A 57671-nucleotide genomic window follows, 5' to 3' on the forward strand; every position below is an offset into this window, starting at 1 on the left:
ACTATACCTAAGCTGGTTCTCTGCGCTTAACGCCATTTCGCGATCTACATCCACATTATTGTCGTTATTGTTCATAGAGGTAGTTTCATCAGTATTCTCAACAGCAGCGGGAACAATTGTGTTGCTGCCAAATTGATAATGCCGGGTATCCGAAACTTTCGCTCTAAGTGTAGATTGGATTCCACTTTCCTGTTGTTGCAGGATACTTTCGAATGAAACATCAGAACGTTTGAAATTGGGCGTATCTTGATTAGCCACGTTATTTGCTAGAGCACTTTGTCGTTTATAGGCAGCATCAATGCCTCCCTGCAATCGTTGAAAACTGACACTATTCAGCAATCCCAAGACAATTCCTCCTTTCAAAGCTATCATAATGAAAAGAATTCCACAACTTCCATCAAAAAACCTGCTTGCTTTCGACAAATAAAGAAGAAAAATACTCAAAATTTACGGTATTCCGTCGAACGCTGTCGCAATGAATAACATTTAGCATTTTCACATACATTGATTTTCATTTAATTTGTATATTATTACAATAAGAAATAAGCCCTATCTTTTTAGAAAAGACAGGGCTTTTAGCACTTTATTACTATTTATTTACATTTTTAACTCATTATTTTCTTTTTAATTGCATGTTTTGACATATTTTTACGTTTTCACGACACCAATTTGTAATTTATCTAATCCGTTATGCCCAAATTCAAAATACATAGATTTTTTGTTTTTTTTGTCACTTTAAAGAATATACTGACTTAAATCACGATCCTGAGCTATACTTGCCAATTTCTCGCGCACATACTCCGGGGTAATAACCATTTTCTCCAAAGTCAGCTCAGGTGCTTCAAAAGAAAGATCCTCTAACAGCTTCTCCAAAATAGTATGAAGACGCCGTGCACCTATATTCTCCATATTTTGATTCACTGAAGCCGCTATTTTGGCAATCTCATGTATAGCATCCTTCTGGAATTCCACTTCTAAATTTTCTGTTTTAAGCAGATTCACATATTGTTTAGTTAAAGCATTCTCCGGTTCCGTCAAAATAGAAACGAAATCCTCTAACGTTAGACTGCTCAGCTCTACGCGAATCGGAAAACGACCTTGAAGTTCTGGAATCAAATCTGAAGGCTTAGCAATATGGAAAGCTCCGGCAGCCATAAAGAGTACATAGTCCGTCTTCACAGGACCGTATTTCGTCATAATGGTCGAGCCCTCTACAATCGGCAAAATATCCCGTTGCACACCTTCACGCGACACATCCGGTCCAGACCCTTTTCCCTGACTTGCTACTTTATCGATTTCATCGATAAAAATAATGCCTGATTGTTCAGCCCGAGTCACGGATTCCTGGATCACATCATCCATATCAATCAGCTTGGCCGCCTCATCCTGAATGAGTACCTTGCGCGCTTCGCGAATAGGAAGCTTACGTTTCTTCGTCCGCTTAGGCAGCAAACTGCCGAACATCTCTTGCATATTCATACCCATTTGGTCGTTACCTTGACCTGCAAACATATCCATCATAGTTGGCGCTGTATCCTCAACATCAATTTCAATGATGTCATCTTCCAGCTGACCAGCTAACAGCTTAAATCTAACCCCACGGCGGCGTTCACTTAAACTTCCATCCTGCTCAGTGTCTTCTTTAGAGTCCTCTTGTGCAGAATTCCCTCCAAAAATCATCTCGAAAGGATTCTTTTGTGATTTATTTTTGGAAGAAGAAGGGACCAATATAGAAACGATCCGCTCATTAGCCAGTTCTTCCGCACGATCCTTAACCTTCTCCGTACGCTCAAGCTTGACCATACGAATAGAAGTCTCTACCAGATCACGAACCATAGATTCCACATCTCGACCTACATAACCGACCTCAGTGAATTTAGTAGCCTCCACTTTGATGAACGGTGCATTAACAAGCTTTGCTAGACGCCGGGCGATCTCTGTCTTACCCACACCTGTAGGTCCGATCATCAGGATGTTCTTAGGGACGACTTCATCACGCAGTTCCTCTGCTAGCAGACTGCGCCGATACCGATTACGGAGCGCAACAGCTACCGATTTCTTGGCTTGCTTCTGACCTACGATATATTTATCCAATTCGGCTACAATTTGACGGGGTGTAAGCGATTGATTCACCATCGTGAATTCCTCCTTGTCTCTATGGCACTGAGTCTATAATTGTTCAACAATAATGTTGGAATTAGTGTACACACAAATTTCAGATGCTACCTGAAGCGATTCTCTAGCAATATCCGCAGCGGAAAGATTGGGTGCATGACGTTTGAGTGCTCGACCTGAAGCCAGCGCAAAATTACCACCGGAACCAATCGCAAGAACGTCATCATCCGGTTCGATAATTTCACCATTTCCGGAGATCAGGAGCATTCCTTCCTTATCCATAACAATCATCAAAGCTTCAAGCTTCCGAAGAATACGATCTTGACGCCAGTCCTTCGCTAATTCAACTGCAGCCCGTTGCAGGTTCCCATGATGCTCCTCCAGCTTGCCCTCGAATTTTTCGAATAGGGTAATAGCATCCGCAACGGACCCCGCAAAACCTGCTATTACTTGTCCTCTGTACAGGCGACGGACTTTTCTGGCCGTCGTCTTCATAATAACACTCTCTCCGAATGTAACCTGTCCATCACCTGCTATAGCTGCCTGTCCGTTATGTCTTACAGCACAAATTGTAGTCGCATGAAAGCTGGGTACCATGATTGTAAGTTGCCTCCTTAAGATGGGCTTTGTTCGCTATCGACAACCTCCGGCTCCGAATAAGCGAGTCCTGTACGGTTGGCATACTCGGCAAGACTGTCCAGAGCGCGATGAGCTAACATTTCATTCTTTTCCTTCTTATTGCGGATCTTCTTCTCTACCTTCGGCAACAGACCGAAATTGGCATTCATAGGCTGAAAATGCTCTGGATCGGCTGAAGTAATATAAGCTGGCATGCTGCCTAGAACAGTATCCTGCGGGAAGATCAGTCCTTCCTGTCCGAGTGCTGCCCGGGCAGCATTAATACCAGCTATGAGCCCGGAAGCAGCTGATTCAACATAACCTTCTACACCTGTCATCTGTCCAGCAAAAAAGAGTCTTTCCTTGCCTTTCATCTGATAGGTAGGGTGCAGAAGTTTAGGAGAATTAATAAATGTATTTCTGTGCATCACACCATAACGAACATATTCAGCATTCTCAAGACCTGGGATCAGCGAGAACACACGCTTTTGCTCGCCCCATTTCAAATGGGTCTGAAAACCAACAAGATTGTAAAGTGTGCCGGCAGCGTTATCCTGACGGAGTTGCACAACCGCGTAAGGAAGTTTACCTGTATGCGGATTGATAAGTCCTACTGGCTTCATTGGGCCAAATAACGCTGTTTGCTTGCCGCGTTTCATCATGATTTCGATAGGCATACAGCCCTCAAAGTATATTTCTTTCTCAAAATCTTTGAGTGCTGCTGTCTCAGCAGAAATCAACGCATCATAAAACACGTCGAACTCCTCTTCTGTCATCGGACAGTTCAGATAAGCCGCTTCACCTTTATCATAACGGGAAGCCAAATATACCTTGTTCATATCAATGGTGTCTTTCTCAACAATCGGTGCTGCTGCATCATAGAAGTAGAAATACTCTTCACCCAGCAGCCCTTTTATTTCAGCAGATAATGCCGGTGAAGTTAGTGGGCCCGTTGCAATAACAACAATCCCTTCCTCCGGTATATGCGTAAGTTCTTCATTTATGACTTCAACGAGCGGATGATTATGCAAAGTATGGGTGATCTCACCTGAGAATCCGTCACGATCTACGGCGAGTGCTCCTCCTGCGGGTACCGCGTGTCGGTCAGCAGCGCCTAATACAAGAGAGTTCAAACGCCGCATTTCTTCCTTCAATACACCTACAGCATTTCCTAATCCATTCGCACGCAAGGAGTTGCTGCATACCAGTTCAGCAAATTGATTCGTGTGATGGGCTGGTGTCTTTACTACGGGTCTCATCTCATATAATCTTACCGGTACTCCTAGTGATGCTATTTGCCAAGCGGCTTCGCTTCCTGCGAGACCCGCTCCAATTACTGTTACTTTTGCTGTATCTGACACTGTCTATTTTCCTCCCATAGAGACTATTAATCTGCTAATTCTTCTTCGTTGTCTAGAACCGCCTCTGTATGATCACAAGACGTACATTGTAGCTTGGTTCCTTGCTTATTACGTTTCTCAATCATCCAAGATCCACATGATGGACATGGTTTTATAGAAGGTCTATCCCATGAAACGAAATCACAACCAGGGTACTGATCGCAGCCATAGAAAACACGCCCTTTTTTGCTGCGTCGCTCCACAACCTTACCTTCATGACATTTAGGGCAAGTTACGCCAATATCCTTGATAATCGGTTTCGTGTTTCGGCAATCCGGAAAGCCAGAGCATGCTAGGAATTTCCCAAAGCGACCCAGCTTATACACGAGAGGTTTGCCGCATTTCTCACAGATCTCATCAGAGACTTCATCTTCAATCTCAATTTCTTTCATCTCTTCTTCCGCGAACACCAAACGCTTCTCAAACGATTCGTAAAACTCTGCAAGAACCTTTACCCAGTCTTCTGAGCCCTCTTCCACATGGTCAAGATCCCCTTCCATGTTCGCCGTGAACTCAACGTTTAGGATTTCCGGGAAAAATTGCTCCATCTGCTCTATAACAAGCTCGCCAAGTTCGGTTGGCATGAATTTTTTCTCTTCAATAGCCACATACCCACGCTTCTGGATGGTTTCCAGCGTTGGGGCATATGTACTTGGACGGCCTATACCCAGCTCCTCAAGCGTCTTTACAAGTCTTGCTTCCGTATATCGTGGAGGCGGTTGTGTAAAGTGCTGCTTAGGCTCGATCTCCTGCTTATTTAAAGCATCTCCCGCTTGAAGCGGCGGCAAATACTTGTCTTCATCTGTAGTTCCGTCATCGTTGCCTTCTACATAAACCTTCATGAACCCGGGGAATGAAACCTTCGAACCAACAGCTCTGAATGTAGCAGTACCTGCAGCAATATCGACCGAAAGCGTATCCAGCAGGGCAGAAGACATCTGACTTGATACGAACCGCTCCCACACTAGCTTGTAGAGACGGAATTGATCACGGCTCAAGAACTCTTTGACCATTTCAGGTTCGCGTAATGCCGAGGTAGGACGAATCGCTTCATGCGCTTCCTGTGCTCCAGCTGCCTTTTTAGAATACTGCCGTGGGGATTCTGGCAAGAACTTCTCACCATACTTAGCTGTTATAAGCTCTTTAGCTTCATCCTGAGCGGTGACAGAGAGACGCGTGGAGTCTGTACGCATATAAGTGATCAAACCTACGGTACCTTCTTTACCGAGTTCCACACCTTCGTATAGCTGCTGTGCAACAGACATTGTCTTAGCGGCACGGAATCCAAGCTTACGGGCTGCTTCCTGTTGTAGGGAGCTGGTGGTAAAAGGAGCCGAAGGATGACGTTGTCTTTCCTTCTCCTTCACATCACTCACCTTAAAAGATGCGTTCTTAATGGCTTCAAGAACCTCCTGAACATCACTTTCCTGGTTCAGTTCTTTTTTCACACCATTCAGCTTATGAAACTTAGCTTCAAAGACGGAATCCCGTATTCCAAGCTTGGCTGTTATGCTCCAATATTCGGTGGGTACAAAAGCGGAGATTTCATTCTCACGATCCATAATGATCTTCACGGCAACGGATTGTACACGTCCAGCAGATAAACCTTTTTTGACTTTCTTCCATAATAGAGGGCTAATCTTGTACCCTACCAGTCGATCCAGAATACGTCTAGCCTGCTGTGCATTCACGAGATCCATATTAATCTTACGCGGTGTCTTAAAAGCATCTTTTACCGCTTGTTTGGTGATCTCATTAAAAACAACTCTGCATTCTTGTGTATTATCTAAATCCAGCGCATGCGCCAAATGCCAAGCAATTGCTTCCCCTTCGCGGTCGGGGTCAGCTGCGAGATAAACTTTTTTAACTTTTTTACTAGCGTCTTTCAATTCCTTCAATATAGATCCTTTACCGCGGATAGTAATATATTTGGGACTGAAATCATTCTCCACCTCAACACCAATTTGACTCTTCGGTAGATCTCTAATATGTCCCATTGATGCCTTTACAATATATTTACTACCTAGATATTTGCCAATTGTCTTCGCTTTTGCAGGCGACTCGACAATAACTAATGCATCTGCCATAGACTCTTCCTCCTCGTTAACACTCGCACCTCTATATTAAATTACCTTATAAATAGCTCCTGGTAATTGTGTTACCGCTTTTTTTATGATTAAAGATAACAGAACTGAATGCAAATGTCCAAAATCCCATCCTGTTCTTACAAGCATATCGTCCAATATAAAAGGGCCTTGATGCAGTATATGGTATAGGTGAGACTCCTCATTTGTCAATTTCTTTTCAATCATAAAGTCGTCTGCTGTCTGTTCGGTAGTGCTATTATTCCCTGTTTTTATTACGTTTGTCGGCAAATAAGAAGTATATTCTTCTATAATATCTAATCCACTGGTTACCAGCTTTGCACCCTGTTTGATAAGCTCTAACGCCCCTCTGCTTTTAGGTGATGTAATAGGTCCTGGTACTGCGAAGACATCCCTTCCAGCTTCCAAGGCAGCATCGGCTGTAATAAGTGATCCACTGCGACTGTCAGCCTCCACGACCACTGTCCCCCGTGATAAACCTGCTATGATCCGATTACGCTGTGGAAATAATCCAGGATGACTTTTAGTTCCAAGAGGATACTCTGTGATGACAAGCCCTTTTTGAGAGATACGCCGCTCCAGCTCAATATTCTCAGTTGGATAGACTTTGTCCAACCCTGTTGCCACTACCGCTATCGTCCCTCCACCGCTTCTTAGCGCCGCTTCATGACAAATGCTATCGATCCCCCTCGCAAGTCCGCTAACCACCGTTAGACCTGCTGCACTAAGCTCCTCCGCGAGAATCTCCCCTACCTTTCGTCCATATGCTGTTGGCACACGAGTGCCAACCATCGCCACACTAGGAGTTGATAACAGTTCCAATCGACCTCGATAATAAAGGATCCACGGTGGCTGTGTCGTCTCCTTCAACAAAACAGGATAAGCCGCATCAAACACAGTTACCATCTTCACTGCACATTCTTCCATTAATAAGCGCCTTTTGGCGATCCACTCTAACGTATATATGGAAGCAAGATAATTCGACAGCTTTCTGTTCAATCCGATCGTTTCCCAATCTTTTGCACTACAGGAAAATGCTCGTTCTGACATTAAGCCGGCTCGGCGGATCTTGTCGATACTCTTCCAGCCAATCCCCTCCACTTCATTAAAACCAAACAGCAGATCTTTTTCTTCCATATAAGTTTACTCTCCTTTAATGGAAGGGTTAGCCTTCCCTATTTTGTAACATGAATTTGACGAATGCAATATTTTCTTTTAATTCAATATTTTTCTATGTTAAAAAAACAAAAAAAGCAACCTTTCATCCCTTGGATAGGAACAAAAGGTTGCTTACCTCTGAAATAATTATACACGAAAGAAGCCCACTCGCGTAGAGTGAATTCCTTCAATTATATAAAATAATTAATGCGTTGTAAATGCGCTAAGAATACCGCGTTCTTCAAGCACACTCACAAGCGTTGAGCCCATTTCGGCAGGTGTAGGAGCGACCTTGATTCCGCACGATTCAAGTACGGCAATTTTCTCACTCGCTGTTCCTTTGCCTCCGGAAATAATAGCACCCGCATGCCCCATACGTTTGCCAGGAGGGGCAGTAGCACCGCCAATAAACCCTACAACCGGCTTAGTCATATGCTCACGAATCCACTCTGCTGCTTCTTCCTCTGCGGTTCCGCCAATTTCACCAATCATGATGACTGCCTTTGTACCCGGATCCTCATTAAAAAGCTTCAGAATATCAATAAACTCCGAGCCTTTAACAGGGTCTCCGCCAATACCTACAGCTGAAGATTGCCCGATTCCACGCGTGGTCAGCTGATGAACAGCCTCATAGGTTAGAGTTCCGCTGCGCGAGACAACACCTACATACCCTGGCATATGAATATAACCCGGCATAATTCCTATTTTGCATTCCCCAGGAGTGATAACTCCCGGACAGTTGGGTCCGATCAATACAGTAGAGCGCCCCTCCATATAACGGGACACCTTTACCATATCAAGCACTGGAATCCCTTCGGTAATACAAATCACCAAGTCGAGTTCTGCGTCCACGGCTTCCATTATGGAGTCTGCTGCGAATGCTGGCGGTACATAGATTACACTAGCGGTTGCGCCTGTAGCCGCCTTAGCAGCTACAACAGTATCGAATACCGGAAGGCTAACCTCACTGCCATTTTCAAGCGTGATATTGACAGATGTTCCACCTTTACCCGGTGTTACCCCTCCAACCATCTGTGTTCCATAATCCAGCGCACCTTTAGTATGGAACAAACCCGTTGATCCTGTAATTCCCTGCGTGATAACTTTCGTATTTTTATCTACAAGAATGCTCATGCCTTAAGTCACATCCCTACTTATATTGTCAAATACGATAACTGGCTTCCTAAATCAGGCCATTATTGCACAAGAGACACAATCTTACGGGCACCGTCCGCCATAGAATCAGCAGCAACAATATTAAGTCCCGATCCAGCCAAAATCTGCTTGCCTAATCCAACATTTGTTCCCTCAAGACGCACAACCAGCGGTTTGGTCAAACCCAGTTGACTAGCCGCTTCTACAACACCGTTAGCGATAACATCACAGCGCATAATACCGCCGAAAATATTAACAAAAATCCCATTCACCTTTTCATCCGATAAAATGATTTTAAAGGCTTCTGTTACCTTCTCGGTCGTTGCACCGCCACCTACATCCAAGAAGTTGGCGGGTTCGCCCCCATAATACTTAATAATATCCATAGTCGCCATCGCGAGACCTGCACCGTTTACCATGCACCCAATATTGCCATCAAGCGCAATATAGCTAAGGTCATACTTCGAGGCTTCGATTTCCTTTAAATCCTCTTCATCCAAATCCCGCAGCTCTAGAATATCCTTATGACGGAACAAGGCATTGGAATCAAAATTCAGTTTGGCATCCAGTGCCATCACATTCCCATCCGCAGTCACTACCAATGGGTTAATTTCGGCAATAGAGCAATCTTTATCCACGAAAGCTAAATATAGCGCTTGCATGAATTTCACAGTTTTGCCTACCAGCTCATTGGGAATAGAGATGCTGTAAGCCAGCTTGCGCGCCTGGAAAGTCTGCAAACCCACTGCCGGATCAATGATCTCTTTAAAAATTTTCTCCGGATGTGTTGCAGCTACTTCTTCAATCTCAGTACCGCCTTCTTCAGAAGCCATCATGACCACTCGGCCAGTTCCTCTGTCAACTACGATACCAATGTAATACTCCTTAACAATTTGACAACCCTCTTCAATGAGCAGTCTTTTTACTACCTTACCCTCCGGTCCAGTCTGGTGAGTTACTAGAGTCTTTCCAAGAATCTCAGTTGCGTAACTACGCACCTCATCGATATTCTTAGCAACCTTTACTCCTCCAGCTTTACCGCGTCCACCTGCGTGAATCTGAGCTTTAACTACAACAACTGGTGTGCTCAGTGACTCTGCGGCTTCTACCGCTTCCTCCACTGTATAAGCTACTTTTCCATTCGGTACGGCTACACCGTACTTCTTAAGCACTTCTTTTCCCTGATACTCGTGGATATTCATAGCGGTAGCCTCCTAAAGTAGCGTGGTGACTAAACAGGCAGCCTGTCGTCATCTCGCTTTCCGTTTTGATTGCCGCGGGGTTAGGGATAGGCTGATGTTATACATGCAGCACTATTCCGGAACCAGCAGAAACTGATCTACCACTCGTAAAAAGAATGGCACTATTTCTGCAAGAGACATTGTGTAAATCTATAAGACTAAGCTTATATTTACCTATATGCCATACAAAGGAACCCAGAATAGTGTAACATGTTTTTAAAACGCTTACCTTAAATATATTCATGATTTGTACACATTTTTTCGCTTGATTTCATGCCGAAATGCGAACGATCGCATTGACTCCTTACTACGCTTACTTTTTACTATCTTGGATATTAGCTTCGTGAACACGATTCAATAAGTCTTTAAACTGATCAAGTAGCTCTATGGATTCATTATTAGTCAGTGTCGTTTCTTCCATCATTTTGCCGGGAATACACACGGCATCACTTTGGAGTGCCCAGCCTTGTTTCGTTAGTGAGATTAATACTTTTCGCTCATCCTGCATCGAGCGTTCACGTATAATCAGGCCTGCGGCTTGCAAGCGCTTCAATAGCGGAGTCAGCGTTCCTGAATCCAAAAATAACGCCTCACCAATCTCTTTCACTGTACATTGCTGCCGTTCCCATAACACAAGCATTACTAGGTATTGGGAGTAAGTTAAACCGATCTTATCCAAATACGGTTGGTACAGCTTTGTAATCTCACGCGAGCAAGCATAAATGGTAAAACAGAGCTGATTCTCGATCAGCAGCTCTGGGGTTGTAGTCATTTTCTGCATATCTTCTTCACTCATTTTCATATTTATTCACCCGCCTTATCTCTTTATTTTATCATAATTCACTCACACATCATAATAATAGCAAAAAATTAATTTGACTTTTATATTAATTGTGATAAATTAGATTGTACACAAACTAATTAATGAATAGGAGAGATTTATTATGATGACAATTCAACAAAAGATGTATGAAACAACAGTTAAAGCGGTTGGGGGAAGAAACGGTTATATAGAATCAGAAAGTCCTAAACTCAACCTTACGATCAGTACACCACGCGAAATGGGTGGTGCCGGTGGTGAAGGTACTAATCCTGAACAATTATTTGCAGCTGGCTACTCCGCTTGTTTTGACAGTGCCCTAAACATGGTTGCTCGACTTGGCAAAGTGAAGATTGAAGGCAGCGAAGTTACGGCTACTGTTAGCTTTGGTAAAGTTGAAGATGGCGGGTTCGGCATTGCGGTTAAGCTTGACGTGCTGGTTAAAGGCGTTGACAGAGAAACCGCAGCATCTTTGGTAGAAGCTGCCCATGGCGCATGTCCTTACTCCCGTGCTACTCGTGGCAATATCGAAGTAGAATTGAATGTACTGTAAGAAATTATAGAGAAAAATGTATGTGAAATTCACTAAACGATCTAACCTTCGTTTGAATACGTGGCATTTCGCATTCGAAGTAGCTAACGGACATAGTTGATCTTAAACGCAACTTAATCCCATATTTGGAATGCTATCGGACCTCATGGAAGCTATCGGAATGAAAATCACCCAATATAACCTTCTTCCGAAGGAATAGCGTCTCCAGAGTCCGAACCTACGCTCCAAGGGCTAAAAACTTGCAAATAACGTCCTCTAGGTCCGTTCCGTAAACATCAGAGGATAATAATGATTCGGCGGTGTTCGTAACTAACGGTCCATAATATAGAGCAGCGATTCTCCCATAACGGGAATCGCTGCTCTTTTATCTTTATTCCTCCGCTATTACCTGCCGATCCAGATTACGGTATTGCACAGCTTCCGCGAGATGTGCAGAAGAAATATCCTGTGCACCCTCTAGATCAGCTATGGTACGGGATAGCTTAATAATCCGATCATGCGCTCGCATGCTTAGACCTAAATCCTCCAAAATGTCATACAGCATTTGAGCACTCTCTCGGTTTAGGCTCGCATATTTCCGAAGGGAAGCACCGGAAAGTTCACTGTTCCATGAAATCGCAAGTCGTTTGTAACGTTTAGCTTGGATGGCCTGAGCAGCCAACACCTCCGCACGCATATCTGCTGACGATAAAACATGCCCCTGCCGATCCCATTCCTTCGGGCGGGGAACATCAACCTGTAAGTCGATCCGATCCAATAAAGGACCAGATATTTTTGCCCGATATTGGGCAATCCTGGCAGGACTACAGGTACAATTTTGCTGGGAGATACCGCTTCCAAAAAAGCCGCAGCTGCACGGATTCATCGATGCAGCGAGCATGAATTTGGCAGGAAAAGTAAAGGAAGCTCGGGCACGACTTATAGTAACCACCCCATCTTCGAGGGGCTGTCGCAGCACTTCAAGTACATTCCGGGAGAATTCTGGCAATTCATCCAGAAACAGAATACCTCGATGTGCAAGACTTACCTCACCTGGCTTGGGAATACCGCCCCCTCCAATTAATCCGGCAGAAGATATCGTGTGGTGTGGAGAACGAAATGGACGACTTCGCAGCAAACCGTTGTGTGCATCCTTCAAATTTCCAGCCGCACTAAAAATTTTGGTTACCTCAAGCGCCTCACTGTCCGACAATTGCGGAAGGATACTGGGAAGGCGTTTAATCAGCATCGTTTTGCCTGTGCCAGGTGGACCAATAAGCATAATATTATGCATCCCTGCAGCCGCGATAGTTAGTGCTCTTTTCACATGTTGCTGTCCAAGCACATCACTGTAATCATCCATTATTTCATTCGCTTCGGAAGAAGCAGCCTCAGAATCAGAATATATAGGGTTATATTTGAGATGCTCTACAGAAAGAACAAGCACCGGAGGTTGTTCTTTTGCCCCCGCCCCCATACTCACGGATACAGGAAAAGGAAGTAGTGATCCTTCAGATTCTTCTATAGGAACTAGCTTATCTATAATCGGACCAAAGCTGGCCACAGGTTCAGCAGCATTCACTAACGCTTGCAAATGGTTGAGGGTGTAAACATTCATGCCACTGATTAAAGCAGCTTCTGCCGCATTGCCCTGCGGGAGCAGAACGGCTTTAAACCCGCTTTTACGCGCTGCTTCAACCATCGGCAGCACACCCGATACCGGACGCAGACTGCCGTCGAGCGCAAGCTCTCCAATTAAAAGCATCTCTTGAGCTGAAGGCATAATCAACTGGCCACTAGTTATCAGTATGCCTAAAGCAATCGCTAGATCAAAAGCGGAACCTTCTTTACGCAGGTCAGCTGGGGCAAGATTGATCGTAATACGCTGCTGTGGATAGCGGTAACCGCAATTTTTAACGGCAGCCCTAACTCGTTCAACAGCCTCGCGAATTGCTGAATCTGGTAAGCCAATGATATTCGTCTGCGGCAATCCATTTGCAAGATCGATTTCCACACCAATCATTACCCCTTCAATCCCATACAGACACGCGCTAAACATTTTCCCATACATAATAAAAACACCTCATCTCCTGAAATACACCCTAATTTGGGGTGTCATAGCTTCAAGAAAAAAGGTGCTTCCTTATTTTCCAAATACATATTAGCTGTTAAGTACATTATAGAAGTTGTGTCCTAACGCAATCTGTGAGCAATTTATCTTTAGAATAAGAAATTCAAGTTTTACATAAAGGCGAAAGCGCATCTCTAAAGACCTACATCAATCTCCTTCTTTAACTACGACCGAGTCCCTAATCTGCTCAAAAGTCAACGGTTTATAGTTCCAATGCTCTACACAAATGTTAAAATGATTGTTTCCCTCATATTTTTGCCCATGAATATGGCCGTGCACATTTACGTAAGGCATATGTTTATTCATGTACATAGGCTCATGTGAGAGGAAAAAGAAATCCTTATAAATCAAAGGATATTCACTAACCTCATCAAAACCTGCCTCAAGCCACCAGCTTCGGCTGCGGCCGCGATCATGATTGCCAAGGATCAGGATTTTGTATCCATGCAGCCTGGCCACAATCGCACGAGTCGCCTCCTTATTTAAAAAAGAAAAGTCTCCCAAATGAAATACTTTATCGTCTGGATTCACTACCGAATTCCAACTTTCAATCATAACTTCATTCATTTGCTCTACATCGTTAAAGGGTCTGGATTCAAAATCAATGATCAACTTATGCCCAAAATGATGATCTGATGTAAAAAAAACCTTAGCCATGTGCACCCTCCTTTTAGTCCTATTCTAATGACAGTATGTATGAAAAAAGCTCCGACTACCCATAAACCCTAGGAAATTCGGAGCCCCGAGGACTTTTCCGCCTAATTTCTCACGAAATTATACGTATCATTCTATGTCATGAGGCGATGACGGAATACCTCTTTATTGTTAATGTTACTTTTCCCAGTCGCGCCGCTTACTCGAACGTTTATTAACATCACTCTGAATCAGTTCAGCTAAAGGAGGTGCCTCCTCATTGTCAATAAGCCAGCCACGCATCTCCTTGATCGCTTCCACCTGTCCATTGCCTTTGTCGCGCCATGTAAGCAGTTCAATAACTCTAATTACAAGCGCTAAGAGACTGCTATTGCTGTTTTGCGACTTTTCAGCCCGGATTTTTTGAAATAACGCTTCATTTTCCCAATCTATTAATATTTCCTCCGCTATAGTGGGCCGCATAACCGTGAAGGTCTTATTGCAATTATCGCAACAGACGACAGATATTGGCTCTGCTTTAAATTTCACTTCAATCTTCTGCTGGCAATATTGGCATGTAAAACTAACCTGCATTTCAGAAGGTTTATTCTTCACTAGACAGCCCTCCTCATGATGACATTAAAAAGTTACTCCTAATGTTTACCCATTTCTTTTGAGAAATGACCCACAGTGCGGAAGGTATGTAAAGACTTTTTTATCAGAACAGCAGTAAATTCATAAAGAATCGCATGAGAATATAGAGTTACTCTTAAAACGCCTCGCGAATATGACTAAGTGAAGCTAGGCTAAGATCGTCATTTAACAAGACGCTAATTACATCAAAAGAAACCCGCCGTTCCTCATAACCCTTCATATGCAAATAAACCTGTGTTGTATTCCGAACCTGGTTTATTTTGCGAGCATTCACCGATTCTTCTGGAGTTCCCTGAAGCAGCTCTCCACTGCGGCTACGAACTTCGACAACAACAATACAGTCTTCACGCTCCGCAATGATATCAAGCTCTCCAGTACGACAACGCCAATTCCGTTCCAATATCATATACCCGCTAGAAGATAGGTACTGCACAGCTCCGTTCTCTGCAGCAGTTCCTTTCTCTTTGCGGTTATAGTGTTTTCTTACATATGGCTCTTTCATTCTTGCCCCCGTTCACCAGCGGAACGATCGCTCTGATACACAAAGCTAAGGATTTCTGCCACCAGCTGATAGAGCTCAGACGGAATCTGTTGGTCCAGATCAAGCTTTGAAAGAACCTCCACGAGGGCTGCATCTTCCTGAACAGCAACCCCGCTCTCCTTAGCCTTTTGCAGAATAAGGTCTGCTATCGCGCCTTGTCCCTTGGCTACTACGACAGGAGCCTCGTTTTGTCCGGGACTATATTTGAGAGCGACCGCTTTTTTGAGCCCTTGTGAAATTGGCTGTACAGGCTCATTCATATACGGTAATCCACTCCTTTGTAAGCCTCAGGAACATAATCAACAAACTTATTAGTATTGGAACCAGCAAGCTCTTTAGGTAAATTCAATTCTGGCAAGGGTTCGGTTCTTAAACCTGATAATTGATAACCGATGGATTCTACTGCAGTTTTTATATCTTCACGCCGCGTCTCCAGCAGCTCAAGCACCCACGGATGATCATTATGAAGCTTAAGACTAACGATTCGATCTACAACCTGCACATCTACCAATGTCTGCCCTAGCTGCTTCATGTCCAAATCGAACCATAATCGACAGTTAGCTGCATCCAGCTCCCCTTTGCGGCCCCGCCTGGACTGGATATGGACCGATGCAGTTTCCTGCCCATCTGGACCTTGCAGCGGCAAGAACAGTGTAACCTGCGCGAAGGGAGCAGTCCGATCTGTATTCAGCAGCAGCTGTTGGCCTGTCAGCTGCTGCACTAGCCCGCTCGCGGCATCTTTTACCGCGGGCGGCACCTCGCTGCTGCTCATAAGCTGCAGCAGCACGCCCTTCAACGTGTCGGCAGCTTGCTCCCCGCCGACACTGCCTAGCGCGGCTGCAGCTGTCCCCGCTGCCACTCGCGCCGTCTCCGCGGCCGGCAAAGCGCCGCCGCGCACGGCCTGCTGCTCGTGCTCCGCACCGAGCAGCTTCAACACCCGCCCCACCCACGACTCCGCATCCGCGGGTGGGGCGGTGTCTGGCTGCACCGGCGAAGCCGCAGCAGCCGTGGTCTCCCCGCGCGGCGCTGCCGGCGCGGGGGCAGGATCTTGTCCCGCCGCGTCAGCGGGCGGGACGTTCGCGAGCTGCGGCATGCTGCCGCGCAGCTCGGTGAGCACGCTCTGCAGCTTCGCGAGCAGGGCAGCCCCGCTAGGCGCAGCAGCTTGGCTTGCTGCACCAGCTTGGTTTGCCGCAGCAGCTTGGCTATCTGCCCCAACTGATCCAGTGGCGCTTGTATTCGCGCCACTGACACTGCCCTGCGCTCTATCTTTATTTAGACTCATTTCATTGCCATGAGTTTCGCTCCCATTAGAACTATTTTGATTGTTTACAATCCCGTCCCCTTGCGTGTTAGCGGCACTACTCTGAGTCCCGGCAGCAATCGTAGAAGTTGTCTTCCCAGCCAAAGGTTCACCAGTATTTCCACTCTTCGAGAGCTGAACAACCTCACCAGCCTCTTCGGGCACCAGTGGCTTAGCAGTTACAATACCGGTTTCATTCTCAGGAGCTTCAGCTGTACTCGCAGCTGCACTTCCCGATATTTCTGATTTCACTGAATTCAAAGGAATTGCAGGTTCGTCAGAAATAACTCCGGCTCCCATTGCCCCTCCTGTTGCAGCAGCACTTCCGCTTGTAGTAGTAACACCAGTGCTACCTTCAGCAGGTTTACTTACAGGTTGTCCAGTCCCTTTAACCGCCACCTGGTCCATTTCCGCATCAGCATCACCTGCTGATACCGCTTCCCCGTTAATCACAGCGCCTGTACCTGTCGTTACAGGAGCATTCAGCTTTCCGGTTTGGGTACCCATTTCAGCTTTAGCTTCAGCTGTTGTTGTTTCTTCACCGGCGACTTGACCTGCCCAAATCATAATCTGTTCTTCGAGCGCTGACAAAAGCTGATGAAGCTGCGGACCAAAAACCGCCTGCTGCAATCCTTTCACACTTTCAGGGGTAACCGGCAGGCCCCGCTTTACAGAAATGACAGCTGCATCAAGCCACTCTGAGGTCGGCACGCCCGCAGGTTTCGCACTCATTACAGCATCCAGAATCGCCGCTGTCTCTTTGGTAAGTGGAATACCACCCGACTGCATCGCCAACACAATTTCCCGACCCGCTTTGGAGTCAGTAAGCCCAAGCGATTCCAACGCCTCGCCCATGTTTTGCGGGGTAGCTAACACCGTTTCGCCGAGGGAGACCGGCTTCAATACGGGCAATCCGCCTTCTCCGGGTGCTCCAACCTGCAAGTTCAGGGTCTCTCCTGGCAGTAGTGGTGTTTCCAACTCCGCACGAACAGGTGTACCTTGAATCTGCACAACGGCTTCTTTTCCCGAATCCGATACAGACAAAACAACACCACGTACAACTTGCCCTTCTTTTAATTCCAAAGACTTGGCCGCTCCCGGTTTATTATCCCCGAGCAATCCGCGGATCAATGTTCCGATATTCATACCGTTTCTCCTCCCTCCATTTTCTCTCTTCTTACTATATCGGTATTAATCCGACTTTTTTGAGCGGTGAATTTATCCAAGCTTAAGCGCCTTTGGCGTCTTTTATATTCTGATATTTCTAAAAAAGGGTTTGCTGTTCAGCAAGAATCTTCCCAATAAAGCTGCGCCGATGCATAGGTGTCGGACCTAACGCCGTAATTTGTTCCCTGTGAAGCTTGGTCGCATAACCTTTATGTATCGCAATCCCATAATCAGGGTATAATTCCTCCCACACCCCTTCACACAGTCTATCTCTTGTTACTTTAGCTATAATCGAAGCTGCCGCAATGGACTGGCTGTTAGCATCCCCTTTTATGATCGCCTGCTGCGGCAACGGAAGATCTACTTTTTCAGCATCGATTAACATATAGTCCGGGGTATGACTAAGACCTTCTACCGCTTTTTTCATCGCCAGACGAGAAGCCTGCTTAATATTAATTTCATCAATCATGCGGGAATCCACATAACCTACACCAATAGCTATCGCCTGCTCCATAATAATCTCGAATAAGGCATCTCTTTTTTTCGCTGTAAGCTTCTTAGAGTCGTTGACGCCATCAATAATAAGCCCTTCCGGCAAAATCACCGCTGCTGCAACAACATCCCCAAACAAACAACCTCTGCCTACTTCATCTACGCCGGCTATACGGCGATAAGACTGTTCCCAGCCCTCTTTTTCATAACTCAACATATCTATCGTACTCACGAATCTGTCACCGCCAATTATAATTTATTCTATAAACTACATAAGTCAGCTTACCATAGTAAAGCTCACATGGTCATGTACAAATAACCACTCCAATTTGATCCAAATCGGCAAAAAAAAGAGCCCCCGAAAAATTCCGGATGGCTCTTCCATACCCATTCATTTAAACGCCTTTAAGGTGTTTCCAGCGTAAAACGACCAAGCTTACCTGCCCGCAGCTCATGCAGCAAAGCACGTGAAGCTTTTTCCAGATCAACACGTCCACCGCTAATCAGACAACCGCGTTTGCGGCCCACGGCTTCCATAACTGCGACGATCTCATCAGGGTTCTCAAGATCCTCAGGAAGCTTCTCAATACCAAAGCGTTCTTGAAATCTGGAACCATAATCCTTCACCAAATACTTCACTGCATAAAAAGCAATGTCCTCAATGTTCAGGATTTCTTCTTTGATCGCACCCGTCACTGCCAAGCGGTAACCCACGTCTTGATCCTCAAACTTCGGCCATAAGATACCAGGAGTATCCAGAAGCTCCAGATTACCTCCTGTTTTAATCCACTGCTGGCCCTTAGTAACCCCCGGGCGGTCACCCGTAGCAGCGATACTCTTACCAGCCATTCGATTAATCAGCGTTGATTTACCGACGTTAGGAATACCGACGATCAATGCGCGCATAGCTCGTGGGTTCATTCCTCTTGCGATCTGCCGATCAATTTTTTCCTTCAGCAGCAGCTTGACCTGCTCCGGAATCTCCTTGACGCCTGTTCCAGTAGATGCATCCACAGGATGGGCAACATGCCCTTGTTCCTTAAAGTAAGCCAGCCACTTCCGAGTAATTTCCGGATCCGCCAGATCCGCTTTGTTCAAAATAATTAATCTCGGCTTGTCCCGCAAAATATCGTCAATCATCGGATTGCGGCTGGAAAGCGGCAGACGGGAATCGAGCAACTCTATAACAACATCAATCAGCTTCAGCTTATCCTCGATTTGCCGCCTAGCCTTCGTCATATGACCAGGAAACCAATGAATGGCCATTGCCGTCACCTCCTTTGACTTCTGTCAACTTAATGGTTAATCAGTGTAATATCTTTTATCGGCCAGAAGATTAAATCTGCACGACCCACAATATCACCCAGCGGCACATAGCCAATCATCCGGCTGTCTGTACTATCCGAGCGATTATCCCCCATAACGAAAATATGTCCTTCTGGTACAGTACCATCCGTGAATTTTTCATTTGGGAAATCTTTATTATTATACAGAGCGTTGTTACTATGCGCAGCATCAATAGCGCCTTGGATGTAAGTCTCGTTAACAACCTCACCGTTAACTGTAACTACATCTCCTTCTACTTTCACAGTATCTCCAGCCACACCAATTACACGTTTAATAAAATCTCTGCCTTCAGATGGCACGTGGAATACAATAACCTCACCCCGCTGCGGTGATCTTATATCGTATAAAATTTCATTAACGATAACACGTTCTCCCGTATGGAAATTAGGCTGCATGGAAGGTCCATCTACAATAAAAGGCTTGAATAAAAGCCAGCGAATCAGTATAACCAGAACTAAAGCAATCGCAATGGCCTTGACCCATTCCAGCACTTCATTTTTCTGTTTACGTGGGTTCTGCTCGCTTGATTCCAAAGTTTCGCTTTGTTCCTGCTGCATAGTTCACCGTCCTCTCTTAATACTACTCTTACTATACAACACAAAAAAACTCCTGCCAAAAACCCCTCCACAGAAACTCCTTCAGGAGGCCTTTTCGGAGAAGCTTATCCCCAAGCGTATATGTCACACGCATTGTATACCAAGCTAAAACGCCCTCAGCGTCCTTTTAAGGACGGTAAGCGTTTATGCGAGAAATTTAAGAATAATGTATAACGTAAAACTTATGCTTTTCTTATATTTTCAAAAAAAAATAAAGCGAAAGGGGCTTGAACTCAAGCCCCTCTCCTCTGTCACTATTCTAGCGACGAATTTCTTTAATTCTCGCTGCTTTACCACGTAGTTCACGAAGGTAATAAAGCTTAGCACGACGCACTTTACCACGACGAGCCACTTCGATTTTTTCGAGTTTAGGCGAGTTGATTGGGAATGTTCTTTCCACACCAACACCGTAAGAAATTTTACGAACCGTAAAAGTCTCACTGATTCCACCGCCACGACGTTTGATTACAACGCCTTCGAACAACTGGATACGCTCACGAGTTCCCTCGATAACTTTTACATGCACCTTCAAAGTGTCACCCGGACGAAAACTAGGGATATCTTTACGAAGTTGCTCTTGCGTAATAGCTTGTAGGATATTCATTAAGGACTTCCTCCTTCCGTACAGGTGTTCTTGCCTCTTCCGGAGAGATCTGAGCTCTCCCTCATTATCCGCAGCGGACCACCGTATTCCACACAACAGAGTTAATAATATCATAAAGGACGGGCTAATACAACTTATTTTTCTATTTTATAACGGCAACATATCTCTTTTTTTTGCCTTAGACTGGCAGTCTTTACACAAGCCGACCACGGTTCCGTTGTCTTGAGCATAGAAGATCAACTTTCCATTCTTCTTCTTGCAAGAAGAGCAAGGCTGCTCCCCTGGACTCTGTTTGGCTTTGCGATGACTGTCCATTGAGATCACATTACTGCTAGTGGTGCGCAAAGGATTGCTTGAGCTGCTTGTTTTCTTTTTCTGAGCTATATAATACACAACACCCAGCGCTAGCAAGGCAAGCAAAATAACTACATATTGCATCTGGCTCCCTCCGCTCTTCATGATTTAATTGAGGTAAGAAAATAAAAAGACCGCCCTGTGATGCAAGTAAGGCAACGGTCTATATCGTATTCGCAAACTAGCCCTAGCACATCTCACTTTAAAAAGCGCTTTTCAGTAGCTGCTGAAGATTATATATGAGAGCATCTTCGCTCTTTTTATATGTATCCTTACCCATTTTAATGTCAGCGTAAGATCTATATTACATTTTAGCACAATTGAAATTTGAAGTGTAGTGAACACTTTTTAAATACCTAGTCTTTGGTCCAGTATATTAACCCGTCTACAGCCGTTTTTACAATAAATCCCCGTAGGCTATACTTACAGAAGTACGTACATAACGTAGCGCTTAGGGAAAAACACATATACCCAAAAATAAGGAGGATTTTATTCAATGAAAAAGAGTAATACAACTAGCGTAATGGCAGCTGTAGCCGTCTTGTCCATCGTACTTCTGGCAGGATGCACAGAGTTACCGGGTAGGCAATCCGCTAATAACGAACTAGGAAAGAATATTACTGAAGATGTGCAGCAAAATATTGGTGAGGCTGTGAAGCAAGAGTTAGGTAAAGCCGCTGCAAGCGTGGAGCAAGCCGTTCAGGATACAGCTACCAAGGTGGTCGACGAAGTTAAAGCAAACAGCATTAGCAAAGAACTATCCTTATCAAAAGAGATCGGCTCTGCTTCAGTGCTTAGCATGAACAATGCAGTGGGAGAAATTGAAGTTACATCAACTACGGGTGATCAAATTAATGTAAGTGCAACAATCTTAGCTCATAACGGCTCTGCCCATAAAGCTGACCGTCAGAAAATCTTGGATGACGCTGAGATTTCAATAGACGTTAGTGGCGATACTTTGAAGGTATCTACAAATTCCAAATCAAATCCGAAGAAGGATTTATGGACTTGGGCTCAAGATAAATACGGCTATTCGGATTTTAGTATTAACTATACTATAGAGATCCCCACCAGTATGGATGAATATCAAATCACCAATAATGTCGGACAAATTCGTCTCCGCAATCTGGACGGAAACTACCGCATCGTCAGCAACGTTGGAGCTATTGATATCGAAGGAGCGAACATCACCGGTAAGTCCACTCTAGAGTCTAATACAGGAAGCATACGCATGGATATAGCCGGAATGAAGAGTGATAGCCGCCTTAAAGCGACAACAAATGTGGGTAGCCTCAATGCTGTTCTAGCCGATGGCGTGAAATGTAGCTTGGTGGCTAAAAGTGATCTAGGTCAGATCACCGGGGTTGAGGGTGGCAAACGTGATGTTAACGGAGGAGGTCCATTGTTGTCCTTAAGCTCTGATATAGGCGCAATTACAGTAGAGTAACCAACCACTAATAAACAGACCGTCCGGATGAGCGGACGGTCTGTTTTTGCATCATCATGATTAAATTAATGCAATAGCCAACAGCGTGAACAAGCTGAGAGTTAAAATATTGTCTGCAGCATAAGGGTAACCAAAAAATGCAGAAGTCTGCACAGGTCCATTTGATCCTGTTCTTAAGTAAACATTATATCTGTCCACATCTGTAATCACACCTTCATGCTGTCTGCCATCAGTAGTCAGGATACGTACCCTTCTATTCTTACAACGTAAGCAATTATAATAAGCCTCCACTAGTGTACTCCTCCTCATTCGTAATGATATACTCTATGGTGAGGAGTACAGGTCGGTAACGGCTAAGTTACATAGGTCATTTGTTTGCATCGATATTTACTTTCCGTTCTCTGCATTTTTTGTATTCCCAAAGGTTATATATAAGGAAAGACATATTTTCGGCTTGTTATCCGTACCATCCTATCCATTCAAGGAGGCCAATCGAATGAATGTAGCACGTAAACAGTTTATTAAGGAAGGCGTACTGCGTATTACCATCTTTATTATTTTATCATCGCTTACCTATACCGTTCGCAACTATGCATGGGCAGTTACTGTTCTCGTATGTTTTGCGCTTTACGCTCTACTTACAGGAGTATATCGCCTCTTTCGCAAAGAGTAGAATGCGCCTCCACGAATTTTTATAGTTAACCAAACACCCCCTTTCCAAAGAGTTTTTAATTTTCCTTGAAGAGGGGGTGTTTACATTCTGATCAGAGTCACAGGGTTTGACCTCTCTTAGTAGGAACAATAAAACCATTAGATGTAGTGAACTTTCGTTCGCTATACTCTAATGGTTTTATTGGACTTGCTTATTCATACTTAATTATTAATCTTATATGTTCAAGCTTTAAAGGGCGAATGGGAATTACGATTTGCGATTTGTATAATAATCGATAATATCATTCACGGTGCGGAGCGGCTCCGCTTCTTTGTGGATCGTGTCCACGCTAGGCTTGAATTCTTCACGCGTCTTCGTAGTCACTTCAGTTCATTCCTTTCAATAGTTAAGCTTGCTGCATCGTAAGCTGCATATAGTATTACGCCACCTCTATCTATTACCCCAAATAGAAGAGTTCAACGCACCTATGCTCATTTGTTTTGGAAATTACGCAAAAAAAATACGAGATTATAGCCCTTCTTATATTTAAGTAAACATAACAAAAACGCCTCCTTAACGTAAGATACGTTAAAAAGACGTAAAATATGCCTGTTTTATTAAAATTTTACTCCGGCTTGATTTCATTTTTCAGACGTTCCAGTGTTTTCTTGTCTTTCAACGTTAGTTCTGCACTTTCGAGCAAATCAGGTCTACGTTCAAATGTACGCTGTAACGCTTGCTCTCTTCGCCATACTTCGATGTTGGCATGATGGCCACTCAGCAACATATCTGGTACCTTCCAGCCCCGAAATTCAGCTGGCCGAGTGTAGTGGGGATATTCCAACAGCCCTGTACTGAACGAATCCGTGATCGCAGAGGTTTCATTTCCAAGCGCTCCTGGCTGTAGCCGAACTACTGAATCAATAACCGTCAGTGCCGGTAGTTCTCCACCCGTTAGCACGTAATCGCCAATCGACAGTTCATCTGTAACCAGATGCTCCCGTATCCGCTCATCGTAGCCCTCATAATGACCACATATAAAGATTAGATGCTGCTCTTGTGCCAGTTCCTCAGCAATCTTCTGATTATACGTCTTTCCTTGCGGGCACATAAGAATGATGCGCGGCTTCACAGAGTAAGGCGTCGGGACTGCAGATTCAGAACCATTCTCCAAAGGACTAGCCTCGATCCCCAATACATGTTCTACCGCTGCAAAGATCGGGTCAGGCTTCAGTACCATGCCCCCGCCCCCGCCATACGGTGTATCATCTACACTGTTATGCTTATTTCCTGAGAAATCACGAAAGTTCACAGCATTCAAAGATACAATCCCTTTTTCGCGTGCCTTACCAAGAATGCTTGTGCTAAATACGCCTTCGCACATCTCCGGAAAGAGCGTTAGCACATCAATTCTGATCATGGCAGTAGTCCTTCCATTAAGTGAACCGTAATTCGTTTGGCCTCAATGTCCACGTTCAGCACTACATCGTTAATTACAGGGATAAGGATGTCTTGCCCTTTAGCAGGCTTAACAACCCACACGTCATTTGCACCTGGCTGTAAAATTTCCGTAATTGTGCCAAGCGGTTCATTTCCAGCATCATCCGTATAAACTTCACAGCCAACGATTTGGTGGAAGTAGTATTCGTTCTCTGGCAGATCAACCAGATCATTACTTGGTACCTTAAGCAAACTTCCCTTATACTTTTCCACTTCGTTAATATTGGTATATCCCTTAAGCTTAACGATAAACATACCCTTATGCTCTCGAGCGGATTCTACAGTCACTTCAAATTTTGCACTGCCATCCGCAGGGATGACGAACAGCTTCTTGTCTTTAGCGAAACGAACCTCAGGAAAATCGGTATGGGATAATACTTTAATCTCCCCGCGAATTCCATGCGTATTCACAAGCCGGCCTACGGTTAATTCTTCCGTCATATAACCCTCTCCTTTACAAGCTTCATCTATATATTTGAACAAAAAGGAGCCGGGATATACTATCCCTAGCCCCTCATTGTACGCATTATTTAAGATAAAATATCTACAGTTACGCGTTTATCGCTCTTGACTGCTGCAGATGTGACTACTGTACGGAGCGCCTTGGCGATCCTGCCTTGCTTGCCGATGACCTTTCCTACATCATCTGGATGTACGGACAGCTCATAGACAATCAAGTGTTCTTTCTCCACAGCCCGTACCGTCACATCTTCTGGATGATCCACTAAAGCCTTAGCAATTACTCCAACTAATTCTTCCATAGAGGACCCTCGCAATCAGTCATTATTTCTGTTGCTTAAGCTCATGAAACTTCTTCATCACGCCTGCTTTGGAAAGCAAGTTGCGGACGGTATCAGATGCTTGCGCACCTGTTTGAAGCCATTTAAGAGCTTTTTCCTCATCGATCTTAACTACTGCCGGTTGTTCAATCGGATTATAATAACCGATTTCCTCGATAAAACGACCGTCACGAGGGGACCGGGAATCGGAAACCACTACACGATAGAAAGGCGCTTTATGCGCTCCCATTCTTTTTAGACGAATACGTACTGCCACGAAAAATCACCTCCTTATAATAGTTTCCAACATTAGTTGGACAGACATTCAAGATCATTTAAAAGGGAATTTCAGCCCTTTTCCACCACCAAGACCTTTAAGCTGCTTCATGGCATTTTTCTTGGAGGCTTTGCCGCCTCCGCCCATCATGCCGGAGAATTGCTTCATCATCTTACGCATCTCATCAAATTGTTTGATGAGGCGGTTGACCTCAGCGACTGAGGTTCCGCTGCCGGTTGCGATACGCTTGCGGCGGTTATGGTTAATGATCTCAGGCTGTTGCTTCTCCGCCTTAGTCATAGAATGAACTATGGCTTCAACGCGTCCCATTTGCTTATCGTCGACCTTTAAATCTTTAATGCCCTTGGCTTTGTTCATACCCGGAAGCATATCAAGAATTTGATCGATAGGGCCTAGCTTCTTCACCTGATCCATTTGCTCAAGGAAATCATCGAACGTAAACTCTGCATTACGCATCTTACGTTCCATTTCTTTAGCCTTGTCAGTATCAATGTTCGCCTGGGCTTTCTCAATCAGCGACAGCATGTCGCCCATACCCAGAATCCGCGAAGCCATACGTTCCGGATGGAACGGCTCCAGCGCGTCGATCTTCTCCCCTAAAGCGGCGAATTTGATCGGGCAACCGGTAACAGCTTTTACTGACAGTGCAGCACCACCACGGCTGTCGCCGTCGAGTTTCGTCAATACGACCCCTGTAAGCTCAAGCTGCTTATTAAAGCTCTCGGCTACATTCACGGCGTCTTGACCTGTCATAGCATCTACTACAAGAAGTACTTCATCAGGATTTACAACATTGTGAATCTGCTTGAGTTCTTCCATTAGTTCTTCATCAATATGCAGGCGGCCCGCAGTATCGATAATAACATAATCCAGTCCGTTATCCTTCGCATGTTGTACAGCTTGTCTGGAAATTTCTACCGGACTAGTCTGATCACCCAGCGAGAATACCGGAACCTTAATCTGTTCTCCCAGCACTTGCAGCTGCTTGATAGCAGCAGGCCGGTAAATATCTCCCGCAACCAGGAGCGGACGATGATTGCCCTTCTGTAACAGCTTAGCTAGCTTACCCGAAGTGGTTGTCTTACCAGCCCCTTGTAGACCCGCCATCATAATGACGGTCGGCGGCTTGTTCGACTTGGCCAGCTTCGCTTGGCTTCCGCCCATCAGCTCGGTTAGTTCCTTGTTGACGATGTCGATAATTACCATGCCAGGCGTAAAGCTGTCCATGACTTCCTTGCCGATGGACTTTTCTTTCACCTTAGCTACGAATTCTTTAACTACCTTGAAGTTAACATCGGCTTCCAGAAGGGCTAACCGCACTTCACGCATAGCTTCGTTTACGTCTTCTTCGGATACTTTACCTTTCCCGCGTAGCTTGCTGAACACATTCTGCAATCTTCCGGTTAAACCTTCAAACGCCATATGCAGATTTCTCCCTTCATGCTACTCTAACCTCTGCAAGCGATCCACGATCTCCGCGAACCGAAGTTTATATTGCTCAGGCAGCATCCCATTCTCCGGCAGTCTGCGCAGCTCTTCTAAATATTTAGTACGACTCTCATGTTTCACTAATAATCCAAGTTTTTCTTCATAATTCTCAAGGACTTGCTCAGCCCGCTTAATATGCTCATAAACAGCTTGGCGGCTGATTTCAAATTCAGCGGCGATTTCTCCCAAGGAAAAATCATCGTGAAAATAATATTTAAGAAACGTTTGCTGCTTATCTGTAAGCAGTCGTTCATAGAAGGCAAAAAGCAAATTGATACGATTCGTTTTCTCGAGCCTATTCTCCTGACTCATTAAGGACAACCCCTTCGTCAAGGAAAAACACTTTACACCTTCACAACGTCCCTTATGATACCTAAAAGAAAGAGAGATGTCAAGCACTTTTGCTTGTCATCTCTTTCTTTATTAAAAATCCATATTTTCCGCGATAAATCCGCTTGAAATTATTGGATTGGCAGTACATAAATCAATATGGCGAAGAAATGTGTGACACTGCCTGCAAGAACAAATACATGCCAGATCGCGTGATGGAACGGAAACCCTCTCCACACATAAAAAACTGTGCCTAGAGTATAAAGCACTCCGCCAGCCATCAGCAGAATCATACCACCGTCCGCTACAACTGCCGAAAGAGGATTCCAGGCGATAACAATCAGCCAACCCATAGCAATGTAGAATACCGTAGACATGAACAAAAACTTTTTAACAAAAAACGCTTTGAAGAAAACGCCAAATACTGCGATCCCCCAAATGACTCCAAATAAACTCCAGCCAAGTGTTCCCCGAATAGCTACTAGCAAAAAGGGAGTGTACGTGCCTGCGATAAACAGATAAATAGAGGAGTGATCGAAAAATTCGAACAAATCCTTCGCCTTGCCCTCTTTGAGACTATGCACAAGTGTTGAATTGAGATACAGAAGCAGCATTGTCGTTCCATAAATGGAGAAGCTGACCACATGCCATGCCGTTCCTTTCAGACTTGCAAAAACAACAAGCAGGACAAGTGCAGCGACGCTTAATACAGCTCCGATCCCGTGCGTAATCGCATTCGCGACTTCTTCTCTCCGGGTGTAGGTGTGAGTATTTGCCATATCCATATCCTTCCGTCTAAGCTTTCTTTCTATTATACCACGCGGACCTCACTGGATTACAGTTTGTAAATCTCCGTGTATTTCTCCTCCAAATAATCAGCCAGATAATCTGGACTGAGCGGCTCACCTGTTACTTGTTCGATAATTTGCGAAGGGGTCAGGCTTTTTCCGAAACGGTAGATTTTTTCTGTTAACCATTCTTTAATCGGCAAAAGATTTCCCGCAGCAATCAATTCATCGTAGTTCGGCAGCTCCTTGCGGAGTGTATTCAAGATTTGAGCGGCATACATATTTCCCAAAGAGTAGGATGCAAAATATCCGAAGTCTCCACCGGACCAGTGCACGTCCTGCAATACACCAAGCGCATCATTAGGCGGTGTAATACCTAAATATTCTTGATATTTAGCATTCCATACCTGAGGCAGATCTTTGACAGATAGACCTTCATTAAAAATAAGCTTTTCGATCTCGTAACGCACAATAATGTGCAGATTGTATGTAAGCTCATCTGCTTCAATTCGGATGAATGAATTTTCCACACTGTTAATAGCCCGGTAGAAATCCTCTACATCTACATTAGCAAGCTGCTCTGGGAAATGCTGCTGTAGATCACCGTAATAACGTTGCCAGAACGCACGGCTGCGGCCGATCATATTCTCCCATAGTCTCGACTGAGATTCATGAATCCCCATCGATGCGCCTTGAGCCAGTGGTGTTCCCACTAAATCTTGGCTGATATTTTGTTCGTAAAGCGCATGTCCACCTTCATGCAGTGAACTGAAAACGGCACTAGTCACGTTATCAAGTAAATAAGCGGTCGTAATACGAACGTCACCTGGATTCAGCCCTGTAGCAAAAGGATGCACACTCTCATCCAAGCGGCCTGCGTCGAAGTCATAGCCCATTTGCTTCAGAATAAAGTTACCAAACTTTTGTTGCTGCTCTTTAGGGAAAATCTGCTGCAAGAAGCTGGTATCAGGTTTATTAGGTGAAGCAGCGATAGCTTCCACTAACGGAACCAAGCGGCTGCGGAGGCGACTGAACACTTCATCCACCTTCTCTACCGTGAGATCAGGCTCATACATATCTAGTAGCGTATCGTAACGTGTGCCATTTACACCCCAATAATCGATGAACTCTTGTTTCAGAGCTACGATTTTGCTCAAATAAGGTTCAAATGTAGCGAAATCATTATTCTCCTTAGCTTCTTCCCAGATCGTTTGGGAATGAGCAGACAGGACAGCGTACTCTTCGAATCTTTTGGAAGGAATACTCTTACTGCGCTCATACTCTTTGCGGCAATCGTTGACGATCTTTTGTTGATTAGCTGTAAGCTGGCTCAACACTTCTGGACGGCTGAAAAATGCTGTAAAGTCACCCATCTCCTGTGAAATCTCAAGTCTGAACAATTCTCCACTCAGCATCCCAATCGTACCGGAACGAACTTCTACTCCCTTACGCGGTGCACCTGTGCGCAAATCCCAGTGCATTAATTCTATGGCCTCTGAATATCCACTAATTTTTGCCAATAACTCGCTGAATTGTTCCCATCGTTCCTTTACTTGTTGTTCCATTCTACTCCACCTGCTTTCTCTGTTTTACAGACTCCTCTTGATGATACTTTTTTGAATGAGTATAATCAACTTCAGAGATTACATCTCTAATTTTAAATATTTAATGAGTTACATAAGAAGCAGAGCATGCTTCGAACAAAAATCAAGGAGCGTGAACAGGGCTATGATGATTCAAGTTACACCTCTCGCAGAAAGGAAGTTGAAGGAAAGGCTTGGAGATCAGCCAGGATTTTTCAAGCTCTTTTATGATACGGTAGGCTGCGGGTGTGACGGAATTAATGTGTTACTGATTGTTTCAGAAGTGGAGCAAGGCGATTCTAGGATAGAGACGAATTCTCTTCCCTTTATCGTAAGCCGGCAACAGGAAATCTTTTATGAAGACAAGATGCGACTCGATGCAGAGGAACGTTTCTCTTCCTATAAGCTGGTCAGTGATTCTCAGATTTATGGCAACAATATCATGGTAAGAGATATGCGCAACGTAAGTACAATTCAAGGATTTTAAGGGAGGAAGCTAATATGAGCCACGTATCAGAAATTATTAACTTTAATAAAAGTTTTGTAGAGAATAAGGACTATGAAGCTTATTTAACCAGTCGTTATCCTGACAAAAAAATGCTGATCATCACCTGTATGGACACTAGACTCGTTGAATTATTGCCGAAAGCCATGAATTTCAAAAACGGTGATGTCAAAATTATCAAAAATGCTGGTGCGGTTATTTCTCAGCCTTTCGGTAGTGTTATGCGTAGTGTAATGGTAGCTCTATATGAACTAGATGCTGAAGAAGTAATCGTGGTTGGACACTATGAATGCGGTATGGCCTCCCTCAATGCGGACCATATGATCAATTCCATTAAAGAACGTGGCGTATCTGAAGAAGTGCTGTCTACACTGGAAAATTCCGGAATCAAACTTACAAAATGGCTGCGTGGGTTTGACAATGTCGAAGAAGGGGTAATTCAGACTGTGGACCTGATTAAACGTCATCCACTGCTTCCCCCTAATGTACCTATCCATGGCATGATCATCGATCCAGCAACCGGAGCGCTTGAGCTTGTCGCTGATGGGTATAAGTAACGAATGACGACTCTCTAACTGCTGTTTGCGTGGATCCTGGATCCACGCTTTTTTTGTGCATAAAAGTATAAATTATGATAAATAAAATTGAAACCTTGTGGGGCATGTCTGCGTATTACCGACCATACACAAAAATTCATGCTCACAGGAGGGTTTTCGTACTAAATGAAACCAATGAAACGCGTAATGATGATTCTAATGGCCTTCACTCTATTTTTTGCAGTGGCTGCTCCAGACTTTGCCGATGCACGTCGAGGTGGCGGCGGTTTCAAATCCGGCACTCGCAGCTATTCAACAACTCCAAAAAAATCAACAACAACAAATAACATCAAAAAAAGTGACAGCACTAAAAGCTCCACAGCAGGATCTGCTGCTAATACGAAACGTGGATTCTTCAGCGGCGGCAGCTTAATGAAGGGCATGATGATCGGTGGTTTGGCCGGATTATTATTCGGTGGAATGTTTGGTGGAATGGGAGCTTTTGGTGACTTCTTAGGCTTTGCCGTTAATATGCTAGCTATCTATGTACTGGTTATGCTCGTGATGTCCTTCTTCCGTCGTAGAAAAGAACGTCGCCGCTTAGAAGAACAGAATGGTCGTTACTAATGTCTACAATCGTTCTAAGCATGGATGAGATCATCAATGCCCTCTGTCTGCACATGGCGGAACGAAAGGCTGTTCGCCCAGAGGATGTTCAGGTAGAACTGAGCTGGGAAGAAGATACCGGTTACTCTGCAGAGGTTTGGGTACAGGGCCGCAGTCAATTTCTAGTGGAGTCCAATATGATTGAAGCGATCCTGCGTTACATGCTCAGCGAATATGGTGTTCGCGCCTATCGTGAAGATGTAAGACTGGACCTGGATGAGGAAATCACAGCGATTGTAAATACAGGGAACTAATGATAGTAAAAGGGACAACCCAAGGGGTTGTCCTTTTTGATATAACGCTATTCATAGAAATATTGCTTTACCGTCCCTACTCCATCTGCCACTTCAATTTCTGCATAAGCTCCATTAATAAAAGTAACCTGCGGCGGGACATGACCACAATCGATATCATAAACGATCGGTACCTTAAGCTCTTCAGAAAGTTCAGCATAGATATCCTCGGCAGTATAGTTATCCACAGGCCGATTAGCTGGACTTCTGCCAAACATAATCCCCGAACAATTCTCAAACCACCCTGCCAGCTTCATCTGCACTAAAGATCTGCGTAAATCCGCTGTGTTCAATTCACAATTTTCCAAATACCAAACTATAGGTTCGTCATGAATCATTTCTTGCTGAAAATGCTGGAGCTTTCCATAGGGCGTGCCGATTAAATGCCTAATTACATCTATACAACCACCCAACAGACGTCCTTTCATCGTTACAGCATCTGTAGTTAGAGACTTCCAATAGGTCTCCTCTGTCAAATGAAAAACGCATGGCGAAGGCACATCATGTTGCCATTCCCGCTGATATTTAAGAGATGAATGCTGGACAATGGACTCACCCACTGGTGTCTCTAGAACCGCCTGCCAGAGGGCTGTAGTATCATCTGAATACTCTCCCCGTAAATCAATGAGATTCGCTCCGTGGGCAGTAGCCAGACCGGTTGTCAGCGTGACCGCAAGCAGCAAGACGCTTATATCTGAATATCCCACGATCCATTTGTCCTGCAAAGCATCAAAATCAATATATTCCAGAGCTTCAATTAACAATTCCCCGCCCCAAGGCGGAATAAGGGCATCGATTCCGTCATCATTGATCATCTCATTAAACTCATGACCACGAACATTGGCTGGTGCAGATTTAGCCTTATCTTGCTTCCATGCCGTTTCGCCGATAATGACATTAAATCCTTGCGACTTCAACCGGCTGGAGGCCAGTGTAAGAAGTTCTGCATTTTGAATGCCTACTCCAGATGAAGGTGCTGTAACGCCTATCGTCGCATTTTTTTTCAAAAAAGGGTATCTAATCATATGCCACCTCCCAGAGTTTGTACCCATTATATCCCTAAAGTGATAATGAGAACACCTCCTTCTAACACATACTTTACGCCTACAAAAAAAGGACCTGGCGGGATGCGTCAACGTATGACCACAAATCCTGCACATGTCCTTCTTCAATTAAACCCAAGCACTAGATTAAAGAGATAGCAAGCAGTTCAAACAACACAAGCGGTAAAATCACATTATTATTGTATGGGGGACCTGGATAAGGTCCTGGATATGGGCCAGGTCCCGGGCCCGGATGAGGATGATAAGGCTGATGAGGGTTGTAAAACCCGCGGGGCATTTGCCCATTAGCTGCAACATTCAGATACAAGTGTTTATTATCTACTCCGGCTATAACGCCTTCATGTACAAAGCCATCTATTGTCTGTACGTTCACCTTATGGTTAAGGTATGGCTTGCAAGATTGATGTAGGGAATCACGGACACCGTGCAGGTGCCGGATCACAGCAGGATCGGCCTGATAAATCACATTCTGTTGCTGCCCAGTGTTAAATGTCGACATGGATGTTCTGACCTCCGTAAATGGATTTGCTCCATTCTATGCAGAAGCCTAGATTACGGTGCCTATTAAATGGGCTATTCTTAGAATGGCAGAGCGACCTTCTCAACCTTAACATTTACGGAAACTAGAGACAGTCCCATCATATTTTCAACAGCATTTCTTACATTTTGCTGTAGCATATAGCAGACCTCTTGAATCACACATCCGTAATTAACTATGACCTGAAGATCGATGGCAACATCCACTTCTTTTACTTCAACGGACATTCCTTTTTTTACATTTTTACCGCTTAGACGTTTAGCCCAGTTGTCCGAGATACTGCTTCCTGACATGCCGGCAATACCCGGTGTGTCCAGAACCACTTGCCCGACGATCGAAGTCACCACATCATCTGAAATATGAATTAGTCCTTGCTCCGTTCCTTCATTCATAGAAATCCCTCCATAATGTTTTATTACCTTAAGAGATATCAGGACTCTCCTCTACCTCTATCTCTACCCGGCGTTGCTTGACAAACAAATAATAGGCCTTGGTCAAGACGATTTTAACAATCATATACAGCGGAATAATCAGCAATATCGCTATGATCCCGCCTAAATCACCGCCAACTAATACCAGGATAATCGTTGTCAGTGGATGAATATCGAGCTTTTTCCCAAAGATGTAGGGAGCGATTAAATTATCCTGTATCTGCTGCGCTACCAGAACAATGATGATGGACCAGACGGCTATAGACGGCGATTGAATGAATCCGATGATGAAAATAGGGATACTAGACAGTATCGCACCAATAAAAGGCACGAAGTTCATCACAACTGCGATTACAGTCAACAGCAATGCATATTGCAGGCCGATAATAAGGAAACCAATATACATCAGAACGCCTAAGGCTAAATTAACAAGCACCCGGCCCACGATAAAGCCACTAAGCGCACTGTCGATTTCAGTCATCATTGTAGTTCCTTCTTCACGATACTTCTTTGGGAAGAAACTTACAATCTTACGTCCGAATTTCCCACCTTCCTTAAGCATGTAGAATAACATAATCGGAAAGGTGAATAAAATGATCGCAAAATTCGAAACAAAAGAGAACAGTCCTGAAACGTAATTCGTTAACAGCGTAAACCCTTTATTCAAATAATCCGTCAATGTGGAGGCTGGATTCGCATCAGCAGGGATCAACGCAGACAGAAATTCATTATCTTCTAGTTTCAAAAGCTGTTGATTCAAGGAGGCAATGAGATTCGGCATATTATCGACGAAATTAACTAATTGTGTGCGAAGTGAAGGCCAAACACCGATAATAAAAGCAAACAGAAGCACTAAAATAACTACATATACGATGATAATCGCCAAAGAACGATTCAGCTTATATTTCTCCAAGGTATCGATCAGTGGCCGCAGCAGGTAATAAAAGAAACCCGCCAGCATTAAAGGCACTATAATGACACTGAACAAAGACAGGATCGGTGTGAATAAAAAATCTACGCGTGAGCCTAAAAATACAATGCCTAACACTAAAAGGATCGCTAGACAAACTCTGATGAAATTGTTCAGTTTAGCCATAGTTTCTCTCCCGTCTTCTGATTTGGATGTCTTCCAGCTCGTTATTTCGGAATCCGGATGGTGAACACCGTAGGTTCCTTCTTTCGGCGACTGAGATGAAGCGTACCCCCCATTTTCTCTGTATTTTTCATAGCTATCGAGAGACCTAGCCCTGTTCCTCCCGAAGCTGTCCGCGCTTTATCTCCCCGAACAAACGGATCAAACATTGTGGACCACAGCTCTTCTGGAATACCCACTCCAGTATCAGCGATTTCAATCGTGACTTCTTTCTCCAAAGGGATCACCTCCACACGCAAATGTGTACCTGGAGGATTATAGATCAGTGCATTGGAGATCAAATTATGAACCACACTCGAGAGCAGCTCCGCATCAAAGTTCAAGAACACATCCTCTTCGGGAACATTTAGATGCAAAACAAAGTTCTTTTGTTCAATCTCTCCGTAGGTATCTGCAATGATTTCACGAATAAATTCGCCCAGTTCTTGACGCTCCATTCGTAGCAAGAAATCCGGTGAATCTATTTTTAACAGCTCCAGCATGTTCTGAATCAGCTTAGTAACTTGTGAGGATTTATTATAAATATAGCTTAAATATCTTTTTTGGCGTTCTTCATCCTCGCCTCTACCCTCTACAAGCGCCTGTGCAAAGCCCTGTATACTCGTTATCGGCGTCTTCAGATCATGGGACAGATCAACCATCATCCGTTTCTTACTTTCCTCTGCCTGGCGTTTTTCTTTGGTCGTCTTTTCAATTACGTCTGCCATATAATTAAAAGTCTCTCCAATTTGCGAAAATTCCTTCTCTGCATATAAAGCGATTCGAGTATCATAATTCCCCTGAATCATCTGCTTCAGCCCAAGCGTGATGATACGCAGTGGTTTCCTGATTCGCCGCGCCACCCAATAACTGTACACGATAATTAGCAAAAGAATCATTCCCACACCCAAAAAGACGTAGTATGAAAGCGAATGATTAAAGTAGGCCACGAAGGGATCACTATTAATGGTGATGGTGATAGCTTCCCGCGGCAGCTTCAGCAGCAGCCACTCCGATTCGCTCTGAGCATTTAGCGTGGTCAACGAGTAAAAGTAAGCTTGATCTTCTCCATTTTCCAAACTTTTTAAAAGCTGGTTACTGGTATATTGGGTTACACCGTCTTTTTTTTCTCCAACAACCTTGGTGACCTTCATGTCTTGATCCAAGACCTCGATCCATCCCCCGCTACGCAGAAGACGTTTGGTTTCTATCCCATGCTCCAGATTATCTCGATAAGCACTAGCTTCCACCTTCAAATCAGGATCAGCGATTTTATTTTTTTCAAAAATATGGGTCACATCAAGATTAATAAACAAATAATATACAATCACGAGAAAAAACAAAATACAGATAAACAACAAAAAATCCAGCGTCAGCGATGATTGTAAAGGTCGTTGATCTCTATTGCTCCATAGGCGCTTCAATTTTGTATCCCAGCCCTCTAATAGTCTTTAAATATACTGGCTTTTTGGAGTCTTCCTCAATTTTTTCCCGGATATTGCTGATATGTACCATGATACTATTATCTTCGTACACATAGAAATCTTCCCACACGGCCTCATATATTTTTTTGCGTGTAAATACTCGTCCAGGCTGCTTCATCATTAGTTCCAAAATTTTGTACTCGGTAGAAGTAAGCACCACAGGTTCACCAGAACGATAGAGCAGACACTGGCTTTGATCCAGCATTAATTCACCTAATACAATCTGTTCAGCTTCTTTTTCCTCAACGACTTGCGCATCGAAATGATGTACACGCCGCAGCAGTGCTCCAACACGGGCTACTATTTCTAATGGATTAAACGGTTTGGAAATATAATCGTCGGCTCCTAGTTCAAGACCCAGAATCTTGTCATGATGTTCGCTTTTGGCGGATAAAAATAACACTGGAAAATGATGCACCTCGCGGATCTTTTTCAATAATTGCAGTCCATCCAGACCCGGCATCATAATATCTAGTATTGCCAAATCAACCTTATGGTTCTGCACCTGCGTTAAGGCTTCAGTCCCACTGTTCGCTTCCAAAATGTTGTACTCTTTCTCTAAATATAATCTTAGCAATTCCACAATTTCTGCTTCATCATCAGCGATCAATATTGTATACATGATAATCCCCCCATCTAACTATATTCTGTGATTATTAACAGAGCCTAAATACAATCTAAAGAATAGCTAAATTATCACATAGGAATAAAATAAAAATCGCACACGGGAAACCGTCCCATGTACGATCGTAATTTGTCTGGATTGTGAGGATCACTACTTTAAAAAGCTACGCCAATTCCGCCTTCCCCAGCATAGGTTCCCATTACCGGACCCATGCTTGAGAGTAAGACTTCTTTGAAGGGATGCTTTTGTAAAATGCGTTCTTTAATCTCGAGTGCCAGCTTCTCACAATTACTGTGTACAATAGCGATAACCGCTTTCTCGTAATCATGCTGCTTCTCATCCAAATGCGCAAGCAGACGATTCAGTGCTTTTGGAAGACCCCGGGTCTTCTCCACTACTTCTACAGTACCTTCTTCGCTGATTTTGAGCAGCAACTTTATATTGAGTACAGACGCTACGGCTCCCGAGAGCCGACTAAGACGTCCGCCTTTCATTACATTCTCCAGAGTGTCCAGCGTAAAATAAGCGTTAACTTCCTCTATCTGCTGAAGTACCTTTTCCTTGAGCTCTTGCAAGCTTGAACAAGTTAAGGACCACTGCGCCGCCAGGCCGACAATCAATGACAGCCCGCCTGAGAAGTTTTTGGAATCTATAACCTCTATTGCATTGGTATGTCCTTCATCCTTATACATTTCCATAGCAATCATAGCCGTCTGATAAGTGCTACTAATATTAGAGGACATACAAATGACCATAATGTCAGTTCCCTCCTCCACTTGCTTGAACTTCTCAAGGAATTCGTTGGGACTTGGACTAGCTGTGGTAGGCAGCTCCTTGGATTCGCGCATTTGAGCATAAAAGCTTTTCGTGTCCGTATCTGCCGGCATTAACTCATGCCCAAAATGAACCGGTAGGTGGATCACGGAAACATTATACTTCTCCATGTAGTCAAGGGGCAGGTCTGAACCGCTGTCTGTTATGATCTTGATTGCCATAATATAAGTACTCTCCTTTCAATATCAGTACTATTATAGCCACCATAAAATGAAATCTCCAGTAACCTTTATAACTTGAAAAATTCTTCGATCTGTGCTATGTCTTTCTTCCTTAACTTGTCCTTATATGATATGGTTTATGAATAAGCGTATAGAAATGGAGTGTATGTATGAGTAAGGGAAGAGTATGGAACAGAGGCAAACATGATGGTACAGGACTATCGAGAAAAAAAACCGTAGATCAAGAGGGTACAGCTTCTACTGAAACTGAATCCACAGAACCTTCGAAGGAACCTTCCAATTCAAGAATTGATACTGTAAAACCGATGAATCGCACGAATTGGGTGACCAGACCCACCCGAGTCATCAATAAAGATTCGAAAGACAAACGATAATTCATACATTCTGAGATTTGAGGACCCAGATAACGTTATTGGCAAATTCCCAGCCTTCTGAGCAGAGTTTCGGACTCCAGAGCCGTTATTCCGTTGAAAGAGATTCATATATGGTGTTTTTCGTGCCATTAGTGACTATGCGGTCCGTTAGCATCCCAAATCTGGAATAAAACTGCGTTTAGAGTCATCTGTGTCCGATAGTTATCTTTGTACATGCAAAAGTAATGAAATCCAGCGAACAACAAAAAGGGTTGTCCCAGTAGCCATTTCATCATTTCATGGCTTATGGAACAACCCTCTTCTACTTTCTACGCCATATATCCTAACTCCGCTTCATCTCTGGAGGGGGCTTCGCCAATTAACTGCTTCAATAGTTTTTTCATCATTACCGAAGCTTTTACTTTGGTATGAAGACACGGAGAAACCTCTATTACATAGTTTCCTTGTTTGATAGCTTCCTTCAATTCTTCCACAGTTGAGCAGGAGTCTTGCAGACGATTCACAACACTGCCATACTGCAAACACTGATGACTGTCACTGCCAGCAATCACAGGCACACCCAGCTTCTCAGCAAACGGCGTGATCAAGTTTTTATAAGTCTCCACCCCCTGCATGTAAATATCCTTAGCGTTGAAATCAAAAGCGTCTAATCGCTGAAGCAATGCCGGATCCAGTTGATGTAAAGGCGTAGAAGTTCGGAAGGGGTGGGCTCCGATTTTCCAAAGATTATGTTCGTCGGCCATATCAAGCAACTGCTTAAAAGGTATGAAATTCCCCTCCTGTGTATGCTCATCTAGTAAAGCGCGGACAGCTAGAACATTCTCCTTTAGTCCGATCAACAGGATATGACCTGTCTCCGCGATATCCACTTCCATGCCTGGAAACAGTTTAAGTCCGTTCACATCGTAATAATGCCCGTTATAGGGATAAGTCTGATCCAGCGCATCATACATCGCAAAGAAATTAGAAGTATTAAAATGCTCGGTCAATGCTATAGCCTGTAATCCATTTGCCTTGGCTTCGAACATCATCTCCGCAAAATATTCGGGGGAAAACGTAGATTTCTTAGATAATTTACCATGGGTATGCAGATCAATATTCATCATGTCTAATTCGTCTCCTTTGAGCTTGTAAGTTATGTTAATACACCAGTTCAGGGTAGAGATAACCAATACAGAATATCAAGATGACATAAGCAATGGATCCGGATAAAAAGTACCAGTCGGACCGCTTCATTTTCAAATAAGATAACTTGATCTTCTTCACTTTCTTATTATTAAGCCCGTAGCTAAATCCCCGAGTCTCAAGAGCTTCAATCGTTGTTCGAGAACGTTTAGCTGTGTTCAACATGAGCGGGTAAAATGCCAGAATCACGATTCGCAAATAATACGTTATTGTTCGCCAATAGAAAATTCCATGTTGAAGCGGTCGTTGCCCTCTCAATCTAAAGGAAAGTAGAATCTGATGGAATTCCTCCAGTAAAGTAGGCAAAATACGATAGCCATAAGATAAGCTGAACGCAAAGGTATCAGGGATTCCTAAAGACAGTAAGCCGTCACTAAGTCGTTCCGGATCAAGACTAGAGAAAACCGTTATACTCGCCAGCGAAATCACCGAAAGCTTAAGCGTCAGTGTCAGCATAGGCAGCAAGGATTCAATCCCCCCGCCGAAAAAGAGCGACAATATAAACATCCAGCCAATCTGGCTGATTAAGCCGAGACATAATATAAAAATAATATAAGGGCTGACCCGGGAGAGGACGGTCGTTAAAACCATAAGCACGAACATCCCTAACAGGATTGTCCGGTTATGTACAAACCAAGGCACGATGGCAAAAAAGAGATACCAGAGCAGCAGGGTTCGCGGGTCCAGCCTGCCCAGAAAAGTGCTGCTGCTGTTATATGCGGTTCCGAGTAACTCCAATTTGATTTGTTCTACAGATATACGGTCAAGTGCCCGTTTAACGGCTTCCATGGATTGCAGCTACCTCCTTCTTTTCCACTAAACTCACAAACTCTTCTAAGCTACTGCAAATTCTTGGGAGACCGAGCATACGACTTAGCTCCATCAATTGGGTCTGAGCCAGACCCGCACGCCGTAAAAGAAGCCCATCAGCGAAAATTTCATCCTTCGTTCCATCCGCGATTATCCGTCCTTGATGCATTACAATTATTCTGCTGGCCCATTCAGCGACAAGCTGCATATCATGAGTTGCGATGACTACCGTCTTCACATGATTACGAAGCGTCTCCAGCACATGTACCATTTCTTGTTTGGTCGAAATGTCCAGATTAGCTGTCGGTTCATCAAGCAGCATGATGGCGGGTTTAACCGCGGCACCAATCGCCAAGGATACCCGGCGCTGCTGCCCGCCACTTAGCAGTCGGGCATCCCGTTCAGCCAGCTCGCTTAAGCGAAACGCCTTTAGCATCTCATCCACTCTTTCATCCGTATCTGGTAATTTCCGCGCCTTCAGATAATAAGCGATTTCCTTACGCACAGAATCCTCGATAAACATTTCCTCCGGATTCTGGAATACGTAAGCTACCGTACCGGAGAGACGTTCAGGCGGCAACCCGTTCACCGTCATATCTTTAACCTTTACGGTTCCAGCTGTAGGTCTGACAATACCAGCAATCAGCTTCATTAATGAAGATTTACCTGCTCCGTTGTTGCCAATAAGAGCAATGGACTCTCCCTGCCGCAGTTCTAGCTGAATTCCATTCAGTACAGGATGCAGCACCTTATGAATCGTACGGTAAGAGAGGTGAACATTCTCCAGCTGAACGATAGAACTTTCTTCTTTTGCTGCTTTGGGGAGCTGCTCTTGAATTCGTCCGATTGGAAGTGTCTCCACATTAGCATCCTGACGAAGAATCATGCGGGTACTGCCTTCCTCAGCATTTAAGGGAAGCAGCTTTGTGTTCTGATCATCAGGCTGTAGCAGCCAAGCCGCCCGGGTCACATCCGGTGGGTAAATGCCCAGCTCTAGCAATTCTTCTACAGATGACAAAGCTTCACGAACAGGCTTCTGCCAGCGCATTTTACCCTGATCCATCAGGACAACATTTTTACAATAATCCGCAATGAATTCCGCATGATGCTCAATCACTACAATGGTCTTTCCATGCTCCTCATTTAAACGCTGCAAAATATCATAGATATGACGGGCATGCTGCGGATCAAGCTGGGCTACGGGTTCGTCGATCACCAGAATTTCCGGATCCATAGCTAGGGCTCCGGCCAGAGCGAGCAGATGTTTTTGCCCACCACTTAACTGCCAAATAAATTCATGCCTCAAATCACTAAGTCCGGTTAACGCCAGCGCACGCTCTCCCCGTTCCTTGTAATCCGTAAACCCATAATTCAGAGGTGTAAAAGACACATCATCAAGCACCGTCGGCCTTACCAATTGATTCTCGAAATCCTGATAAACATAACCGATACGTTTGGACAGCTCTGCTACACTTTTTCCATCCGCAGATTGGCCGCAAACTGTCACCTCTCCACTGAAATCACCAGTGTAATAATGAGGAATTAAGCCGTTAAAGCATTTGCAGAGAGTAGATTTCCCGGAGCCATTACTGCCGATGATCGCAATAAAATCTCCTTCTCCCAGTCGTAAGTCTACGTCTTGCAGTACTGGTTGTTCAGCTCCCGGATACGTAAAGTTAATTTTGTTCAATTCAAGAATTGTATTACGCATCTGCTTGACCCGCTTCCTGTCTTTTTCGTGCCGAACGCCGAAGCAGTGTAATAATCGCCGTTGCCGCTACTACAGCCGCTACCAACATACTGAGCCAAATCAAGGTCTTTTCATTCGATTCCGCTCCTGCAAGCTCAAAATCACCGAAGTTCCAGCCCGATTCCGATAACAATTCCGAACCCACCGCTACCATCACTAGAAAGGTTCCGGCAATGACCAGCTTAGGAGATAGCCATGCTCCTGTTGCATATTTCATATTCCGCTCACGTGGCTTCATGCCGATCAATGGTTCAATTTTTCCATATAAACGCGGAACCAGATACATAGTAGGAATCAGCGCGAACAAAATGCCGGAGAAGAGGACATCATTCAGGAACCCTACTCCCTCAATTACAACGATACTTTCTGCCAGCCCTTTAACAGCCTCTAGCTCTTCTACCCCTACCCATACCTTCACAATATCTATAACGGAGCTAAAAAACTGGTGAATCACCACGCCGGTAATCGCAGCCACTCCAACCTGTCTACGATTCTTCGGATCAGATACCATGCGGCCTGCGGTATACATCGCCAGTGAGAAGGTAATAAATTTCTCCAGCTCCCCTAAACCTCCAAATTGACCTAACATCAATTCCCCGAAGATTACCTCACCAACAGCTGCTCCGACCGCCGCATATAAGGGGTGAAACAACATACATAATGTCAAAGGAATGAAAGCGAAATATTCAATGGATAATTCAATCGGGCCCAGTTTGATCCCAGGCACTAGCTCGGTAAACATATTGGACAACCCGTAAAGCGACATCGACAGTACAAAAATCATCATTTTTTGAGACTGAGTCAGTGTGTAACGCGTTTTTATCGTGCTCATGAAATATTTGGCCTCCCAATAAGAATTTATCTTCATTATAAGAAGGCCATGTCATCACAGCTTTTTTCATTTGTTAAATGAGAGTAATATTTTTTTCAATATTTTTAACGTTGTAAAAATATTTACAACATATTCGCACGTTATATTCTATCTATCGCATCATCATAGGAGGATTGAGAGATTGTATAAAGATTGGAACCATCGCGCTTTTTCGCCTAATCAACGGATAATTGCCGACTTTATTCAGAAAAATGAGCAACGTGTGGTCTATATGACCGAACAAGAAATGGCAGACGAGCTGCATTTGAGCATTGCCTCCGTTTCACGGTTCTGGAAAGCTGCGGGGTATAAACATGCCAAAGATTTTAAAAACCGGCTCCGTTTCCGCTTTGAATCCACACCTTCTGTAAAAATGCGTGATGCCATGCAGCGATCAGACGATACCTCACTCCCTCAACTGCTGCTGGACAATTGTTCACATCATTTGCAAGAAACACGCCGCTATTTAAGTGACGATGTACTAAAGCGTGCAGTAGATGCAATATCAACAGCTCGGATTATTTATGTATACAGCCCTGGCCCTTGCGCCGGATTAGCAGAGCTAATGATCTATCGAATGGCGCGTTTTGGTCTTCAAATGAAAAAAATGGCCCCCAGCGGCCATGAGCTGCTAGAGACCTTAATGCATGCTGACAAACAAGATGTCTTGCTTGTCTTTGGATTTGTGCAAATACTGCCTGAGATTGAAGTCATACTGAACCATGCACGTGAAGTAAATTACCAGGTCATCCTGATCACAGATAGACTCGTCTACCCGCGATCGCAAGATGCAGATATCGTGCTTTATGCCGGGAGAGGTGAGGTTTGGGAGTTCCACTCCATGGTTGGCCCCACCTATATTATTGAGAATCTGATCCTTGGAGTGGGATTAGCGAACAGGGACAGTAGTCTAAGCAAGCTGGATAAATTGCAGCAATTGCGCGCGCAGTATGGGGGGAAGCTCCCGCGGAGTTAGGTTTAGATTTGATTGCAAGGTGAAGAGAAATTTAATTCATTCCTAAAGCTTCTTTAATTTGTGGGATAGATAAACCGTTTGCTTTCATTTCTTTGATCCAAAGAATGCGCGCGACGGTTTCTTCTCTTTTATATCTGCGTGTTAAGTTCTCCTCTGCCTGTTCAAAGGGCAGCATGCCTTCTTCTGTGTAATGTTTGAGTGTACTATAACGAGCATTTGTGATTCTTACTAATTCCCCTATCGATACATATTCTGACGCCATAATATTCTCCATGGATCGTTGTCTAGACATTGATAACCAACTCCTTTACAGCGGGCGCTTCGGAATAAGACGCACACCTTGAATTGGCACTTTCATCATTACAAAATGTGGGATCGCATCGTAGAGCAAATTATCAATTTTAAGGGTCGCAATTGATCCTCTCTCCAGCACCTTAACTTCATGACCATAGGACATTAATCTTGTAATAACTGCGTCTAACCTTTGATTAGAATTATCAAACCAAGACTCTGTTTCTATAAAGACAGCTCGTGATCGCTCTAGGGCAGGGAAGATAAGATTGAGACTACTGCCGATAAAGGTCTTCGCAAACTTTGTCTTCAATGCTAAAAAACGTTTGATGCCTAACTCAACTCCCTGGCGGATTTGTATAGGAAACAATGCCTTTGCCCATAAGTTACTTTGGTATAGATCATGTAATTTGATATTCACCTGTTCTAATTCGTTCAGCGAGAAGAAATCATGCATACATCCACTTTCACGAAGTAGCCATAGCATACAAATGACCTCATCCGTTACTGGACCCTCTTCCAAAATCTCAGCCCGCATATTCTCTGTAATGCTTGTGTACGCCTCCATATTGCTGCGATAGGCTCTAATTTCAACTTCAGCTGAATCAAAATACATGTCGCTCCCTATCAGGCTTGGTATATCTTCAAGCAAATTCATTGCTTGAAGATAATCTGAAATCGCGGTTTCGAACTTTTTTAAATGATGGTTAGACTTCCTCGAAGCCTTCTTTAACCACCAATTTAGGTCACCCTTCACCTCAGCACTATTATGAAGTAAGGATTGTAGAACAGTTTCTCTATAGAGTGTTGAATGAGATTGATCAAGTGCTTCCTTGTGCAAAGTTAACTTGTTCTCAGATTGTGTAAAACATCCCTCTAAGTAAAGCTCCAATATAACCGCTGCTGCCATGCAGCGCAAAGACACTTTCTTGACAGTAGTCATCTGAAGACTTCTCTGTGCATTAAGCGCAATCAATGAAAAACTTGGTACTAATTTAAGATCCATCATAACCATCCACCCCTATCCATTAATTCGTATTTACAGGATGATATTTATTCCGTATGGTGAGCGTTTGATTTACTTACTACTTACTACTTACTACTTACTACTTACTACTTATCACTTACAATACACCATCATTACAATAATTGTCAATGATCTGGAATAACGTAAAGAAAGCCCTGCCCTTAGCACCTGCATGAGCCAACAGATAGTTCTAAGCGCTATCCCAACAAAAAATAATCCGCAGCACAAACAAGCTCCTGTGATAATCACCGGAGCTTGTTCACGTTTAGGCTAAAACTTAGCCTAAAATTAGCGGATGCTCTTAGATACCGCTCAGGCCAGCAAGGTACGGGCTACCTGATCCACAATGTAATTAATACCTGTCGGTCCGTAGCAGCCGATCCATGTAGCGGCATCTACCGGGTATATATACGGCCGCTCATCGGAATCCAACATCCCTCGGACGCTTTGCTCTGTCGCAGATACCCCCTCCTGCATCATCTCGTTACTAAGTAAAAAATAATGGCTGGCATGCACAGCTGGCAGTCTATCAACTGTAATATGATAAGCCGTGTCGGAAGTGTCTGCGACAAATAGCGGAGCAGGCAGACCAAGATCACGGTACAGCACGGCACCTGTGCGATGGGAGGCAGTATGTACCCGTACCAGCGACTCACGCGGACGGATCAAGGCCACGCTCTGACCCGCCAGCGCCGTTGCAAGCTGCTCAGACAGCAATGCTGTTCGGCGCAGGTAATCCGCAATAATACGCTCCACCTCTGTCCGCTTGTCCGTCAATTCACCGAACAGGCTCAAAATCGTCTGCCAGCTCTCATTCCGTTGAAACATTAGGGTTGGCGCAATCCGGTTTAACCGTTCATAATGCTGGGCATGCACCTCAGTACAGACAATCAAATCCGGCCGCAGCCGTTCGACAGCTTGCAGGTCCGGGTACTCATAAGTTCCGAGCATTTCCGTTGTCTTAAGCCTTTCCCTGATATATTGGGGGAATTTTAACGCTGCACTGCCCGTTCCTACACTCCCTGCCGGAGATATCCCAAGCGCAAGCAAATGGTCTGCATATTGAACGTCGAGTACGGCGATACGCCTCGGAGAAGCGGTGACGCAATATTCGCCTCGCATATGACAAATTACCGGGCCTTGCAGCGACTCGTACGATGAGGCCAGGCGATCCGGCAGCCCAGAATATGCTGAGAGAGCACCGATCCCTGAAGCGGCAGTGCGCCTGTAGATCTGCGGGGGAACTCCATGATATTTCTTAAATGCCCTGCTAAAGTAATACATGTCGCGATAGCCCGTTTTTTCTGCAATTTCGCCGATGGGAGCATCCGTATGACGCAACATCCGCTCGGCACTCTCCATCCGCAGCTGGATTACATATTCCATCGGTCCTAGTAACTTCTCCTGTTTGAATCGCCGCTGTAACTGTCTTGTACTGCATCCGGCAAGCGCTGCCAGCTCCTTAAGCTCCAGCTCCTGACCATAATGCCCCGCTATATAGGCAGCGACAACATCCACCATATCCGCCTCTGTGCCTTTCTGACCACATTCATACTCCATAATAAGCTCGTAAAGCATTCCTTGCAGTAGCGCATTCGCATGGAAACGCTCCAGCCCTTCGCCCCGGCTCCATTTGGCTTCGATTTGTTCCGCAGTCTGATGCAGTTCAGCCTGGAGCACGGGACGGTGAACAAATGATGTGCGTAACGGGTGATTACGCTGCGGAAACAGAACATGGGCAGCCCCCAACATTGGAAAAGCCTTGTACATAATAACGGTATAATGAATGGATTCTGATCCAGCAGTCAAAGTAAATGCTGATCCCTTGACTGCGTGACAAGCGAAATAGGCCTGGATATGACAAATTTCGCCATTCATCACAAGCCTACCTTCCCCGCCGCCTGCCAGCAGCAACACATTGGCTGTTAATCCGGTTTCGCTCATAACGCCGCCGGGTGGCAAAGTACCGCTGCGCACATCAAGCATCTTGATCGTTGTATCACTCCATAAACTTGCCTGTTCTTTCAGCGGCATTTCTCTCATCTCCTGACAATAGCATCCTCTGTTAAACGGGCGCACTCGAATAGGATTACATGCTTTAGTGAAAGCGCGTCCGCAACATAAGTGAGTGCGTTGCTGTTGTCATTTTAATTGAGATTCATTCTCATTGTCAATTTTCGGACATTTTCCGCAATATTCCGCCGACATCCTGTAATAAAAACAGCAGGTGATACGCTTGTTTTTTGCAACCGGAGCCAGGTCATTGTTCTCTGTGAACCGGGTAAACGGATTGCGTCTTGCGCCGAACAATTGTCCGGGAGCTATCCGGGTCAGGAAGGCAAAATCGGCTTGCATTCGTTGCCTCTCTTGCCCAAATTCACCTGTTCCAGGAGAATACAATGGGGCAACGCGTACCATAATATTCTCCCAAAGTACTGCCATGGAGACGGGACCAATTGCAGCAAGCGTGTGCAGCATCGGCGCAAGACGTACCGCGAAAATTTCCTCTACGATCTCTTCTCGCCAGGCTTCCCTGTCTTCGGGTGCCGCCGTCGCTCGAAGCCCGTTCAGCGCAAGGAAAGGAAAACGCGTATCCCCTTTAAAAGCTGGGGAAGCCGGATGATAGAGGAAGCAGTTCTCCAGCGGGATGGAGACTTCCCGGTTATGAAGGGTCATAGCGGTCAGCATCGGCGCGATCCACAGATAACCGATCCGCTTGGCCAGCATGGAAGCGGCAACCTGCATATCAGGCGCACCGATATAACCTTTAAGCCAGCTTACATATTCGCGGCATGCAGCTTCTTCGTGCAACTGGCTAAGGGCAATTGTACGAACGTTGCCTTCAGGCGGTTCACCTACCCACAGACGGTATTCCTCCGCCATTTGCTTCCAGGTGGCAGACGACAGATAGTTGTCCATTTTAATGCGATCCCAACAGCGCTTCCGCGGTTTGATCTACAATAATATTGAGGGCAATTGGCCCATAATAAGCGATCCAGAGCGTTGAATTCACATTGTATACGCGGTTATTTTTAACGGCATCATGAGATTTCCAGACCGGACTGTTCGCCATTGCCTCTGCCTCTTTGGCAAACAATTCATCCGATAACAGGAAATAGTGATCTGCTCCAATATCAGCGATGGTCTCCATCGAAATTTCAACGGAGGTATCATCTTTGATCTCCTGAACGAATGCAGGGATATTCAATCCCAAATCCTCATAAAGAATGCTTCCGGTCCGATGTTCGGGACCGTGTACGCGAATACCTTCCGGTCTTGGGCGAATCAGAGCTACCGTTTCGTCGCCCAGCTTCGCCGACAGCTGCTCCCGCAGTCCGACGATTTTGTCCTCGTAGGCTTGACGCACTACCTTCGCCTCCGCCTGCTTGCCCGTTATCATACCGATGGTAGCCGATGTATCCCGCCAATCTTCATAGAAGTCGAGTACTATTGTGGGCGCAATTTTACTGACGCTGTCATACACCTGCTCCTGAAAATCGGTCATCAATATAAGATCCGGATTCATCGCTACAATAGCTTCAAGATTGGGCTCATCGCGTGTGCCCAGGACCTTCACATCACCCAATTGTTCACTTAAATATTCTGGAAACTTTGCATCTTTCGCTCCAGCTACAACGCTGCCTGCCGGATGCTCGCCTATCGCTAACAATTGATCGACGAATTTCACATCAAGCGCGGCGATGACCTTCGGCTTCTCAGTCAGCGTATATTCGCCCTTCATATGCGAGATGGTAACCGGGAAGGCTGCAGTCTGAGCCTGTGTCTCAGATGTAGGTGACGGCTCGGCTGAAGCAGATGGCAGTGCGGCAGTGCCCGCATTTGCACCCCCTCCAGTACCGCAAGCCGTTAGCACAAGTACCAGCGCCATCATCCATATCATTAATAGTCCTGCTTTTTGGGCAGCATCTACCTTTCTACCGGTTGCTTGCCTCTTCTTTGTTCTTTTCATGCTGACTCCCCCTTATGTATGATAATGATTTTCATTATCAGATCAATAAAGCGAGTATAATCTATCTTCATACTCTATTTCCATGTACTTTTGCGACATTGCAGCCGGATTAATGCGACATGCACACCATAGGAACGATTCAGGAGAACCGCGGCTGGCTACAAAAATTCCACACAAGCACCCAATTCCTCAATTCCAACAAATTTTTTTTGCTCCAGTTCTGCAATTATGCCAACACAGTCGATGGTAATATTGCTCAATTCAAGCTTTTCCTTCTCCAGAAACTGATCATCGAACAATCTGACTACTTCAGAAATGGTTCTCCCATTGCAGTCCCTGCTTCTTCCCAAATGAAAAAAGGCATCTTTGTATTACACAAAGATACCTTTTTTCATTAAAAGCTTACGGCTCAATCCCCCACACAAGCTGACCATTCATATACCCGGTGACCTGTTCATTGTTGATGAACTGACTGCTGGATGCCTTGAACGAATAATCATTAGCCTGGTTGTAATTGGACCAGTCGGTTTTGGAGAAACGGGTTTGAATTTCTGCGCTCTGACCTGGATTAAGTGTTCCAGCCGAACTCGTGAAACCAATTTCCAAAACATAATCGGCACTGGCAACAGGAGTCGCCAGCTTAACGAAATTGCCGGTTACATTCGCATTTCCGATGCTGGCCCAGTCGATCCAGAAACTCTGATCTTTCTCGCCATCAATCGTATAGTAATACCGGACCTTCACATCACTTAGTTGAATCGCTGAATCACCGGTATTGACAACTTTGATTTTGGGTGAAATCCCGTTGGTGGAAGCACTTGTGTTGCCATTAAAAGCTTGGACCGTCAAATCTCCAGTGGGTACTGGAACACTGCTATCCGCTACGTTCACTGTAAGAACAGCATTATTTCCTCCATTAAAATGAAAGGTTAGGGTATTCTGTCCCAGCGGCAGCGTGGAAAGATAGGATTTTTTCAGAACAACAGCAACGCTTGATGCCGTATAATCCTGACTCTCTAAAAGTGTGGAATTTCCATTTGTGATACTTGCAAGCTGGTGTCCATTTAAGGTAAGGGCTACGGAAATATCCTGGGCTAGATTCGCCGCTTTATCAAATGCAGCGCTCACGGGCGCAATGGATGCGCTTGGCGTGGAATCGACAATTTTCACTTTTAACACGGGATCTTGTCCTTTATTAAAATCAAAGATGATCGAATGCTCGCCAACCGGCAGTGTCGCCAGAAATGCTTTTTTGAGCAGCAGCGTATTTCCACTCAAGGTATAATCTTGAGTCTCTATTAATGTATTTGCGCCTGCCCGGAGAGCGGTTAACGTATTGCCGTTTGAATTCACGGTGATGGCTTTGTCATTCTGATTGGAGGCATTTTTATCAAATTCGACGTTTGCAGGTGTGATAGACGCACTTGGAATTGGATTGTTAACCTTCAAATCAGGCAGCTCATCGAGCGTGATTACATAATTGCTTTGGTACAGCGTTGTTAAGGTGGCCGGATAATTAAAGGCGGAACTCATGAGATGCTCACCATACCACGGTAAGAAATAGAGCCAGCCCGATTTTTCCTCTGTCAGATTTTGAACGCTTGGAACGGTGTCGTTCTCCGTCATGGCTACCATTTTCGTACCGCCGGTTAAATCAACAAGCTGATAGAAAATCGAGGTAATCGCGTCCTCATTGGGCACACCAGACAAACCGTCATAGCGGTTATAGATCGTGTTGTATTTATCATAGCCTACAATATCCACCTGATCATCGCCGGGATACCATGCGGGAGAAGTGCTGTACACGTAGCTGTTGTAGGTCCAGATCAAATTGTGCAGACCGTACGTTTCTGTAAGTTCAGTATAGAGCAGGTCCCACAACTGCTTGTACACCTCCGAGCCTGCCGAAGCCCACCAGAACCATGCACCTTCTCCATTCAATCCACCGTTGCCCTCCGCCTCATGGAAGGGTCTGAAGATAACCGGCACATTGTTATTTTGCAGAATCTGCAGTTGCTCCGCCAAATCCCCAATGGCCAGTTGTACATATTGGTATTCTTTCGTACCTGGAACTACCGCATTGGCTGTATTAAAATTGGTTTCTGTCGGCTTGTAGGTGGCTTTCTTCCAATCTACAAATTCCCCGAGCTGATAGGCGGTGAAATCTCGGGGCACAGTGATATGCCAGCTGTTTGTCGCGATCCCGCCCCGGTTATTCACCCAATCGATCATCCGGGCGGTCGTACCATCCTCCCATCCGTAAAGCGGATTGTAATTCATCAGATCAAATCCGCGGATCGCCGGATACTTTCCCGTTAAATTGTGAATCCAATCAAACTCCAGCTCGGAATTGCCGTCATTTCCGCCTCCGTAAATCTCCTGCTGGCCGGAGATCATATGATTGCCGTAAACCTCCGTTAAATAATTCATCAGAAGCTGAGTTTCCGGAGTCGCTTGAGTATCGCTGAGGACAGGTTGCACATCCAGGGGATCAAGATCGGCATAATCCACAGTGAAGGTATCAAAATAAGCGAAACCCCAGCCAGCCTTCAGTTGAATGGTGTTGCTGCCTTGATTCAGCTTGTGATAGCCAAAATCGAAATTCGACCATGTGGTCGTATAGGGCAACATATACGACCCCTTCGTAACGCCGTTAACGGCTAAAGATTGAAGCCTGCCGTCAGCACTGAGCTCCTGCATATAACGTGTGGAGATCGTATACATGCCGGTTTCTGGGACAGTCACTGTGAAGGAAATTGTACCGGAATTCTGCATCCAGACAAATCCGCTTCCAGAGTATCCGGGTTTGGGCTGTCCGTAAATTTGGGTCGTCACTTGAAGATCGGAGGTGAGCTGAGCGTTTTCGCTTTCAATTGTGAAAAGTGCGTTGTCTGCATGAACGGGCGGCGCTGTCATCAATCCAAGTAGCAGAGTAAATGCCAGCATCATTGTGATTGCCTTCTTGAGCAAATTTTTCATTTCCACCTTTCCTCCCTATGTTAAATATGGTAAATAAAAGTTCAATATGCCATCTCTTGGATGCGCTTTCATAGATAAGATAGCATATATTCCATATTTTGTAAATCTACCAAATTGAGAAAATTTCCACATGCAAAAAAACTCCCACCAATATTTATTAGGAGGAGTTAAATAACATTGATTCATACAAACAACTCATCAATGAGAGGTACGTGTGGGTCACTAACTAGCTATGCATAATAATAAAGCAGGAATGTAATCGCGCCTGACGATTTGAAATCTTCTACTGATAAAGTGAACCAATTCACTAGATTTTTTACGTATTGCAGCAGATATGGTGACTTTTCCTTGGCTAATCTATTGGGTACTCTGTGAGTTGTCATGAGGGCATCACCTCGTTTCGTGTGGGACTTGGGTAAAGTATTGTTTAGGGTTAGTTTACCCAAAAGGTGGGGGAAGGCGCAGGTAAAGGAAAAAAGTAACTCCATAGGTTTGGGGGTTACGAGTTTGTTGTATGTTAGCTTCCTTTTGGCGTTATTTCAAGTTTTAGTTACATTTTTGGAATGAAAAAAAAGCATCTACAGCACATTTAATGTAGATGCAACACAAAACTTCCGACAAACCAAAGCATGTAATTATTAATACATATGGCTTTATATTCTTCCTCCGTATCACTCAATTCGAATTTTTGTGACGTAAGCAAGCTTTCAATTTCATTTACTAGATCAATTGTCCTCAACCATAAATTTCTTTAATAACCAAAAAGATCCTAGTAACTATTCCCACTCGATCATCGCCGGCGGCTTCAACGTAATGTCGTACACCACGCGGTTGACGTTGTCGACTTCGTTGACGATGCGCACGCTGATCTTCTCCAGCACGTCCCACGGGATGCGCGCCCAATCGGCGGTCATGCCGTCGATCGATGTTACGACGCGGATACCTACGGTGTAGGAGTACGTACGTATTATAGAGTTAATTACTATTCATTCACCACGTTGTTCGGTATATCAATTGTAGCGGGTGAAATGACCAATTCCAATAGCAGATATCGCAAAAAGCTGGTTATGAGGATTTTCATAACGCAGCTTTTTGTTTAAGTATAATGTATTGATTCACCACGGTGACAACCAATTTTGTTGAGTTTTAATCGTTTTTGTAATTTCGAAATCATTAATCCGTTTACTCTTCTCATACGCATTTTCGAGATACGTATCTGGACTTGCGACAAAATCATCTTCAGTTACCAAGGAGATATACGAGCCATTTAGAGAATCTACACTTTGGCAATTCAGGCAAGCATATACGGGATTTTTTTGGTTTGTACGATTCTTGATGATAATCTCATATAACTTACTTTCATCAATGCTTCTTGACTTGCAGCCATCAGAATTTGTAACTGAACTAAGAATCCACCCATACCCACCAAAATAATAATCTTTTTGGATTACACCTACAATGCCATTACTTCTTGACGTTCTGTCTTCCCTAGTAATCTCCTTCAAAGAGTATTCAATCTCCCAGTCAATCCAGTTACTCTGCTTCATATTTGGAGAGATAACAACAATAGTTACCGAAGTATCAAAAATCATGCTCTTAAGATGATTTTTAATGGTTTCTGTCTTTCTGTCCGTCAAATTAGGTGAAGTACTGGTTTCACCTTGATAATAACGAGCATCTGTGCCAAGAGCCTTAATTATTCGATCTCTTGTATGTTGAGCTTCGCTGTACTTATAAGAAATGAATGTTTTACGTGCCATACATGAACCTCCCTCTTTATTGCCTTTTTCTTTTTTCAAGCATATTCACAATTTCAATTACAGTGTTAATCAATGCTTCGTCAGTCTGATTCACATCGCCCAGTAATTGATATTTATCTTCTAGCCCAGCCTGGGGAACATAGCGGCCAAAATCACTTATAACAGTCCCCCATATTTTTCTAGCAGTAAAGTCGGTCGCACCAATGGGAATGGGTATTGCGCCGTGATTCACGCTTATTTCGAACTCTTCAATTATGCCATTTGCTTCTATTACAGCACCTGATGAAGCATCAATTTTATTACCAAACATAAAAATGGAAATCCCAACGTTTTGAATCATGTTATTTCTGTGTTTAGTCCATAATTCCTTTATAGGGATTTGACCAGTCGTATTTTGAGGAAATGGTCTCGAAATCAGACGGTCTTCAACCCGCTGACTTCTCGTTTTATAGATTTCTTCCAACGCACCCGAGATTACACAACTGCCAACTCCGAGACCAAAACCAGTTACAATATTGTTCCCGTTTTGGATTATTTTTTTACTGAGGTTACTTGCGAACTCTAAGCAGCGCTGCTCTCCCCAATTTCCATAGTTAGAAGCACTACCGGATACGAATAAATTTCTTCTCTTATATTGCTGTTCCACTTCCTTGAGTATAGCCGTAATATCCTCATATTGACTTACTAGAAGCACTTTAATGCTGTATCTTTTCAGATCATTCACTTTTAACTTCTGCTTTATCTCAGCATATAAAAAATCCGATTCTTCCTTAAAATCATCTCGCTGCACTTGCTTCATAAAGCAGTAATGGGTGCGTTGATTCTGACCCAAAAGGATTCTTATGCGACTCAAAATATATTCCAAATTGGGATCATCAAAACTAAATCCAATAAACAACATTGTTTTTGAAACGAGGTCGCCTTGAAGAGCCGTAGTAAATAGCTGCCGCTTGTTGTTGTAATTTTCGTAATCATCTTTAGTTAAAACGGCTTCATGAGGTAATGAAATATCCCCATGCATTTTATAAATCTTGGCATCACTATTCGGTTTTGTTACCGCTAAGTTTTCCGTAGTTATTTTTGAGTCGATCCTTTTCCCTTCGGCTTTTAAGGCATCCTCGATCAGAGCATCATAATTGGTTGTCCAATATGTATCTATAGGCAGCCTTGATAATATCTTATGATTTTCGGTGATTTCGGCATCCTTTGTAAATTCGTCAATTAATGCTTGATTTATTTTCCCTCTGTTTCCACCATTCTCATTAACATGGTACTGCGCTACTGCTATAAGATCACTTTCTTTATCGATATTTAAATTGATTTCTTCAGCGATATCTCGAAGCAGATCCTTCCAGTTCACAAATCCCGCAGGTTTAGACAATCCTGCGCCAGCAAATACAGCCGCATTAGACTCCTCAATAGCAGTTTTAAACATTTTCTGAAACTCCGCTATTTCTTTGCTCACCAGTTCACCCTCCTCAAATTCAAGATTCAAACCAATTGGCTAAATGAATCCCTCGTGATTCCCCTTGTTTTATAACATACCAGTTGCCATCGTATGATTGTTCAATATAGTTGTAAATCCCATAGTATTCTCTCTCGTCCCACGTTCCTTCATTTTTCACGAGCGGAAGAATTGCAATTTTATTTAGACCCTTTACACCATCGGCTAACCCAAGCTCCCATGGTATCCAAATCGATCGAATACTCCCTGGTGTCGCCAGTAGTACAAATTTATTAGAGCGGTTGATTCTTTGTTTCAGCTTCTGAGCCGTCTCAGACGATGTTTGGCTAGGCATATTATGGTCAAGCCAATCAACATAAGTTCTTTGCCCGAATTGCGCCAAAAAACCTACTGCTTGTTTTACTTCCTGCTCGTCATCATGACGATGGGACAGAAATACCGTGTTTGACGTGCTGAATTGGTAATTTTCATTAAGAGACTTTTGAATCGACTGAGACATATTGTTCAACTTATTGAATGTTAGGTACGACATAGAAATTCTCCTCATTTCGATTGTGTTTATATTTATTCAAATGATATTGTTCATTGGAAAGTCATTACAATTCTATTATCGCTAATCACCTTATCTTTGAAAAGGGCAAAAGTATTACGACAACTAATTCATCTTCTCCCCAAGAATTTTCTCATTGAAACCGAGGGATACGTATTTTCTTTTTAAACTAAGTATGTCTTTGATGGTTCGTGTATACGCCGACAGTTCCAAAATTCACATCTCCTTGTAATCTAATACGTAATTCTCAATCGCTTTTAAATTAATTTGTTACTATAATGATAGCTCATTTGGGAGGGGAATTCCAGAAATTATTCCCAATTCCGACCCAAAAAAAGACCCCTGCAAGTAACTGGAGTCTCAACTTTATTAGCTCTATAGACCTTATTCAATCACTTTATCCGCATCCACCTGATTGCATCCCTCAATGCACATCATACCAATGAACTAGCTGATCTTCAACTTGAAGTGAACCTTGATCTCGTCCCGAAAAACATCGACTCTGCCGCTGATTATGTCGTGCAATATATTCGATTTCAGCAAACGACGCATAAACAACCTTCTTGAGCAGTCACTGTCACATCTCATTTCGTACCATCAATATTAGGCATTCCACATGTGAGGAGCATTTACGCTACTATTTGCAGATTGAGCATTGCCGCTCCCACCTTCAACTCGCCCCTCTGCTTTACCACACTATCGATGATCCAGTTCTAGGTTTCCTTGCTGAAGCGAATGAGCACCCGTCTGAATATATTACAGTTAAAACAGGAAAGTAACGTGGTGGGACAGCTCTACGAATCAAGATTCGACACAACACATCAAATATATGGATTTTTTTCCTGTTTTAAATTACTATAATACTAGGAAAATCAAATTGGGAGGTAGGACATGGCTAGATGTACAGCTCCAGTAAACGGACATCGCTCAGCAAGTGCCGCAGCCAACTGCCCAGCGTGCAGAGGGCGTTATGGCCGCTATGGTAGTGGTGGCGGCTACAATTCGTACTCGCCCTCATCTTACTCCTCGTCCTTGACAAGTGGAGGGGGTCGAAGCAGCGGCGGCGGTTCCGTCCGCAGTTCAAAACCACGCTGGTCAGGAGTAGGTTCGTCCATATTGTACACTTCTGAAGAAATTCGGTCATTAACACCAATCCGCAACAGCGTCGAAACTCTAGCAAAACAACCTGACCTTCGAGACGTCTTCCTTTGCCATGCATGGGATGACCGGAAGGGAGCCGCCAAGGAGTTGCACGATCTGCTTGAGTCACACGGTGTCTCCGTCTGGTTTAGCGAGAAAGACGTTAGCCTCGGTGTGCCGTTGCTTCGCGCTATCGACAAAGGCTTGGCCAACTCGCGAGTTGGAATTGTGCTTGTGACCCCTGCACTGCTACGCCGCCTCCCAGCAGAGGGCATCGCCGACAAAGAACTTTCGGCACTCCTGGCAGGTGATCGGCTCGTTCCGATTGTGCATGATACAACGTATGAAGCTCTCCGCGATGTCAGTCCCTTGCTCGGATCACGAAGCGGCTTGAACACTGCAGAA

At 44.4% G+C, this 57671-nt stretch carries 62 protein-coding genes and 1 pseudogene (2 of these 63 only partly in view); 10 read left to right on the forward strand and 53 right to left on the reverse strand.

The window, feature by feature from the left end; all coding sequences use genetic code 11:
* The 9 genes from flgB to PODO_RS18085 all read right to left on the reverse strand — a co-directional run.
* Positions 1-345 carry the 5' portion of a flagellar basal body rod protein FlgB gene (gene flgB / locus PODO_RS18045; protein WP_038571975.1) on the reverse strand. It extends 63 nt beyond the left edge of the window, so only the first 345 of its 408 coding nucleotides appear in the window; it begins with the start codon at positions 343-345; its stop codon lies off the left edge, out of view.
* 390 nt (positions 346-735) lie between these two features.
* Positions 736-2136 carry an ATP-dependent protease ATPase subunit HslU gene (hslU, locus tag PODO_RS18050; RefSeq protein ID WP_038571978.1) on the reverse strand — a complete coding sequence of 467 codons (1401 nt, stop codon included), beginning with the start codon at positions 2134-2136 and terminating at the stop codon, positions 736-738.
* A gap of 33 nt (positions 2137-2169) precedes the next feature.
* Positions 2170-2712 (reverse strand): ATP-dependent protease subunit HslV, encoded by a 543-nt coding sequence (gene hslV / locus PODO_RS18055; RefSeq protein ID WP_036688562.1) that lies wholly within the window; start codon positions 2710-2712, stop codon positions 2170-2172.
* Between the two features lie 17 nt (positions 2713-2729).
* Complete coding sequence (trmFO, locus tag PODO_RS18060) at positions 2730-4094, reverse strand: FADH(2)-oxidizing methylenetetrahydrofolate--tRNA-(uracil(54)-C(5))-methyltransferase TrmFO (RefSeq protein ID WP_036688564.1); 1365 nt, start codon at positions 4092-4094, stop codon at positions 2730-2732.
* A 26-nt stretch (positions 4095-4120) separates the two neighbouring features.
* Positions 4121-6220 (reverse strand): type I DNA topoisomerase, encoded by a 2100-nt coding sequence (gene topA, locus PODO_RS18065; protein WP_036688567.1) that lies wholly within the window; start codon positions 6218-6220, stop codon positions 4121-4123.
* A 36-nt stretch (positions 6221-6256) separates the two neighbouring features.
* Positions 6257-7375: a DNA-processing protein DprA gene (dprA, locus tag PODO_RS18070; protein WP_038571981.1), complete on the reverse strand. Its 1119-nt coding sequence runs from the start codon at positions 7373-7375 to the stop codon at positions 6257-6259.
* Positions 7376-7600: 225 nt separating this feature from the next.
* Positions 7601-8530, reverse strand: coding sequence for a succinate--CoA ligase subunit alpha (gene sucD, locus PODO_RS18075; protein ID WP_036688571.1), 930 nt, complete (start codon positions 8528-8530; stop codon positions 7601-7603).
* Between the two features lie 62 nt (positions 8531-8592).
* Positions 8593-9753, reverse strand: a complete 1161-nt coding sequence (gene sucC, locus PODO_RS18080) for an ADP-forming succinate--CoA ligase subunit beta (RefSeq protein WP_038571984.1) — start codon at positions 9751-9753, stop codon at positions 8593-8595.
* Positions 9754-10105: 352 nt separating this feature from the next.
* On the reverse strand, positions 10106-10588 hold the full coding sequence (locus tag PODO_RS18085) for a MarR family winged helix-turn-helix transcriptional regulator (protein ID WP_232061396.1): 483 nt from the start codon (positions 10586-10588) through the stop codon (positions 10106-10108).
* A 148-nt stretch (positions 10589-10736) separates the two neighbouring features.
* Between PODO_RS18085 and PODO_RS18090 the strand changes: the two genes are divergently transcribed.
* Complete coding sequence (locus tag PODO_RS18090; RefSeq protein WP_036688575.1) at positions 10737-11165, forward strand: organic hydroperoxide resistance protein; 429 nt, start codon at positions 10737-10739, stop codon at positions 11163-11165.
* Positions 11166-11535: 370 nt separating this feature from the next.
* Here the strand turns inward: PODO_RS18090 and PODO_RS18095 are convergent, their stop codons facing one another.
* The 11 genes from PODO_RS18095 to PODO_RS18145 form a co-directional block, all read right to left on the reverse strand.
* Positions 11536-13215, reverse strand: coding sequence for a YifB family Mg chelatase-like AAA ATPase (locus tag PODO_RS18095; RefSeq protein WP_038571987.1), 1680 nt, complete (start codon positions 13213-13215; stop codon positions 11536-11538).
* A 207-nt stretch (positions 13216-13422) separates the two neighbouring features.
* Positions 13423-13932, reverse strand: coding sequence for a metallophosphoesterase (locus tag PODO_RS18100; RefSeq protein ID WP_036688580.1), 510 nt, complete (start codon positions 13930-13932; stop codon positions 13423-13425).
* Positions 13933-14106: 174 nt separating this feature from the next.
* Complete coding sequence (locus PODO_RS18105; RefSeq protein WP_051491578.1) at positions 14107-14523, reverse strand: hypothetical protein; 417 nt, start codon at positions 14521-14523, stop codon at positions 14107-14109.
* A 154-nt stretch (positions 14524-14677) separates the two neighbouring features.
* Positions 14678-15064 carry a YraN family protein gene (locus PODO_RS18110; RefSeq protein ID WP_038571990.1) on the reverse strand — a complete coding sequence of 129 codons (387 nt, stop codon included), beginning with the start codon at positions 15062-15064 and terminating at the stop codon, positions 14678-14680.
* A complete protein-coding gene (locus tag PODO_RS18115; protein ID WP_038571992.1) occupies positions 15061-15363 on the reverse strand; it encodes an EscU/YscU/HrcU family type III secretion system export apparatus switch protein in 303 nt (100 codons plus the stop codon). Before PODO_RS18115 ends, PODO_RS18110 begins: the two co-directional genes overlap by 4 nt.
* The gene (locus tag PODO_RS18120) at positions 15360-17549 is read right to left on the reverse strand and encodes a flagellar hook-length control protein FliK (protein WP_038571994.1); all 2190 of its coding nucleotides are present in this window, start codon (positions 17547-17549) and stop codon (positions 15360-15362) included. The genes PODO_RS18115 and PODO_RS18120 overlap by 4 nt, the downstream gene beginning before the upstream one ends.
* A gap of 118 nt (positions 17550-17667) precedes the next feature.
* Positions 17668-18279, reverse strand: a complete 612-nt coding sequence (locus PODO_RS18125) for a ribonuclease HII (protein WP_076100429.1) — start codon at positions 18277-18279, stop codon at positions 17668-17670.
* 188 nt (positions 18280-18467) lie between these two features.
* Complete coding sequence (gene ylqF, locus PODO_RS18130; RefSeq protein ID WP_036688587.1) at positions 18468-19328, reverse strand: ribosome biogenesis GTPase YlqF; 861 nt, start codon at positions 19326-19328, stop codon at positions 18468-18470.
* A gap of 29 nt (positions 19329-19357) precedes the next feature.
* Positions 19358-19966, reverse strand: coding sequence for a signal peptidase I (gene lepB / locus PODO_RS18135; protein WP_036688589.1), 609 nt, complete (start codon positions 19964-19966; stop codon positions 19358-19360).
* Positions 19967-20264: 298 nt separating this feature from the next.
* Positions 20265-20609, reverse strand: a complete 345-nt coding sequence (gene rplS / locus PODO_RS18140; protein WP_036688590.1) for a 50S ribosomal protein L19 — start codon at positions 20607-20609, stop codon at positions 20265-20267.
* A 147-nt stretch (positions 20610-20756) separates the two neighbouring features.
* Positions 20757-21047, reverse strand: a complete 291-nt coding sequence (locus tag PODO_RS18145) for a hypothetical protein (RefSeq protein WP_038571998.1) — start codon at positions 21045-21047, stop codon at positions 20757-20759.
* Between the two features lie 412 nt (positions 21048-21459).
* Between PODO_RS18145 and PODO_RS18150 the strand changes: the two genes are divergently transcribed.
* Positions 21460-22410 carry a hypothetical protein gene (locus tag PODO_RS18150; RefSeq protein ID WP_038572002.1) on the forward strand — a complete coding sequence of 317 codons (951 nt, stop codon included), beginning with the start codon at positions 21460-21462 and terminating at the stop codon, positions 22408-22410.
* 60 nt (positions 22411-22470) lie between these two features.
* Here PODO_RS18150 and PODO_RS18155 read toward each other — a convergent pair whose 3' ends face one another.
* Positions 22471-22701, reverse strand: a complete 231-nt coding sequence (locus tag PODO_RS18155; protein WP_036688596.1) for a hypothetical protein — start codon at positions 22699-22701, stop codon at positions 22471-22473.
* A 205-nt stretch (positions 22702-22906) separates the two neighbouring features.
* Here PODO_RS18155 and PODO_RS31155 point away from each other — a divergent pair, with 205 nt between their 5' ends.
* Positions 22907-23083, forward strand: a complete 177-nt coding sequence (locus PODO_RS31155; RefSeq protein ID WP_155288145.1) for a hypothetical protein — start codon at positions 22907-22909, stop codon at positions 23081-23083.
* 604 nt (positions 23084-23687) lie between these two features.
* Here PODO_RS31155 and trmD read toward each other — a convergent pair.
* The 8 genes from trmD to PODO_RS18195 all read right to left on the reverse strand — a co-directional run bounded on the left by trmD (position 23688) and on the right by PODO_RS18195 (position 29810).
* Positions 23688-24479, reverse strand: a complete 792-nt coding sequence (gene trmD / locus PODO_RS18160; RefSeq protein WP_038574590.1) for a tRNA (guanosine(37)-N1)-methyltransferase TrmD — start codon at positions 24477-24479, stop codon at positions 23688-23690.
* On the reverse strand, positions 24479-25003 hold the full coding sequence (gene rimM / locus PODO_RS18165; protein ID WP_038572005.1) for a ribosome maturation factor RimM: 525 nt from the start codon (positions 25001-25003) through the stop codon (positions 24479-24481). Before rimM ends, trmD begins: the two co-directional genes overlap by 1 nt.
* Before the next feature lie 89 nt (positions 25004-25092).
* Positions 25093-25323: a KH domain-containing protein gene (locus PODO_RS18170; RefSeq protein WP_036688600.1), complete on the reverse strand. Its 231-nt coding sequence runs from the start codon at positions 25321-25323 to the stop codon at positions 25093-25095.
* A 22-nt stretch (positions 25324-25345) separates the two neighbouring features.
* Complete coding sequence (rpsP, locus tag PODO_RS18175; protein WP_036688604.1) at positions 25346-25618, reverse strand: 30S ribosomal protein S16; 273 nt, start codon at positions 25616-25618, stop codon at positions 25346-25348.
* A gap of 54 nt (positions 25619-25672) precedes the next feature.
* Positions 25673-27061 (reverse strand): signal recognition particle protein, encoded by a 1389-nt coding sequence (ffh, locus tag PODO_RS18180; RefSeq protein WP_038572007.1) that lies wholly within the window; start codon positions 27059-27061, stop codon positions 25673-25675.
* Between the two features lie 21 nt (positions 27062-27082).
* On the reverse strand, positions 27083-27439 hold the full coding sequence (gene ylxM / locus PODO_RS18185; protein WP_036688609.1) for a YlxM family DNA-binding protein: 357 nt from the start codon (positions 27437-27439) through the stop codon (positions 27083-27085).
* 149 nt (positions 27440-27588) lie between these two features.
* Positions 27589-28236 carry a PAQR family membrane homeostasis protein TrhA gene (gene trhA / locus PODO_RS18190; protein ID WP_036688612.1) on the reverse strand — a complete coding sequence of 216 codons (648 nt, stop codon included), beginning with the start codon at positions 28234-28236 and terminating at the stop codon, positions 27589-27591.
* Positions 28237-28292: 56 nt separating this feature from the next.
* Positions 28293-29810 (reverse strand): carboxypeptidase M32, encoded by a 1518-nt coding sequence (locus PODO_RS18195; RefSeq protein WP_036688614.1) that lies wholly within the window; start codon positions 29808-29810, stop codon positions 28293-28295.
* A gap of 163 nt (positions 29811-29973) precedes the next feature.
* Between PODO_RS18195 and PODO_RS18200 the strand changes: the two genes are divergently transcribed.
* The 4 genes from PODO_RS18200 to PODO_RS18215 all read left to right on the forward strand — a co-directional run bounded on the left by PODO_RS18200 (position 29974) and on the right by PODO_RS18215 (position 31789).
* Positions 29974-30315 carry an iron-sulfur cluster biosynthesis family protein gene (locus tag PODO_RS18200; RefSeq protein WP_036688616.1) on the forward strand — a complete coding sequence of 114 codons (342 nt, stop codon included), beginning with the start codon at positions 29974-29976 and terminating at the stop codon, positions 30313-30315.
* 14 nt (positions 30316-30329) lie between these two features.
* Complete coding sequence (locus PODO_RS18205; RefSeq protein ID WP_036688619.1) at positions 30330-30890, forward strand: beta-class carbonic anhydrase; 561 nt, start codon at positions 30330-30332, stop codon at positions 30888-30890.
* A gap of 174 nt (positions 30891-31064) precedes the next feature.
* Entirely contained in the window at positions 31065-31496 is a 432-nt protein-coding gene (locus PODO_RS18210) for a hypothetical protein (protein WP_036689112.1), read from the forward strand.
* Positions 31497-31504: 8 nt separating this feature from the next.
* Complete coding sequence (locus tag PODO_RS18215) at positions 31505-31789, forward strand: YxcD family protein (RefSeq protein ID WP_036689115.1); 285 nt, start codon at positions 31505-31507, stop codon at positions 31787-31789.
* Between the two features lie 47 nt (positions 31790-31836).
* Here the strand turns inward: PODO_RS18215 and PODO_RS18220 are convergent, their stop codons facing one another.
* From PODO_RS18220 to PODO_RS18250, 7 genes are all read right to left on the reverse strand, one after another.
* Complete coding sequence (locus PODO_RS18220) at positions 31837-32853, reverse strand: S66 family peptidase (RefSeq protein ID WP_038572010.1); 1017 nt, start codon at positions 32851-32853, stop codon at positions 31837-31839.
* Between the two features lie 160 nt (positions 32854-33013).
* Entirely contained in the window at positions 33014-33391 is a 378-nt protein-coding gene (locus PODO_RS18225; protein WP_036688624.1) for a hypothetical protein, read from the reverse strand.
* 80 nt (positions 33392-33471) lie between these two features.
* Complete coding sequence (locus tag PODO_RS18230) at positions 33472-33822, reverse strand: Asp23/Gls24 family envelope stress response protein (RefSeq protein ID WP_036688625.1); 351 nt, start codon at positions 33820-33822, stop codon at positions 33472-33474.
* Between the two features lie 28 nt (positions 33823-33850).
* Positions 33851-34957 carry an AI-2E family transporter gene (locus tag PODO_RS18235; RefSeq protein ID WP_036688627.1) on the reverse strand — a complete coding sequence of 369 codons (1107 nt, stop codon included), beginning with the start codon at positions 34955-34957 and terminating at the stop codon, positions 33851-33853.
* A 41-nt stretch (positions 34958-34998) separates the two neighbouring features.
* Positions 34999-36417 carry a sensor histidine kinase gene (locus PODO_RS18240; protein ID WP_038572013.1) on the reverse strand — a complete coding sequence of 473 codons (1419 nt, stop codon included), beginning with the start codon at positions 36415-36417 and terminating at the stop codon, positions 34999-35001.
* The gene (locus PODO_RS18245) at positions 36395-37102 is read right to left on the reverse strand and encodes a response regulator transcription factor (RefSeq protein ID WP_170914177.1); all 708 of its coding nucleotides are present in this window, start codon (positions 37100-37102) and stop codon (positions 36395-36397) included. Before PODO_RS18245 ends, PODO_RS18240 begins: the two co-directional genes overlap by 23 nt.
* 155 nt (positions 37103-37257) lie before the next feature.
* Positions 37258-38097 (reverse strand): DegV family protein, encoded by an 840-nt coding sequence (locus PODO_RS18250; RefSeq protein WP_038572015.1) that lies wholly within the window; start codon positions 38095-38097, stop codon positions 37258-37260.
* A 170-nt stretch (positions 38098-38267) separates the two neighbouring features.
* On the opposite strand from PODO_RS18250, the gene PODO_RS18255 reads away from it, so the two are divergent.
* Positions 38268-38492 (forward strand): hypothetical protein, encoded by a 225-nt coding sequence (locus PODO_RS18255; protein WP_038572016.1) that lies wholly within the window; start codon positions 38268-38270, stop codon positions 38490-38492.
* A gap of 128 nt (positions 38493-38620) precedes the next feature.
* On the opposite strand, the gene PODO_RS31530 is transcribed toward PODO_RS18255, so the two are convergent.
* The 5 genes from PODO_RS31530 to PODO_RS18275 are packed head-to-tail and all read right to left on the reverse strand — an operon-like array spanning position 38621 to position 43069.
* Entirely contained in the window at positions 38621-38767 is a 147-nt protein-coding gene (locus PODO_RS31530) for a hypothetical protein (protein ID WP_169744782.1), read from the reverse strand.
* A gap of 33 nt (positions 38768-38800) precedes the next feature.
* Positions 38801-39598 (reverse strand): PHP domain-containing protein, encoded by a 798-nt coding sequence (locus PODO_RS18260; RefSeq protein WP_326047664.1) that lies wholly within the window; start codon positions 39596-39598, stop codon positions 38801-38803.
* A gap of 34 nt (positions 39599-39632) precedes the next feature.
* Positions 39633-40466, reverse strand: coding sequence for an energy-coupling factor transporter transmembrane component T family protein (locus PODO_RS18265; protein ID WP_038572018.1), 834 nt, complete (start codon positions 40464-40466; stop codon positions 39633-39635).
* Positions 40453-42177, reverse strand: a complete 1725-nt coding sequence (locus tag PODO_RS18270; protein WP_425311655.1) for an ABC transporter ATP-binding protein — start codon at positions 42175-42177, stop codon at positions 40453-40455. The genes PODO_RS18265 and PODO_RS18270 overlap by 14 nt, the downstream gene beginning before the upstream one ends.
* Positions 42178-42190: 13 nt before the next feature.
* Positions 42191-43069: a DUF8171 family membrane protein gene (locus tag PODO_RS18275; RefSeq protein ID WP_036688636.1), complete on the reverse strand. Its 879-nt coding sequence runs from the start codon at positions 43067-43069 to the stop codon at positions 42191-42193.
* A 181-nt stretch (positions 43070-43250) separates the two neighbouring features.
* Here PODO_RS18275 and PODO_RS18280 point away from each other — a divergent pair, with 181 nt between their 5' ends.
* A complete protein-coding gene (locus PODO_RS18280; RefSeq protein ID WP_036688639.1) occupies positions 43251-44084 on the forward strand; it encodes a MurR/RpiR family transcriptional regulator in 834 nt (277 codons plus the stop codon).
* Positions 44085-44115: 31 nt separating this feature from the next.
* Here PODO_RS18280 and PODO_RS18285 read toward each other — a convergent pair whose 3' ends face one another.
* From PODO_RS18285 to PODO_RS18325, 12 genes and pseudogenes are all read right to left on the reverse strand, one after another.
* Complete coding sequence (locus PODO_RS18285; protein ID WP_036688642.1) at positions 44116-44376, reverse strand: helix-turn-helix domain-containing protein; 261 nt, start codon at positions 44374-44376, stop codon at positions 44116-44118.
* A 15-nt stretch (positions 44377-44391) separates the two neighbouring features.
* Complete coding sequence (locus tag PODO_RS18290) at positions 44392-45384, reverse strand: hypothetical protein (protein WP_038572020.1); 993 nt, start codon at positions 45382-45384, stop codon at positions 44392-44394.
* 330 nt (positions 45385-45714) lie between these two features.
* Positions 45715-47436 carry a helix-turn-helix domain-containing protein gene (locus PODO_RS18295; RefSeq protein ID WP_038572022.1) on the reverse strand — a complete coding sequence of 574 codons (1722 nt, stop codon included), beginning with the start codon at positions 47434-47436 and terminating at the stop codon, positions 45715-45717.
* A gap of 108 nt (positions 47437-47544) precedes the next feature.
* Positions 47545-48321 carry an IucA/IucC family C-terminal-domain containing protein gene (locus tag PODO_RS18300; protein ID WP_038572025.1) on the reverse strand — a complete coding sequence of 259 codons (777 nt, stop codon included), beginning with the start codon at positions 48319-48321 and terminating at the stop codon, positions 47545-47547.
* A gap of 1 nt (position 48322) precedes the next feature.
* Positions 48323-49372 carry an ABC transporter substrate-binding protein gene (locus tag PODO_RS18305; protein ID WP_038572027.1) on the reverse strand — a complete coding sequence of 350 codons (1050 nt, stop codon included), beginning with the start codon at positions 49370-49372 and terminating at the stop codon, positions 48323-48325.
* A 158-nt stretch (positions 49373-49530) separates the two neighbouring features.
* Positions 49531-49722: a hypothetical protein gene (locus tag PODO_RS31160; RefSeq protein ID WP_155288146.1), complete on the reverse strand. Its 192-nt coding sequence runs from the start codon at positions 49720-49722 to the stop codon at positions 49531-49533.
* A gap of 52 nt (positions 49723-49774) precedes the next feature.
* Positions 49775-52351: a glycosyl hydrolase gene (locus PODO_RS18310; protein ID WP_038572029.1), complete on the reverse strand. Its 2577-nt coding sequence runs from the start codon at positions 52349-52351 to the stop codon at positions 49775-49777.
* Between the two features lie 230 nt (positions 52352-52581).
* The gene (locus PODO_RS31165) at positions 52582-52734 is read right to left on the reverse strand and encodes a DUF255 domain-containing protein (protein ID WP_155288147.1); all 153 of its coding nucleotides are present in this window, start codon (positions 52732-52734) and stop codon (positions 52582-52584) included.
* Positions 52735-53127: 393 nt separating this feature from the next.
* A pseudogene (locus PODO_RS30625) lies at positions 53128-53316 on the reverse strand (GMP synthase (glutamine-hydrolyzing)); the annotation flags it as partial.
* Positions 53317-53466: 150 nt separating this feature from the next.
* Positions 53467-54111, reverse strand: coding sequence for a TIR domain-containing protein (locus PODO_RS18315; protein ID WP_038572031.1), 645 nt, complete (start codon positions 54109-54111; stop codon positions 53467-53469).
* A gap of 16 nt (positions 54112-54127) precedes the next feature.
* Positions 54128-55576: an SIR2 family protein gene (locus tag PODO_RS18320; protein WP_052097116.1), complete on the reverse strand. Its 1449-nt coding sequence runs from the start codon at positions 55574-55576 to the stop codon at positions 54128-54130.
* A 19-nt stretch (positions 55577-55595) separates the two neighbouring features.
* Positions 55596-56108: a toll/interleukin-1 receptor domain-containing protein gene (locus PODO_RS18325; protein WP_052097119.1), complete on the reverse strand. Its 513-nt coding sequence runs from the start codon at positions 56106-56108 to the stop codon at positions 55596-55598.
* A 909-nt stretch (positions 56109-57017) separates the two neighbouring features.
* Between PODO_RS18325 and PODO_RS18330 the strand changes: the two genes are divergently transcribed.
* Positions 57018-57671, forward strand: the 5' portion of a protein-coding gene (locus tag PODO_RS18330) for a toll/interleukin-1 receptor domain-containing protein (protein WP_038572033.1). Its footprint extends 51 nt past the window's final position; 654 of the gene's 705 nt are visible here — the first part of the coding sequence; its start codon is at positions 57018-57020; the stop codon falls past the right edge of the window.

The organism is Paenibacillus odorifer (genome assembly GCF_000758725.1).
Taxonomy (GTDB): domain Bacteria; phylum Bacillota; class Bacilli; order Paenibacillales; family Paenibacillaceae; genus Paenibacillus_AQ; species Paenibacillus_AQ odorifer.

What these genes read in the sequence shown, in the direction of transcription:
- hslU (WP_038571978.1), bottom strand. Translation starts at nt 2,136, where the DNA reads ATGGTGAATCAATCGCTTACACCCCGTCAAATTGTAGCCGAATTGGAT.
- PODO_RS18100 (WP_036688580.1), bottom strand. Translation starts at nt 13,932, where the DNA reads ATGGCTAAGGTTTTTTTTACATCAGATCATCATTTTGGGCATAAGTTG.
- sucD (WP_036688571.1), bottom strand. Translation starts at nt 8,530, where the DNA reads ATGAGCATTCTTGTAGATAAAAATACGAAAGTTATCACGCAGGGAATT.
- PODO_RS18225 (WP_036688624.1), bottom strand. Translation starts at nt 33,391, where the DNA reads ATGTCGACATTTAACACTGGGCAGCAACAGAATGTGATTTATCAGGCC.
- PODO_RS18220 (WP_038572010.1), bottom strand. Translation starts at nt 32,853, where the DNA reads ATGATTAGATACCCTTTTTTGAAAAAAAATGCGACGATAGGCGTTACA.
- PODO_RS18300 (WP_038572025.1), bottom strand. Translation starts at nt 48,321, where the DNA reads ATGGACAACTATCTGTCGTCTGCCACCTGGAAGCAAATGGCGGAGGAA.
- hslV (WP_036688562.1), bottom strand. Translation starts at nt 2,712, where the DNA reads ATGGTACCCAGCTTTCATGCGACTACAATTTGTGCTGTAAGACATAAC.
- sucC (WP_038571984.1), bottom strand. Translation starts at nt 9,753, where the DNA reads ATGAATATCCACGAGTATCAGGGAAAAGAAGTGCTTAAGAAGTACGGT.
- rplS (WP_036688590.1), bottom strand. Translation starts at nt 20,609, where the DNA reads ATGAATATCCTACAAGCTATTACGCAAGAGCAACTTCGTAAAGATATC.
- PODO_RS18125 (WP_076100429.1), bottom strand. Translation starts at nt 18,279, where the DNA reads ATGTTGAGTTATGAAAAAGAGGGCTGGGAACAGTCTTATCGCCGTATA.
- PODO_RS18295 (WP_038572022.1), bottom strand. Translation starts at nt 47,436, where the DNA reads ATGCCGCTGAAAGAACAGGCAAGTTTATGGAGTGATACAACGATCAAG.
- PODO_RS18235 (WP_036688627.1), bottom strand. Translation starts at nt 34,957, where the DNA reads ATGGCTAAACTGAACAATTTCATCAGAGTTTGTCTAGCGATCCTTTTA.
- ylxM (WP_036688609.1), bottom strand. Translation starts at nt 27,439, where the DNA reads ATGAGTCAGGAGAATAGGCTCGAGAAAACGAATCGTATCAATTTGCTT.
- PODO_RS18265 (WP_038572018.1), bottom strand. Translation starts at nt 40,466, where the DNA reads ATGGAAGCCGTTAAACGGGCACTTGACCGTATATCTGTAGAACAAATC.
- trhA (WP_036688612.1), bottom strand. Translation starts at nt 28,236, where the DNA reads ATGGCAAATACTCACACCTACACCCGGAGAGAAGAAGTCGCGAATGCG.
- ylqF (WP_036688587.1), bottom strand. Translation starts at nt 19,328, where the DNA reads ATGGCCATTCATTGGTTTCCTGGTCATATGACGAAGGCTAGGCGGCAA.
- PODO_RS18200 (WP_036688616.1), top strand. Translation starts at nt 29,974, where the DNA reads ATGATGATTCAAGTTACACCTCTCGCAGAAAGGAAGTTGAAGGAAAGG.
- PODO_RS18205 (WP_036688619.1), top strand. Translation starts at nt 30,330, where the DNA reads ATGAGCCACGTATCAGAAATTATTAACTTTAATAAAAGTTTTGTAGAG.
- PODO_RS18325 (WP_052097119.1), bottom strand. Translation starts at nt 56,108, where the DNA reads ATGTCGTACCTAACATTCAATAAGTTGAACAATATGTCTCAGTCGATT.
- PODO_RS18255 (WP_038572016.1), top strand. Translation starts at nt 38,268, where the DNA reads ATGAGTAAGGGAAGAGTATGGAACAGAGGCAAACATGATGGTACAGGA.
- PODO_RS18145 (WP_038571998.1), bottom strand. Translation starts at nt 21,047, where the DNA reads ATGCAATATGTAGTTATTTTGCTTGCCTTGCTAGCGCTGGGTGTTGTG.
- PODO_RS18275 (WP_036688636.1), bottom strand. Translation starts at nt 43,069, where the DNA reads ATGAGCACGATAAAAACGCGTTACACACTGACTCAGTCTCAAAAAATG.
- PODO_RS18250 (WP_038572015.1), bottom strand. Translation starts at nt 38,097, where the DNA reads ATGGCAATCAAGATCATAACAGACAGCGGTTCAGACCTGCCCCTTGAC.
- PODO_RS31530 (WP_169744782.1), bottom strand. Translation starts at nt 38,767, where the DNA reads ATGATGAAATGGCTACTGGGACAACCCTTTTTGTTGTTCGCTGGATTT.
- PODO_RS18290 (WP_038572020.1), bottom strand. Translation starts at nt 45,384, where the DNA reads ATGATGGATCTTAAATTAGTACCAAGTTTTTCATTGATTGCGCTTAAT.
- PODO_RS18170 (WP_036688600.1), bottom strand. Translation starts at nt 25,323, where the DNA reads ATGGAAGAATTAGTTGGAGTAATTGCTAAGGCTTTAGTGGATCATCCA.
- lepB (WP_036688589.1), bottom strand. Translation starts at nt 19,966, where the DNA reads ATGCAGCAGGAACAAAGCGAAACTTTGGAATCAAGCGAGCAGAACCCA.
- PODO_RS18150 (WP_038572002.1), top strand. Translation starts at nt 21,460, where the DNA reads ATGAAAAAGAGTAATACAACTAGCGTAATGGCAGCTGTAGCCGTCTTG.
- PODO_RS18210 (WP_036689112.1), top strand. Translation starts at nt 31,065, where the DNA reads ATGAAACGCGTAATGATGATTCTAATGGCCTTCACTCTATTTTTTGCA.
- PODO_RS18285 (WP_036688642.1), bottom strand. Translation starts at nt 44,376, where the DNA reads ATGTCTAGACAACGATCCATGGAGAATATTATGGCGTCAGAATATGTA.
- PODO_RS31155 (WP_155288145.1), top strand. Translation starts at nt 22,907, where the DNA reads ATGAATGTAGCACGTAAACAGTTTATTAAGGAAGGCGTACTGCGTATT.
- PODO_RS18085 (WP_232061396.1), bottom strand. Translation starts at nt 10,588, where the DNA reads ATGAGTGAAGAAGATATGCAGAAAATGACTACAACCCCAGAGCTGCTG.
- PODO_RS31165 (WP_155288147.1), bottom strand. Translation starts at nt 52,734, where the DNA reads ATGACAACTCACAGAGTACCCAATAGATTAGCCAAGGAAAAGTCACCA.
- PODO_RS18260 (WP_326047664.1), bottom strand. Translation starts at nt 39,598, where the DNA reads ATGATGAATATTGATCTGCATACCCATGGTAAATTATCTAAGAAATCT.
- rimM (WP_038572005.1), bottom strand. Translation starts at nt 25,003, where the DNA reads ATGACGGAAGAATTAACCGTAGGCCGGCTTGTGAATACGCATGGAATT.
- PODO_RS18120 (WP_038571994.1), bottom strand. Translation starts at nt 17,549, where the DNA reads ATGAATATCGGAACATTGATCCGCGGATTGCTCGGGGATAATAAACCG.
- PODO_RS18090 (WP_036688575.1), top strand. Translation starts at nt 10,737, where the DNA reads ATGATGACAATTCAACAAAAGATGTATGAAACAACAGTTAAAGCGGTT.
- PODO_RS18115 (WP_038571992.1), bottom strand. Translation starts at nt 15,363, where the DNA reads ATGAATGAGCCTGTACAGCCAATTTCACAAGGGCTCAAAAAAGCGGTC.
- PODO_RS18315 (WP_038572031.1), bottom strand. Translation starts at nt 54,111, where the DNA reads ATGGCACGTAAAACATTCATTTCTTATAAGTACAGCGAAGCTCAACAT.
- dprA (WP_038571981.1), bottom strand. Translation starts at nt 7,375, where the DNA reads ATGGAAGAAAAAGATCTGCTGTTTGGTTTTAATGAAGTGGAGGGGATT.
- PODO_RS18305 (WP_038572027.1), bottom strand. Translation starts at nt 49,372, where the DNA reads ATGAAAAGAACAAAGAAGAGGCAAGCAACCGGTAGAAAGGTAGATGCT.
- PODO_RS18230 (WP_036688625.1), bottom strand. Translation starts at nt 33,822, where the DNA reads ATGAATGAAGGAACGGAGCAAGGACTAATTCATATTTCAGATGATGTG.
- ffh (WP_038572007.1), bottom strand. Translation starts at nt 27,061, where the DNA reads ATGGCGTTTGAAGGTTTAACCGGAAGATTGCAGAATGTGTTCAGCAAG.
- topA (WP_036688567.1), bottom strand. Translation starts at nt 6,220, where the DNA reads ATGGCAGATGCATTAGTTATTGTCGAGTCGCCTGCAAAAGCGAAGACA.
- PODO_RS18195 (WP_036688614.1), bottom strand. Translation starts at nt 29,810, where the DNA reads ATGGAACAACAAGTAAAGGAACGATGGGAACAATTCAGCGAGTTATTG.
- PODO_RS18095 (WP_038571987.1), bottom strand. Translation starts at nt 13,215, where the DNA reads ATGTATGGGAAAATGTTTAGCGCGTGTCTGTATGGGATTGAAGGGGTA.
- PODO_RS18110 (WP_038571990.1), bottom strand. Translation starts at nt 15,064, where the DNA reads ATGAAAGAGCCATATGTAAGAAAACACTATAACCGCAAAGAGAAAGGA.
- PODO_RS18310 (WP_038572029.1), bottom strand. Translation starts at nt 52,351, where the DNA reads ATGAAAAATTTGCTCAAGAAGGCAATCACAATGATGCTGGCATTTACT.